Here is a 57,671-nt window from a genome sequence, read left to right as displayed (position 1 = left end):
TAACTCATAATGCGTCAATTAGATTAGATCCTGTCATATTTTCAATTGTATTAAAAAAATGATTGATACGGTAATTCTGCCGGCCGCACGCCTTCGCCGGAACGATGAAGTACTTTGCGGATTGACATAGAAATACTACCTTTTAATTACAAAATATTTTTTGTGATAATCAGAGAACCTTGTTGGCAATGAAAATACGATCTGAAATAATTCTGGGATCCTTGTTGATCATGATGCAGGCAGTAACCGCAAAGGGACAATCCTTTTCCCGCGACCTGCAGGTAAGCCTGCTCACAAATCAGGTAGGCTACACAACGGCTGCACCAAAAACCTGCGTTACAAAAGGAAATGTAAACCGCCCTTTCCGGGTCGTCGATGTCCTGACTCAAAAAGTTGTTTTCGAGGGTACTATGAAAACCCGGCCGGGTGACTTCGGCGATTATCTCGTTGGCGATTTCAGCAAACTCAATAAAGAAGGGCGCTTCTATCTGACGTCCGACACGCTCCGCTCTTATCCTTTTGAAATCCGGCGCGATCCCTACCACAATGCAATGGATCTGATCGTGCATTACTTCGCCCTGCAGAGATGCGGCGCGAGTACTACCGGCTATCTGTCTCCCTGCCATCTGGACGACGGGAAGCGCGTCGACACTGGCAAGCATCAGGACGTAACCGGGGGCTGGCACGATGCAAGCGATCTCAGAAAATGGGTGGGTGCGACGATATACGGGATGGTAGGCCTTGCAAAAGCTTATGAATTTGAAAAGGATGAAACGAAAAGAATGAAAATCCTGGATGAACTGATGTGGGGAAACGGATATTTCCTGAAAATGCAGGAACCAAAGGGATATCTCATGGACTTTATCGGCGGCGAGATCAAACAGGCCGGCGACAGCAACCGATGGACAGACAACCAGATAGGACAGGAAGAAGGCGAGCCACATCTGCAAAGCCCCGGATCCGGAAAATCCTCCCTGAAAGTGATGGTGATGGGCTCTGAGGATGATCGTGTGATTCAGACGCGGCCTTCCGACATGATCAGCCAGTACCATTTTATCGTAGCGGACGCATTCCTCTCGCGCGTAACGCGCCCCGGAAACAAGGAGTACGCACAAAAGTGTCTTGTGGCGGCTGAGCGTTGTTTTGACTGGTGTGTAAATGCGAAAACAAACCCCTCACCCACGGAACTCGGGGCATCGATTCTTGCCGCACTTGAACTTTACAAAACAACGAAATCTGAAAAGTATAAGCTGTATGCAGTCAATCAGGCCGGTTTACTTAAAAAATTGCAGGTGACTGCCGGCGGCGATACATTAAGTGGTTTTTTTCGTGTTTCGTCCAAAAAAGAGGAACCTTATAAAAACATCTGGAACGGTTGCCTGGAACTGATTTCAGTTTGTGACCTGATCACAGCTTTCCCGTCCCATCGCGATGTCCCGGCCTGGAAAGAAACCGTGGTAAGCTACTCCCGTCAATATCTCGCGGTCATGGCCGGGCGGAACAGTTTTTCTATTGTTCCGTTCGGCCTGTATGCTCCGGGTGAGCAGGATCCGGGAGGAAGCAGGAAAATCGGGAATTACTGGTACCGGTATTTTATGTTTCCCGAAAAGTGGTGGGTCGGCATCAACGCCAACATTGCGTCGTCGGGGATAGGTATGGCGAAAGCAGCGAAAATCCTCAAAGACCCGGAATTGCAATTGCTCGCCCAGCGGCAGCTTGACTGGATCGTTGGGGCCAACCCTTTCAACAGTTCAACCATCGTCGGGGTCGGATATAACCAGCCAAAACCATACATCAACAGCAATGAGTTCAAGCCGGCAACCCCTCTTCTGCCGGGCGCGGTCATGAACGGCCTGGGCGGAGACAAAGACGATCATCCGGTTCAGGGAAGCGGCAATTATAATATTTCGGAGTACTGGACGCCCATGGTAGCGTATACGCTTTGGCTGATGACGGAATTGTCAGGCGACAGACAATAGCGTTCACGCTTTTTAATATGACGCTTATAGAGTAATTTTGACATCTATGTAAATTAGTTTTACAAATAGTTGCACTGAGAAAATGGTAAGAAAGGGTTTGGTGATCATTTGGTTGGTGTCGCTTTTGTCCGTCACCGGCGCTTTATTCTGGTACAACGATTTGATTTATCAACTGCCTACTCCTGTTCCCGATCATTATCGCCCGGTGTCGAAAGGCACTAAGATTGATCTGGAAAACAAACTTCAATTCTCTCCTGATAAGCCTGTTTTTCTTCATTTTTATAATCCTGAATGTCCGTGTTCCAGGTTTAACAAGAATCATTTCAGGTCACTTGTCAGGCAGTACAGGCATGTAGTTGATTTTGCGGTGGTGGTTATGAGCGATCAATCTTATACGCCTGAAACGATCCGGGACAAAATAGGTGTGAACATTCCGGTGCTGTTCGATAGCTCTATTGCGGACAAATGTGGTGTATACTCCACTCCCCAGGCGGCAATCCTCGACACCCGGCAAAGACTTTACTACCGGGGCAACTACAACTCCAGCCGCTACTGCACAGATGAAAAAACCAGCTATGCAAAAATTGCTCTGGCAGGTTTGCTCAACGGCCGGTCAACGGCTGCGTATGATGATCTGGCTTTGAAATCCTACGGCTGCACCCTGCCTGTTTGCAAAAATTAAAATCTGTTAAAATAGTATGTATCGCCATTTGGACTTGTCAAGCTCTCCCACGGGTAGTTTTCTATTGGGGATTAAGGAAAGATCGGACTATATCATGAATTACTTTCTGGCAGGTTATTTCCTGCTGGGCCTGGTATTCGCTGGTTTTTACGACACCTGGTTCATTGCCATTGGTGTGGGCGGGATCTCTTTGCTGGCGTATTATTCTGTGAGGCTGATGCTGCCTGAATCTGACTTGTACCAGTATGTCCTGAGCACGGTACTCGGGATTTTTATGGCCCAGTATATTTACCAGATGCATGGGCTTTTTGAAATGCATTTTTTTGCCTTCATAGGCAGTGCCGTTTTGATCAGTTACCAGAAATGGACACTGCAGATTCCGATGATGATGGTGGTACTGGCGCACCATGCAATATTCGGTTATCTGCATAACCGGGGTTTCACAGAAGTTTATTTTACAAGGCTTGATTATTTTGACCTGCTGACGTTCACAATTCATATGCTACTGGCCGCAGCGATATTTTTTATCTGTGGGTTGTGGTCATATCTCCTGAGCAAGTACTACCAGTTGCAGCTGGTCCAGATGGTGGACATGGCCGAGTTGCAGAAGGAGGCGCAGCTTTCGCTGGTACGCAAACAAAATGAGGAAATTCAGATCGCCGCAAACGAACAACTCCGGGAGACGAACCTGGCGCTGGATAAAGCCCGCCGCGAAGCGGAACGGGCCAATCAGGCAAAAAGTATTTTCCTGGCTACCATGAGCCATGAAATACGCACGCCTATGAATGGGGTGATAGGTATGGCGGCCCTGCTTCAGGAAACGCAGTTGTCGGAGGAGCAACGTATGTTTACGGAGACCATTTCAACCTGCGGAGATACCCTGATCAATGTGATCAACGATATCCTGGATTTCTCCAAAATAGAGTCCGGTAACATTGAGCTTGAAAGCGAGGATTTTGACCTCCGCCAGAGCATTGAGGACGTTCTTGATATTTTTGGCAGCAAGGCCGCAAAACTTGGGCTGGACCTTGTCTATCAAATTGATGACAATGTACCTCAGCAGATCGTCGGCGACCAGCTGAGGTTACGGCAGGTGCTGATCAACCTGGTGGGCAATGCCATGAAATTCACGGAGCAAGGGGAGGTCTGCGTGTTCGTCACCAAGGACGAACTGGAAAACCGGGAGGGTAGGATAAGACTGAAATTTGATGTGCGGGACACGGGGATCGGTATCTCAACAGACAAACTCAACCGGCTTTTTAAGGCGTTCTCCCAGGTCGATTCTTCCACGACCCGGAAGTACGGTGGTACCGGATTGGGTCTGGCAATATCAGAAAAGCTGGTTGGCCTGATGGGCGGCGAGATCAGCGTCGTGAGCGAACCCGAACATGGGTCTACCTTTTCTTTTACGGTAAAAACGCGCAAAGGGGATAAAGTGCTGCCTGTTTATCAGGACAATATGGAAGAATATGAGGGCAGGAAAATCCTTGTGATCGATGACAACGCGACCAACCTGACAATCCTGAAACACCAGCTCGACACCTGGAAATTGCGGCCGGTACTGGCATCTTCAGGAAAGGAAGCATTGGAAATATTATCTGTTGAGAAGGATATTGATCTCATCATCACAGATATGCAGATGCCCGGCATGGACGGTCTGATGCTTGCTGCTGAAATTCATCTGCTCCGAACAAGACAACCTGTTATTTTACTTAGCTCGATAGGTGAAGAACTTAAGGAGCAGCAGCGCGAGCTTTTTGTTTCGGTTCTGACCAAACCTATCAAGCGGAATGTTCTGAGCCATCACATCCTGAACGCGTTGCGCGGCCAGGTGCGAACCGCATCTGAACCTGCTGCGCGCAATAAACTTTCAACAGATTTCGCTGCCATGTACCCGCTGCATCTGCTCGTCGCCGAGGATAACCGGATAAACCTGCATGTGATCATGGGTATCCTTCAAAGGCTCGGCTACAAGCCGGATGTCGTATCGAACGGACTGGAAGCTGTTGAGGCGGCGAACCAGGTCAATTACGGCATGATACTGATGGACATGCAGATGCCGGAAATGGATGGGCTTGAGGCAACGGGAATCATCAGAAAAACGGTTGTGGAACAGCCGGTTATCATTGCCCTGACAGCCAACGCAATGGAAGGTACCGAGCAGGAATGCCTGGACGCCGGGATGAATGATTACATCAGTAAACCGATCAAGCTGGATGACCTCATGAGTAAGATCAAAAAATGGCATCCTAAAACGACATCGTGATTTAATGCTCGGGAGGTGGCACAGGCTGCCAGTGAAACCCGGGAAACGTATTTAATTCATCATTTCAAGCATACCGGTAATCGCGTTCGCCGAGTGGAGCATCGCCGTTGAATGCAAAGTGATCTGCCCGATTTCTGCAAATCTGCGCAACATCTGCTTTTCATAACCTGATATTGCGCTTTGTATATCAGAAAATTGTCCGCTGGTGAGACAAATGCTCAATTCAAGAGCGTCCAGCATCGCCATGTTTACGCCTTCTCCGGCATAGGGCGGCATCAGGTGTGCGGCGTCGCCGAGCATAGTCAGGTCTGGTTGCGTCTCCCAGGCTTGGTCCAGCGGCATACAGTACTGGGGACGGACGGTTAGGGGAAACGTGGCTTTCCCGATTAATCCCAGCCAGATGTTGTCCCAGCCTGCGAACTCTTTTTGGAACCACGATTGCGCCTGTGCCTGGTCTGTGAAGTCGATTCCGCAGCTGGTCACCCAGTGCTCATCAGTTTTGGATCCGGTATAAAACACCAGACTACCGTCGCCTTTTGAGCTTACAATGATCGTTTTCTCATCGCCCATCACGAATAGTTTTCCGCCATTCAAGAGCTTGTGGATTTCCGGCAATGCGGTTTCGGAGTTGTAAACGGATCCTTCCACCATCGTAATACCAGCGTAAAATGGCTTTATCGGAGTGATAAGCTGCCGGACTTTGGAATTTGCACCATCGGCTGCTATAACAATATCAGCAAGGAATGACGTGCCGTTGCGGAAATCCAGCTGCCAGGAACCATTGATTTTGGACATAGATACAAAATGGCTGTCCCATATCACCGTATCAGGCAGTAAGGAATCCAGCAGGATGTTTCTCAGCGGACCCCGGTCAATTTCGGGTCGTGCTGATGCTTCATCTTGCCCGGCAAGACTATCGTCGAGAATGATATTTACATTTTTATCAATAATGCGCAGCCTGTCAGCGCCGGGGCGGAAGTTTGCCCTAAATTCATCCATCAATCCCGCTTCTTCAAGTGCACGTAACCCCGAATCCTCGTGGAGATCCAGTGTAGCGCCCTGCACTCTCGTATCCCTGTTGAAGTCTCTTTCGTACACTGTTACATGTCCGCCTTTCTCCTGCAAAAGTCTGGCTAATGTGAGCCCGCCCGGGCCGCCGCCTATGATGGCTATTTTTTTACCTGCTATTAATTTCGTATTCATGGTTGTGATTTTTTGATATACAAAATTATCTGGTCGGAATAATACATAATAGCTATATTGGGCAAATAATTAGTCCTTTCCGGTCAATGTATGGTTTTTGAATTCGTATCATCTGGCGGGCCCGGCTTTATGACCGCCTTTGCAGAATCCATCGGCAGTAAGATTGAGAATGGTATCCTCCGGCTCCCGGAAAAATTGGGAAGAGGGCATATCAAAGCGATGGACCTGGACCCGATGATAAGAATGATCGTCGTTAATTTTGTTCTTAAAGAAGATCTGACTTTAAAAAGAATTTCTGCCGGTCATAGTTCAGGCGGCATATCCATGACTTTTCACAATATATTTCATGGAAACAGGCAGAGGGGAGGCACTTCCATCCAAGATTCGGGCCTGCTGCCTTCCGTGCAGGTGACGTCCGCTGATATCGCTTTTGAAACTTTTTTTCCGGCCCATACAGAGATCAACACCATTATCATCGCGGTTGATATTGATTTTTTGAGAAGCCTTTTGAAACTAAAAAATGAAAATTCGCTTATTGAGAATATACTGAGCGGTAATCATTCTTATCTGTACGAGGAGATCATATCGCTTCAAATGCAGGAAGTTGCAGCTAAAATTGTGGACGCCGATGTACCCGCAGACCTCAATAATTTTTATTTCAAGCTGAGGGCTCAGGAGCTTATTTATTTTTTGTTTGCGGAGCTATTGAAACGTGAGCATGTTGCAAGCCAGCCGCTCAACACCGCTGATGTAAATGTAATGTTTGCGATTAAAAACAAGATACTGGCTGACCTCAGCCAGCCTCCCAATCTGCCGGAACTGGCAAAAAGTTCGGGCATGAGTGAGAGTAAAATGAAACGATTGTTCAAACACATTTTTGGAAACAGTATCTACAATTACTACCAGACGTTCAGAATGAATGAAGCGGCTTATCTGATCAGTGAGCGAAACCTTTCGATTTCGGAAGTGGGTTATCGTCTGGGCTTTTCCAATCTGAGCCATTTTACCCGTCTTTTCGAAAAACACATTGGAATGAAGCCGAAGAAGTATGCCGGACGTAATCTGAAGAGGTAGTGAGGCAGGGAAGCCGTGATTGGCTTTGAGCATACAACCATTTTTAACTTGCTGATCGGCTCAACAGCACTTGCCTACCCACTCACGCTTGTTGCACGGAATGTTCGTGATTCTGATAATCTGGATCAGATTGAGTCGGGAAATTGGACAGACCAGACAAGTGAACGATAAGAGTACCTATTTTCTCTCGATCACAGCTTTCCTTAACCTTCCCCAAACGACAAATACTGCCAGCACAGCTACAAATATATTAATGCCAATTTGCGATGCCTCGCCTCTGTTTACATGGAAAATAATAGCGGCTGCCATTAATGCAAGGATTCCAATGCATGCGTATATGGTAAGTTGTGGCAACATTCGAAACATTCCGGGCAGGATCAGGCCGATGGCGGCCAGCAGATCCGCTATTCCGGATAAGGTTACCAGCATTTCATTATTTTTTGTCCAGGGCCACATAGTGGCCAGTTGCTCTGCCGGTTGGGCGAGCTTCATGTAAGCTGCCCAGAAAAAGGTAGCCGCCAGAATTACCTGCGCCGTCCAGAGGGTAATATTCATTGCTTTCGATGGTTTTTGTTCGCTTTTCATATCGGGTCGTTTTGTGAATTCGTCCGTCAAAAGTATATACCTTTACTTTCCGGTTGATAGCGCTTCCGCTTTGGATAGCGCTATCTGAATGGATAGTATCGGTATTTTAGAACTGAACAACAATAATCGGTATGTTAACTGCTGGTGGCTGCCCCAAAACTGCACTGTCGATCAAAGACGCTCTGGAGGCCCTTGAAGGGCGCTGGAAACTGCTTATTTTATTTTCGTTATCCGGAGGAACCAAAAGGTTTAAACAAATATCCAAGGAAGTGCCCGGCATTACCGACAAAACGCTGTCAAAAGAGTTGAAGAATCTGGAAGCCAATAAGCTGGTTACCAGGACTGTCTATGACACTTTCCCGCCAACCGTGGAATATGCGATCACACCTCACGGTAAATCATTGGAAAATGTGCTGGAAGCATTGCATTATTGGGGCCTTGCACATCGGCAAGAGGTGATTGGCAAATAACTAAGATTTAATCTTGAAATGGATGAGAGTCATTCCGATACTGATATGCCTGCAAGTAACCATGGCGGCGGTTGCGCAGGAAAAACTGGTTTCTGTGAACGGCCAGCAGTTCCATATTCTAACCAAGGGACTGGAAAACCGGAAGGCGCATGCACCCGTTCTTGTTTTTGAAAACGGGCTGGGAATGGGGCTTGGGAATTGGGACACAGTCCTGGACGAATTGTCACAAACTGCCCCGGTTTTTGCGTACGACCGGGCCGGGGTGGAAGGGTCCGAGCGCGTGTTTAAAATGCCGACGGTCGAAGTAGTCGCCCGGAATTTAAAAGCAATTCTGTCCAGCCAGAATATAGCACCTCCGTATATTTTGGTGGGGCATTCGATGGGCGGTCTTTATATCCGGGGCTTTGCCGGGTATTATCCTGATGAAGTTGCGGGGCTGGTGTTTCTGGACCCGGCCGATTTTACGGAAACCAAAAAAAACTGGAACGACATTTTCCGGAAGCTTGGCGTCCCTGAAAAGCGGATTGACGAGATGTTATATGACCGTCTTTACAAACCATCAGTTATAGATTCCGTCCGTTTCGGGCCGTCGAGTGAGGTGCAGGTTCTGACGGATTTAAGGAAGACCGATTTTGCGGAAATAGCCAGTTTACCGATACCGGACGTGCCTCTTTTTTTTCTGATAGGCGGTAAGTTCGAGGTGCCGCCTGAGCGACGGAGCAAAGATTTCGATCAGGCTAAATTCTTTGAAATACGTGCGGACGTGAACATCGAAAGGTGGAAAAAATTTATCTACTCGTCTTCACGGGGCGGATCGCTGGTCTATCTTTCAGGCAGCGGTCACTATTTGCACAGGGATAATCCCAAAGCGGTTATCGGGGTGATTAAGATGTTGATGGAGAGTCTGGGGGAATGACTTTACGATCTTTTTTTGCCAGTCTTCTCAAACCCGCCCTTAAAATCTACTGCCTACGCCCTCATTTCAATTCCAATGGGATGTAATTCCATAACAGGTTATTTTTTTACGAATTCCAGGACCAGGTTACACTCTACCAATGCGTCCCGCATGTCGGCGGCATCAACGTTAAAAACCGATGAAAATCCTTCCGTCTCTTTCAGTGATCGCTGCGCGCGTGCCAGGTCCATTTGCCACTTCATCGTCTTTGAATCTGAAGTAAGTGCAAAATAGCCTATATCGTCGGGTTCGCCGATGGCCAGTTCAGTTCCTTTCACCGTGTATTTCCATGTGTATGTACTTGTACCAAAAATATCTGACGGGTCCGCAATGGTACCGTCGCTTTTGAATTCGATGATCTGATCCGCTGTTCCTTCGGCAGAATCGCTCACTGGCTGTACCTGGCCGTTAACCTTGACTTTTGCATCCAGTTTAACTGTTTTCAGCCGCCATTGGCCGAGGATATCTTCTGTGTCAGCAGGCGTTACGTCGGACTTGGGGCCGCAAGCACACAGCAACATTGTTATTGCCAGATATACCGGGATGCTTTTTAAACTGAGGTAAGTTTTCATAGCTTGTGAGAAGAAGCGTACTTGGTATGATTGACGATGACACGACTGAATTATTTTTTTGCTTCCAGCGAGATCACGCCGTCCCCGAGCTCTTTCAGATCGTACATATTCCGAATTGTCTCTGGCAATGCATCCCATAGCTCATCTGCTTGCCCTGTATACTCGACACTGATCGTGGAACTTGCGGAGGAGAATTTTTTCGACGTATTTTTAACCTTTGACACTGACTTAACATGCTCTTCTACTTCTTTTAATTTCGAATAATCCACATTTACAATAGTTACCAATATGTTTGAAGTTGTCGCAGTTACAGCTTCTGTCATTTCTTTTTCTTTATTTTTTTTATCAGGAATAAGACCCTTAATTGTCCTGAAACTATTTCCTACGGCATTTGCAGTATTATTTGCAGCGGCAGAGGTATTGTTTAAAGTATTTGCTCCCTGATTTAACGTAGCAGCTCCCTGATTGACCTTATTTAAAGTTTCAATAGCTTGTGATCTGGCATGTAATGTAACAAGACAAATAATCAGTGAAAGAATAGAGGTTTTCATAGATTTACTATTTAAGTTTAGGTAAGTTGAGATATATAAATTTTAGCTTTCGATGGACACTTTTATTTTTTAATCAATCAATAATTTTAGCCAATAAAATAACTATGTATTTCCAAAATGAATTTTGAAAATACGATTGACAAAAATCACATTTATCGATATTGGTATCAAATATTCAGCGCCAATAGGGGATAATGTTGAATGAAACAGGGTATTTGCAGCGCGAAGACTTTTTGGTTTAGTTCTTGATAAAAATCGGAGGAAAAAACAAACCGGTATCTGCTCCCGATAATTGGGAGACTTTTTTTGATCAGTATGTAAAACAGGGATTCTCAGCTTTTGAAATAAACTTTGTCAAAAGAACATATTAATTGACACAGATTATTTTCTGGGGTTCCGGATAACGGTCAGACGTCTCATGAGTTCCGGTCGGCCGGCTTCTGGTATGGTAAGTAGATTTTTTTCATCCTGTATTTTTATTTGCCCGCCTTCAATCCGTTCAATGTAGTTAAGATTCACCAAAAGCGATCGCGATAACCTGTAAAAATTGGGCAGGGAAAAATATTGTTCAAGGTGGCCCATTGACAACTGTATCAAACGGGGTTCTTTTTTGTAAATCTCAAAAATATTTACGCAATGTGTCCCTTTTTGAGTGGCGATATATTTGACGTCAGATTTTATGATCTTTTCAAAACCTTTTTCAACAGGCAGGAAAACGCTGTCCTGCAGTGTTGAAGCAGCACCTGACAATATTTCCAGTCGGAAATTCTGCCATGCAAGGTCGACTGAGCGTTTCAAATCGAGCGGGTTAAACGGTTTGGTGATATATCCTGCCGGAGTAAAAGTGTCTTTTACGCGCTGATAAGTTTTCTCCTCTGTGCTCGCTGTCAATACCACGATGGGTAGTTGTTTATAAAGCAATATTTCCCTCGCGACCGCAATGCCATCCTGTGAACCCAAAAGCATGATGTCCAGCAGAACAACATCCGGTATTTGCCGCTTTACAGCCAACACGGCTTCATTGAAAGATCTTGCAACCGCAGTCACCTGGTGGCCGGCTTTTTCAAGCGTTCTTTGTATGTCGTTAGCAGTGAGGACGTCGTCTTCAACGATCAGGATGTTTAATCTGTCCATGATAGTCAGGGTGAATATGTTGTTATTTTTCGATTGCAAGTGCAGTTTCGTCCTTATATTGAGGGAAATCCAGCCGGAAAACCGTGCCATTTTCATAACTGAATTTGTACGATCCATAGAGTTGTTCGGACTCCATTTTTATCAATCTCAGCCCAAATCCCAGTTGACTGTTGTGTGGATTACTGGCGTCGGTCTCCGTTGCAGCAAGGGGCGCGAGATCCATACCCGGCCCATTGTCAGCCACCAGCAAGCGCACCCAAGGCTGTTTCCCGTCGTTAAAATCGCCGCATTCCACACGAAGTGCCGGCTTGTTATTTTTCGGAAAAGCGTATTTGCATGCATTGGTAACAATCTCGTTGACAATCAGCCCAAGATGAACGGCCTTGTCTGCGGAAAGGTACACTGGACTGATTTTCAGATCCGTACGAACATTTTCATATCCATAAGCCGACAGTATATTCTCGGCAAGATCTTTCAGGAAATCGGGAAGAAAGACCCTGGCCAGTTCTTTATTATCGTATAATTTGCGATGTAGAATAGCAATACTTTGAACCCGTAACCGGGTCTCCTCAATCGCCATGATCGCGCCGGGATCCCGGAGTACGTCCGACTGCAGGCTCAACAAACTGGATATCGCCTGAAGATTGTTTTTGACGCGATGGTTTTGTTCCCGGACCAATAGCTCGTTTTGCTCACTTATTTTTTTATTCTTTTTGGATAGCCGGTAGAACACAAAGCTGAGCCCAGCGGTCACCCAGAACAAAACAATCAATACAAAAGTAAGCCGTTGCTGCGCCTTAAATGCCTTTGATCTCAGTATCAGCTCCTTATCTTTTGCTTTGAGCAGCACATCTTTCTTATCCGCTTCAAATTCTTTCCCGAGCCTCGAAATTGTCAGATCGCGATCGGCCCGATAATTGGAAACCTGCAGATTTCTAAGCTTCTCAGAATGCTGAAAAGCCAGCCGCCAGTTGCCTGTCTGACTATAATATTTCGAATACAACTCTTCAAATATCTGTTTAATACCAAATACATTGTACTGTCGCTCGATGCATATTTTTTGGGCACTTTCAAGCATTTTCCATGCAGCTTTATATTCGTGCATGTCCATATAGTAATCGGCCAGGCGAAGCTGTAAATCCATGGTTTCCCGATCCTTTTTTTTAGCTCGGTATAGTGTTAGCGCCTTGTCGTAATAGCTCAATAATTTCGCCCTGTCGCCATGGTATGTCCAGAAAAAATCCCCTATTTCCTTCTGAATGTATGCTAATCTTACAGAATCGCGATCTTGTTCTGCCATTTGTTTGATCTTTTGATAATAATAAAAGACGCTGTCGGGTTTTGGTTTCGGAAGCCCGGGTCTTTTACCACCCTCAGACCAGTCTTTTCCGTGCAGATTGGCCAGGTTTCCGTAGCTTCGGTCCATATTTAACCTGGAACCGGTCTGTTCCGCAATACTGACCGATCTTGTGATATATTTGAGCGCTTCTTCATATTTATTGCGGACAATCGCATTAACGCCGAGCCGGTTATATAAACGGCTCAGTTCCGGCGAATTTCCTCTCGGCTCCAATAGCCGCAATGATTTCAGCAACCACCTTTCAGAAGTAATTAAGTCACCGGTAGATTCGTAGGTTTTTCCGTACAGGTAAAATGCCTCGGCAAGCAAATTTGTGTCTTTTCTGGCAATAGCCTCGCGATACACCGTATCTGCATAAAGAAGTTTATGAGGCTGCGGCGGGAGGAACTTTGGTTCCTGCGCAAATGCAAAACCGATCATTCCTTGAAACAGAGTTAAAATAGTAAGCAGCCGTTGAGTTTTCAAGCAAGAAGAAGGGATATTTTTTAATTTAAAAATATGGAAAACATTTTTATTGATAAAATCGATTGATGAGATATTATCCGGCTTTCGTGCAACAAAATTGGCATTTCATGACTGTTAATTTTTAGAGAATAGTCTTGTTATGATATTTATGAAAATCGAGTTGCTGATACAGGTTAATTTCTATAATTCAAATAATGAAATACCGCTTTATAAAGATGTTTTTTATTGAGTAATACTATGAGAACTACATTTAAATTATTCTATGTTATTTGTGCTGTCACAATGCTCGTGATCTCTTGTAAACAACAATCAGAGCCAGCTCCACCGGCCGGTGATACCAAAATAATCACTGGAAATATATCGGTTTTTGGAGTTTCCGGAGTTCAGGTAACTTACGACACGCTGAAGTCTACATACAATATAACGGTTCCGAAGGGGACGGATATTAAGAATTTGAGGTTGTTGATCCCGGTCATTAAGGGGACAACAATAACACCCGATCATACCAAAGGGAATGACTTCACCAATCCCGTGAATTTTACTTTAGTAGCTCCATCGGGGGACAAAAAGACAATCACAGTTAAACTGACTATAAAGCAGGGTGCCCTTTCAAAGGACAAAAGGATTACCGGATTTTACTTCACGGCTTTCAGTCCAAAAATAGAAGCCACGATTAATCCTGATACGTACAAAATCACAGCTGTTTTACCGCATGATGCCGACCTAACCTCGCTTGTGCCTACCATTGTGCTGGGGGAGAATGCTACCGTGTCCCCGGCTTCGGGAGTTGCCCAAAATTTCACAAAAGCGGTAACCTATACGGTTACGGCAGAGGATGGAGGGTCACAGCTTTACGAAGTGAAGATCGACCGGGGAATTATGCCTGGAAAAACGGACATCGTATTTATCGATGATATGGCGCTGGACGGCGCTACGGGCAAACCGATATGGAAATTTAAAGAAGAACTCGGGCGGGAGACCACATCGAACACCGTTGCGGTTTTTGACAATACTATTTATCTGACCGCCGGGGGATGGGTATACGCCATGGATCTGTTCACCGGAAAGGAAATCTGGAAAATCAACCCTAGTTTTTCACATTCAGGAAGTCCAGTTGTTTCGGAGGGGATTCTTTATTGCACAGGGTATACCGGTGCCTATGACCAAAAAATCAGTAAAGTTTTTGCGGTAGACATAAAAACCGGCGGAATTAAATGGGAGACACAGGTGGGGAAGAGTGCACAGGAAGGCTCTGTAGTTCATAATGGCATAGTATACTGTCCTATCGACAAAAAAATCGTTGCCCTGGATGCCAAATCGGGCACCAAGAAATGGGAAAAAACGATACCTCTGAAATCGCAGTATCTGGAAACAATCAGTCCGGATATCATGTCGAATCCGTGTATTGCAGATAATAAGCTATTTTTTACGGACCTGGGATTTTTATATACCATTGATCTAACTACCAACAATTTGACATTCAGAGAACTGCATAGCCCCATCGGGTATATTTCGGCGAGAGGGCCAACGATGAGCAATGGTGTCATTTATCTCAAAAGCGGCAGCGGGATCACAGGCATCGAACCTAGGGATTCTTATCCTTCAAAGAACGAAACACTGGAATTCACACCCACGGCAATAGGCTTCGATCCGCCCAGCCCGATAATTTCGGATAATGTCGTATACGTCGGCTCCGGTAAAAGATTTTATGCCCTGGAAGCGGGGTCGTTACAGCAAAAGTGGAAAATCTCCGTTGAAGATTTCGTGATCAGCAGCGCAGTGGTGGCAAACGGAGTTGCCTATTTCGGGAGCAGAGATGGAATGTTTTATGCTGTCGACGCTTCGACTGGTGTGAAAAAATGGAGTTATTCGGTAGATAACGAAATGTACAGCAGCCCTGTTGTGGTGACGGCGGCCGGAGCCGTGCATCATCCGAGCATCAGCGGCATGCAGCAATAATACCATATCTGCCGTTTCGGTCATTCAAAATTTTAAACCCTTCTTAATCATTGTATCCCACGACGGTTTTTTTTAAGTTTATAGCTATAACCGGATCCGGATGATGTAGCGTAATCAATAAACTGTCGGACGTAATGATACTTCTTGAACTTATACTTTTTATTGTCGTCGGAACGATCTGTTTTATTATCAGCAAGGTGGTTGAATGGTTTGAATCTAAATTTCCCCCCAAAAAACAGCCTGTCCGTACCAAGGTCCGGCACCGCGGCCAGATCAAGGCAGACCTGGACGTCCTCTATCACTCTTACCAGCAAGGCTTGCTGGACGAAACGCAATATCTTGACCAGACTGACGAACTGATCGATCAACTAGCCGATCTGGTCCACAAGAAATCTTATTCAAATGCGTAGGATCAGGCTTGCCTCCGGGGCGGGGCTCTTTTTCAGTTAATGGAGTGTCTGAACTCCGGAGGGTCAGCGCATCGCTCCCATTTTAAATCGGGCTTGCCGACCGCCTCGCCCAAAATCGGCAGGTCCTTTGTATGAAAGTTCCATCGTCTATTGTCGGGCACGAATTCAACTACCTGAGAAAGCCGGAGCATGTGTTGGCATCTCAGACGACACCAGATCAGGTCGTATCATTTGATTACGGTTCGAGAACCTACATCTCGAAGATGTACTCAATGTTGCGAAAAATTAGCAATCTATAACCTGAACCAGTTTCAGTCCGGTTAGAAAGCTGTGGTCAACCACGGCAATAAAATTTTCTGCCAAACCTGTTGCACAATAAAAATAATATTTAACTTTGAATTACAAAGTACTTTGATTTATCTAAAAATCGAAATTTTTATGCGCGAAGAAATCCTGTTGAACATTGAGAATCCCCGGCAGCTGGAAAAGTTGTACCGGGACAACAAGCCGACTTTCAAGACGGCCTTTAATTCCCTTTATCCGCAATTGGGGGAGAACCTGCTGGCTGAGGGCTGGTACCAGCGGCTGAATTACAGCCATGAAGACCTGTTTTGGGGCACACCCGGCGAGCGTATATTCGTGGTCGGTGCTTCTATTCTGGCGGGACTTCTGGCCCAGCTGCCCAAAATGCTATCCATTGATCAGGAGTTTTTTTACACCCGGAATATCGGTTTTATCGTCTTTCCAATATTGATCGCTTTCTTCGCGTGGAAAAACAGGATTTCAGGGAAAACCGGCGCGATTCTGGCCGGACTGGCCCTGATATCCATCTGCTTCATCAACTATCTTCCACAGGATCCCAAAAGCGATACGCTGAATTTGTCTTGTATTCATTTGCCATTGTTGCTTTGGTCTATCCTGGGATTCGCTTTTGGAGGCGGAAAGCTGAAAAGCGGTGGAAACTGGCTTGGGTTTCTGAGATACAATGGGGAGCTGGCGGTGATGATGGCTCTTCTTCTGATAGCCGGCGGGCTGACGACCGCTATCACCGTCGGGCTGTTCAACATGATCGGCTGGGACATCCAAAAGTTTTATTTTGATTATGTGGTGGTTTGCGGATTAGCCGCCGTACCTATTATTGGCACGTTTCTTACCCAGACACAACCGACGCTGGTCAATAAAGTATCTCCGGTAATTGCGAATCTATTCAGCCCGGTGGCACTTGTGATGCTGATAATTTATCTGTCGGCAACTCTTTTCTCAGGTAAGGATCCCTATCATGACCGCGAATTTCTTGTGCTTTTCAATGTACTCCTAGTTGCTGTCATGGCCCTGATCTTTTTTTCGGTGGCAGAATCAAATCCGGCGGGTAAGAATCGGGTGCAGATACTTGTTCTTTTTCTGCTTGCGGCGGTCACATTGCTGGTCAATGGAATTGCCTTATCGGCCGTTGTGTTCCGGATTTCGGAGTGGGGGATTACGCCCAACAGGGCAGCGGTGCTGGGAGCGAATGTGTTAATGCTTATCCATTTGTTATATGTGGGTACAAAGCTTTGGAGCACACTCACCCGAAAAACGGACCTTTCCCTGGTAGGTAAATCACTAGCTCTTTTTCTGCCTGTTTATGCCCTGTGGAGCGCAATAGTCGCGTTTTTGTTCCCGTTGTTTTTTGGGTTTAAGTAAAATGCGGGAGGAAGGAGGAAAGGAAGAACTTGGGAGGCAACTGGCGTTGAGGCTGGTTGCCTCTTCTTTAATTTATGCTTTCGTAACAAAAAATGGCTTTCTGCCCCACATATTTTCTAAGTTCTGACACAGCGGTTAACATTGCAGAAAAAAACAAAGCAATGGAATTTCGCAAAGTTGAACTCTGGATATCAAGCAGCATTTATGTTTTTGTCGTTTACATGAATTTGCTGAGCACTTATGAACCCACAGCAAGTTATATTAACCATCACCTGTTGCCGGGGCTGTCTTCTATTACAATTGTTTATTTGTCCTTTCTCGGCATCAACAACATCATTCTTCCTAAATACCTGCCCGGTCAGAAATGGGGAAATATTTGTTTGGCTGGCCTGGCAGCTGTTTTTATGATGACCGTGGTTTTTACCGTCTCCCACCATTATTTTCATTTTGATCAGCAGCCTTCCGTTCAGGATAGTTTCCTGCATATCCTGCCTTCTGTCTTGCTGATCGTGGTTTTGTTTTTTGTTTACAATATTTTGAAACGGCTCGTGATTAACCTGCGGGCGGGCAGCACCAAGACCATAATACAGAGATCTTTCCCGACCTTTTTGGTTACTTTTCTGGTATGGTTCACAGTCCTTTTGCTGTTTATGGTCACGAACAACCGTCACTTCGGGCCTTTGTGGGTTTCGGTCGTGCCGTTTGCTTATTTTATCTATCTCATCAACCTTTACTGGCTGCTTCCCGAATATGAACGCACGCACAAAAACGGTCTGATTTACGGAGTGAAAGCCTGCATAGCGGTGGTCATGGTATGGATGTTCTTTTTCCTGATCTGGAGCGAAATGCTGCCGGCTATTACCCTGGAAAGTTACATGGCGGCGAGTTTTCTCCTGCTGATGATTTCGGGCCTGCTGTCCTGGTTTTCGCACAAGCAAAATCTCGATCAGTGGCAACTGTCCGTACTTCAGCAAGAACTCGGAAAGTCGTCGGCCGACCTGTCTTTCCTTCGGTCACAGATCAATCCGCATTTTTTATTTAATATTCTCAATACCCTTTACGGCACCGCAATGCAGGAAAAAGCGGCACGTACAAGCCAGGGCATCCAGAAACTCGGAGATATGATGCGGTTCATGCTTTATCAGAATACGCTGGACTTTATTCCGCTGGAAAGGGAAGTTACCTACCTTCGCGACTATATTCATTTGCAGCAATTACGCATAGCCGGACTGGATCAGATAAATGTTCAGGTAAGTTTGCCGCAAAATACTGGTGATGATGTAATTGCGCCGATGTTGCTGATCCCTTTTGTCGAAAATGCTTTCAAACATGGGATAAGTCTGAAGCACCGCTCCTGGATTCACATTTCGCTTAGCTGCGAAAACGGGGAACTGGATTTCGATGTTTACAATAGCTTTAACGCAAAGCAGGGCAACGACCCCGAAGCAGACGCCGGCGGAATCGGCCTCGAAAACGTCCGGCAAAGAATGGACCTGCTTTATCCTGGAAAATACCAGCTCAATATACGCGAGTCGAAGACTGAGTATTTCGTACATATGACCATTAATCTTCGGCCGGAGTAGCATTTAAAAGTATGATTAAAGCCATAGCCATTGACGATGAGCCGGTTGCGTTGAGTATTATCGAATCCCTGGCGGAAAATATTCCTTTTATTTCCCTGGAAAAAAGCTTTTCAGATGCTTTTGAAGCGGCAACGTTTATTCACAATAACGACATCGATCTGTTATTCCTTGATGTGAAAATGCCGGATGTTTCGGGTATCGATTTTTATCAGTCGCTTCCCAAAAAGCCCGCTGTCATTTTCACAACTGCCTATATGCAGCATGCAGTAAAAAGCTATGAACTCGATGCCATTGATTACCTGCTCAAACCATTTTCTGCCGAACGTTTTTTAAAGGCCTGCCGGAAAGCCGGGGATTTTCTGGAAATGCAACATCTGGCCCTGAAAGAACAGCCACGCGTCCTGTTTTTGAAATCAGGATATGAGCAGATCAAGGTGGGGTTGAATGATATTTTTTACATCGAGAGCGCAGGAAACTACATGACCTTTGTTTTAGCCGACAAAAAAATTGTGTGCCGACTTACCATGCAAGATACTCTCAATATGCTGCCCGGCCATTTATTTGTCCGGGTGCACCGCTCCTATCTGGTTTCAAAGCAAAAAATAACCAAAGTCGATAGAAATCAGGTGTATATCGGCAGGCATGCTGTGCCCATCGGCAGTATTTATGCGGAAAATGCAATCAAACAGATCCAGAGCCCGGATTAAGCTTTTTTAAAAATAGGGGGCAGTCTCTTAAAATTCCTGCCCATGTATTCTTTTCAATCGTGTAAAACGTATCGGATTTAGCATTAAGTTTACAAAAGCTTAATTATACTAATTACAAATAAATGTAATGCGTTTGCTGCAATCCTATGTTTAGCACTATTTGTTTACTCTTCTTTTTAGGGTTTATCTTTTGGATGAACACTTCAAAACGCATCGTTTGGCCATCCAGGAGCCGTGTACTGAATTATTTAACGGATTATCCCCGGCAGAGCAAGTGGTTTGCGGCTGCACTTTTTTTGATCGCTACCTGGCTGTGTGCGGGCTTGATGGGCTTTGGTAGCGGGTTATTTGCTGCCGTGGTTATTCTGATGACTGCTGGCTCGGTCGCAGTCCTTTTTTTCCCTTTTCGCTATTTCGGTGCCAGGGCTGTTGCGATACTGTATCTGTGCGGGGTACTGCTCGAAACGCTTTTTTAACAACGATATGCCTGCCAATAAAAAATATCTGACCCAATCCCCATGGTTGCGGCTGAGCAAAATCCTGGCGGGAACTGCCGGTGGCTACGCCGTGATGATGAGCTTTCATATCTTTTTTACGTCGTTTTTGCCCAAAGAACATGTCATCGCCACTTCCTTTTTTACAGGATATATATTGTGGGCTTTCCTGCTGCTGTATGCTTTTATAGCTCCGAATGTGTGGCGCGTCTGGATACTGTATATCGTTCTGACACTCGTTTTTGCCCTGCCGTATTTATTGAAATTTAACTTCAGCAATGGATCATAGGAAGTACAATATCTATTTTCATACGCATACGATCAGCGGGATTTTCATTGCCGCCCTTTTATATGTTATATTTTTCGCCGGGTCTTTTTCTTTTTTCAAAGACGATATCAGCGCCTGGCAAAAAGGTAAATCGGCAGTTGCCCGGAAAGTGAAGCCGGAGTATAATTACCTGCTGGACTCTCTGTCGGAACACTATAACCTGCGGGGCCGAAATTTTGATTTTTATATTAAGCGACAAGGAAACGGTACTTACGTAAACCTGAGCACGTCCCAGGATACGACCATCAGTACACCAAAACCTAAACCGGAAGGGAAACGCCGGGGAAGAGGCCGGGGCGATGACGGCGATTCGGCCTACTTCCTTTACAACTTCACCGATAAAAAACCGGCGTCCTATGCAGAAGGTTATGATATGGGCGAGTTTCTGTACAGGCTCCATTTTCTGGCCCAGTTGAACCAGATACCCATCCATATCGGCACGCCTTTCGGTTATCTGCTGGCCGGTATCGTTGCATTTCTTTTTCTGTTTGCACTCATTACAGGCTTGTTACTGCATTGGGACAAAATCAAATCCAACTTCTTCGTTTTCCGGCCATGGAGCAAATGGAAAACTGTCTGGACTGATATGCATACTGCTCTGGGCGTGATCGGGTTTCCTTTTCAGTTACTTTTTGCGGTCACAGGGGTTATTCTGATCGTCAATTTTGTGCTGCTGGCCCCTTTCAGCGATTTGGTTTATAAAGGTGATATAGACAAATTATATGAAGATCTGCAGTACAACAGGACTACCAAAGTTGACTACACTTACAAGCCCATGCAGGCTTCGTTTGATATGGATGCCCTGGTCGGAAAATGGCAGAATGAATGGAAAAACAGCAAGCTTTCCGGAATCTACATTCGCAATTACGGGGATGAAAGCATGCAGGTAATGATGGAGGCCAAACCGGATCCCAGGGAAAATTTTGCCGGGTCGGGATATGTAAAAATTGATGTGGGTAATGGTAAAACGCTGGAGTTGAAATCACCTGACAAAGACGTCAGTTACATAGATAAGGTCAAGAGTCTGGTATATCACCTGCATTTCGGCGATTTTGGAGGCAGGCCGCTTCGTATCATTTTCTTTGTTTTGGGCCTGATGGGTTGCGTGGTGATCATATCGGGGATCATGATCTGGCTGGTAGCGCGGGATAAGGTCAGTACCCCGGGCTACAAACGCAAATTTAACTTTTGGGCCAGTAACGTATTCCTGGCCGCCTGTTTGAGTATGCTCCCTGTTACAGCATTTACTTTTATCATGGTGAAAGCCCTGAGCCGCGTCGACCAGTCGGTTATCTACAACGTGTATTTTTACAGCTGGCTGGCGCTGGGTATCTATTTTATCATCAGAAAAGATTTGCCGCTGATGAACAGGCAGACGCTTTTGTTATCAGCTGTTTTATGTTTGGGCGTACCCATTGCCAACGGTGTTTCAACCGGTTTATGGATGTGGAAAACCGTTCAGGAAGGGGCACTCGATATCTTTTTTATCGATGTGCTGTTTTTATTGTTATCCGCAGCATGTGCATTTGCTTACCTGAAAATCAGTGTTCAGGCCAAACCTTTTAAAGTCATGACCTTTTCCGCGCGTTAAAACTTGTTAATTTTTCCTTCGTTTTTGCAAAGTCAGCTATCTTTCCAAAAACGAAGGGAAATGCAACGATTTCGTGTCTTACTGATTTTCTACAGACAGTTCCGGCTACCAACAAACACAATATCGCTGCTGATGTGGGCAATGGCAGGAGCGCCGACCATTTCGTCTGAAAAATTTCTTTCTTTCCTCATCTATTTTTTCTGGCTCCGCAGCGCATGCCAGTTGCTGGTGTGGTACCTTTTCCGGCTCACCAATCAAAAAGGGCTCGTCTTTTACCATCACTTCGGACTTTCTAAAATTCAGCTCGCAGCCGGCGTTTATGTATTGGATCTTCTTATTTTCAGCCTATGCATTGGTTTGGTAAGCCTCAGTTTCGGGTAGGCAGGCTGGAAGCAGACAGTATCTGGCTGGAATATAACAACCGTAAGGTTTTGCAGAACGTTTATATCCGCATAGACAAAGGGCAGATCGTTGGTTTGTTGGGGAGGAACGGGTGTGGCAAATCATCCTTGTTGGAAATAATTTACGGCATCAGACGTGCCCGCAACAGCTCGGTCCGGATCGATGGCAACTATATCAGCAGCCCTTTCAAACATGAAAATTTACTTTCTTATCTGCCGCAACATCAATTTGTTCCGGGGTATCTCCGGGTAAAGGAAGCCCTGGTACTTTACCAGGCAAATTTTAAAGAAGCGGTCGGATATTTTCCGGAACTAAATGAACTGCTCCCTTACCGGTTCAATCAGCTTTCGGGAGGTCAGCAGCGCCTCATCGAAACCATCATGGTGATTTCCGGTCCTGCTTCGTTTGTTATTCTGGACGAACCCTTTTCCAACGTGACACCTTTGCATATCGAGACCCTGAAAACATGGCTTGCATCACTTAAAAATGATAAGGGAATTCTTATTACAGATCACTATTACCGGGATGTACTGGCCATCAGCGACAGTGTGTACCTGTTGAACATGGAAGGCCGGACCATTCAACTGCAGTACCCGGCAGAAGAGCTCAGGCAGCTGGGATATCTGTAATCCATTTATTCCTTGCTGTCTGAATTGGAACGTGACTTTTAGCTGCTGCTGCAAACTGGCGGTCCTGTCCGGACTTTTTGTTTGAACGCACGCCGGAGCTGTCGGGCGGGCGCCGGTACCGAAAAATAGTCATGATAGCAATGCTCAACGTGAGCAGCACAGCCGTACGGGAGACGCTGTCGTATTGGTATTGAAAGATTTAATAGAATTTATTTGATAGTATCCAAATAATCTGGCTACTCATTTTAGTACCGTTAGTTGTTTTAATGCTTTTTTAATATGCTTTTAACACATAATTAAGACTTTCCTGCGGTTTTTGCATTCATGATAAAGGCATTCATCAAATATTTCCTGCCCCTTTGCATTCTCCTGGTAGATGGGTATAGTCATATGTATGCCAATTCGTACCAGGACTGTATCAGCTATTCTTCTGTCAAGAATCATGAAAATAATGAATACACCAGGGCGAGGCCGGTAATAAAAGCCCGGATACTCGCTTTCAGGTATCATGTGCCCGGATCCGCATCACAAGACGACAAAATTTGCATTCAGAAGAATGAAGAGGAAACCCATGAACTGAGTTTTGTCAAAAAATCGGTTGAAAACAGCCATTATTTTACTTCGTTTCATACCCGCTCAATACGGTATTTTCGCTGCAATATCAATGTAAGCTCCTATTTCTTCGAGCTTTGTTCCTACTATTCTTCGATCAGGTATATCATTCTGAGAATGATCAGGATATGATCTGAATTCCCTTCTTTCAATACGGCGCCTGACAGCATTCCATTTATTGGAATACATGCAGGGCTTGTATCGAACAATTCCCCACAAACAAAAAGTCCTATCAATATTTTATCAAAGTAAAACTACCATGAAGAGAATTCTCATGTTCATGAGCTTGTGCGCATTGTTTTTGCAGACCAGCTGTGAATCAAAAAAAGAAGAAAAAGAAGAAGAGACCAAGTTTTTGGTTACAAGTCCCTTAGAGAAGGACACGTTGATCACCAAGGAGTACGTAAGCCAGATCCGCGCGATCAGCCATATTGAATTGAGGGCTTTGGAAAGAGGGTATCTCCAGAAGATTTATGTGGACGAGGGCCAGTTTATCAGAAAAGGGCAGCTGATGTTCCAGATCATGCCTATGCTGTACCAGGCTGAGCAGCAAAAAGCGCAGGCAGAGGCCAATTTTGCAGAAATCGAATTCAAGAATACCAAGTCGCTGGCCGACAGCAACGTTGTTTCAAAAAATGAACTGGCATTGGCCAAGGCCAAACTGGACAAAGCAAAAGCCGAGCTGGGACTAGCTACTACGCACCTGGGCTTCACCGAGATCAGGGCGCCGTTCGACGGTATCATGGATCATTTCCAGGTAAGGCTGGGAAGTCTGGTGGACGAGGGGGATTTACTCACTACGCTCTCGGACAACAGCGAGATGTGGGTTTATTTCAATGTTCCCGAAGCGGAATACCTGGATTACAAAGCCGACGAAGCAAAGGGCAGCATGCTCAATGTAAATCTGCGAATGGCCAACCAAAAGATGTTTGATTATCCTGGTGTAGTGAAAACGATTGAGGCGGATTTCAACAATGAAACCGGTAACATCGCTTTCAGGGCTACATTCCCCAATCCGAAAAAGCTTTTGAGACATGGCGAAACCGGCAACATCCTCGTAACCGTGCCACTTAAAAACGCACTGCTCATTCCGCAAAAGGCCACTTTCGAGGTGTTGGAAAAGAAATATGTATATGTGGTGGATAAGGACAATGTGATCCGGTCAAGAGAAATCAAACTGGCAGCGGAACTGCCGCACATTTTTGTTGTGGAAAGTGGCTTGAAAAAGGATGATAAAATTCTTCTGGAAGGCTTGCGGCAGGTACACGAAAACGAAAAAATCCACTCCACATTCGTCAAACCTGATTCCGTTATCTCTCATTTAAGTCTGTATGCCGAATAGTCAGGTATCTTAAAAAGCAAAAAAAGACATGTTCAATCAATTCATAAGAAGACCTGTATTTGCTATCGTGATATCGGTCATGATAGTGTTTATAGGCATCCTGGCGATTGAGAAATTACCTATTTCCCAATTCCCGGACATTGCTCCGACGACTGTAAATATTTTTATCGCATACCCCGGCGCCAGCGCGGATGTATTGGTCAAGTCCACGCTGATCACGCTGGAGCAGGCTATCAACGGTGTTCAGGATATGCGGTACATCGCTACCGATGCAACCAGTGCGGGGGAGGCGACTCTGAGGATTATCTTCGAGCCCGGGACAGACCCCAACGTGGCCGTAATCAGGGTCAAGACGAGGGTGGATCAGGTTATGCCACTTCTGCCTGAACTGGTCCAGCGGGAAGGGGTTATTATTTCGCCGGTTCAGCCAAGTATGTTGATGTACGTTAACCTCTATTCGAAGGAAAAGAGTATTGATGAAAAATTCCTTTTCAACTACGCTACCGTTAAAATGATCCCTGAAATTCAGCGGACTAAAGGGATAGCGAGAGCACAGATATTGGGTAGCCGGAGGTATGCGATGCGTCTTTGGCTAAACCCTGAGCGCATGCGTGCCTATAATATCTCCACCGAAGAAGTGATGAAGGCGGTAGGGGAGCAAAGTATAGTAGGGCGGCCGGGCCGGATTGGTCAGAGCTCCGGTATTGCGGCCCAGTCGCTGGAATATGTACTTACTTACAAAGGGCGGTACGACAAGCCTGAAGAATATGAAAATATCATTGTCCGTGCCAATCCGCAAGGTGAGAGTGTTCACCTGAGGGATATAGCCAAAGTGGAGCTGGGAAGTGAATTCTTTGATATTTATTCCAACCTGGACGGGCACCCTTCGGCCGCGATCGTGCTGCGGCAGAACTATGGAAGTAATGCGAGTGATGTGATCGAGGAGGTAAAAAAGAAGCTTGATGTAATGAAAGAATCCTTTCCTCCGGGTGTGGATTACAAGATCAGCTATGATGTGTCTCAATTCCTAGATGCGTCAATAGAACAGGTGATTGATACCCTGCGGGATGCATTTATACTGGTTGCCCTGGTTGTTTTCGTCTTTCTCGGCGACTGGCGTTCTACCCTGATCCCGATCCTAGCGGTGCCGGTATCCTTAATCGGGGCGTTTTTTGTAATCCAGGGTTTTGGGCTTTCGATCAACCTGATCACGCTTTTTGCCCTTGTACTTGCGATCGGTATTGTGGTCGATGATGCAATTGTCGTCGTCGAGGCCGTCCATGCCAAGTTTGAGGAAGAGCCGGGTATATCACCCTATAATGCGGTGAAAAAAGTGCTTTCCGAGATCAGCGGAGCGATCATCGCGATCACAGCGGTAATGGTGTCGGTATTTCTTCCGATTTCTTTCATGTCTGGTCCGGTCGGTACCTTTTACCGGCAATTCTCGATCACCATGGCCAGCTCTATTGTGATCTCGGCCCTGATCGCCTTAACGCTTACTCCTGTGTTATGTGCCATGTTGCTGCAAAATCATCATGGACATGAAAAAAAGAAAAATATCCTTACCAAGGCACTTGACAGTTTTAACCGCGTATTTGATAAACTCACCGGAAGATATGTGAGCTTGCTGAAACGGATCGTGAGCCGGAGAGTGGTTACCTGGGCGATATTGCTGGCTTTTTGTGCCGGTATTGTTTATGTGAACAAAGTTCTCCCCGCAGGATTTATTCCAAATGAGGATCAGAGTACGATTTACGCGATTATCCAGACACCTCCCGGTTCTACGCTCGAAAAAACCAACGAGGTATCCCGGCGCCTTCAGAAAATCTGCGAAGAGGTTGGCGGGATTGAATCGGTGTCGTCTTTGGCCGGTTATGAGATTATGACGGAAGGTCGCGGTTCTAAGGCAGGTACCTGTCTTATCAACTTGAAACCTTGGCACGACCGTGATAAAAACGTGAAAGAAATCATGGAAGAACTGGAGACCAAAACGAGAGGTCTCGGCGCGGTGGTTGAATTCTTCGAACCGCCTGCAATTCCTGGTTTTGGTACCTCCGGCGGGTTCTCTATGCGTCTGCTGGATAAAACGTCCGATACAGATTACAGTGAGTTTGATAAAATCAACAAGAAATTCATGGAAGATCTGGGTAAACGTCCGGAGCTTACAGGGTTGTTTACCTTCTTTGCCGCGAATTATCCTCAGTATGAACTGCAGATAGACAACCAGCTGGCCATGCAAAAAGGCGTGTCTATCGGAAAAGCGATGGACAACCTGAATATCATGATCGGTAGTACCTACGAACAAGGGTTTACAAGATTTAACCAGTTCTTCAAAGTGTACGTACAGTCGGATCCGAGTTTCAGAAGGCTTCCGTCAGATCTTTTAAAGCTTTTTGTGAAAAATGATACAGGGGAAATGGTTCCTTATTCGTCATTCATGACCCTTAAAAAAGGCCAGGGGCCTAACGAGATCACCCGTTTCAACTTGTACAATTCAGCGGCTATTCAGGGGCTTCCGGCCAAGGGATATACCACTGCCGATGCAATCCAGGCGATAAGGGAAGTAGCTGCCAAAACATTGCCGCAGGGCTACGATATCGCTTTTGAAGGTCTTTCCTATGACGAATCGATCCGCGGAAATGAATCACTTGTCGTGTTCATGATCGTACTGGCCTTTGTATATTTTGTGCTGGCAGCTCAGTATGAAAGTTTCATCATACCATTGGCGGTGGTATTCTCACTGCCGGTTGGGGTATTCGGTTCGTTTTTGCTGCTGAAACTGATGGGGTTGGAAAACAACATCTATGCACAGATCGGGTTGATCATGCTGGTTGGTTTGCTGGGTAAAAATGCCGTACTGATCGTGGAATTTGCCGTTCAGAAGCGACAGCAGGGGGAATCCATCCTCAACGCTGCCATCGAAGGTGCCAAAGTGCGTTTCCGTCCGATCCTGATGACCTCATTTGCCTTCGTCGCAGGGTTGATACCGCTGATTATTGCAACCGGCGCAGGAGCGATCGGTAACCGTACCATTGGTGCTTCTGCCATGGGTGGTATGTTGTTCGGGACCATTTTCGGGGTCATCATCATCCCGGGATTGTATTACATATTCGGCAGTCTTGCGGATGGCAGAAAAATGATCAGGGATGAAGACGACAGCTCTCTGACCGAACAGTTTGTTCATGCAATCGATGCTTTTCCCCAAAATCAAGAAAACGAAAACAATGCACATTAAGAAAATATCGAATTGGTTTGGGATAGCATTTGTTGCCCTTGCCTATACCGGCTGTAACGCACCGTCGCTTGTTCAGAGAAATCCGAACAAGGCCATCTCTGCAACGTATAACAATACGCAGAACCCGGCGGATTCGACCAATACCGGAAAATTGAAGTGGAGGGATTATTTCACTGATCCGCACCTGATCGCCCTGATTGACACTGCTTTTAAAAACAATCAGGAGCTTAACATTACCTTGCAGGAAATCGAGATTTCACGAAACGAAATCCGGGCCCGAAAAGGAGAATATCTGCCATTTGTAGGATTGCGGGGCGGGGCGGGTGTTGAAAAAGCCGGCAGGTATACGCAGGTCGGTTCCAGCGAGGCTACTACTGAAATCAAACCTGGGAGAGAAACCCCCGAGCCCCTTCCTGATTTTATGTTGGGTGCTTATGCGAGGTGGGAAGTGGATATCTGGCATAAACTGCGCAACGCAAAAAAAGCCGCAGTTTCCCGATACCTGTCGTCCGTGGAAGGCAAGAATTTCATGATGACCAACATCATCTCCGAAATCGCCAATTCTTATTACGAATTGCTCGCGCTTGATACCCAGCTGAATATTGTAAAACAGAACATCGGGATTCAGACCAATGCGCTGAGGATAGTAAAAATGGAAAAAGAAGCGACGCGTGTGACCGAGCTGGCAGTGCGTAGATTTGAGGCGCAGGTTTTGAATACCCAGAACCGCCAGTATACTATTCAGCAGCGGATTGTGGAAACGGAGAACAGGATCAACTTCCTGCTCGGAAGGTACCCGCAGCCTGTTCTGAGAAACAACGAAAATTTCGAGGGTCTTATGCCGAACATCATTCAGACTGGTATTCCATCCCAATTGATGGCGAACCGTCCGGACGTGAGGCAGGCTGAACAGGATCTGGAAGCAGCGAAACTGGATGTGCAGGTAGCAAGGGCAAACTTTTATCCTTCCCTGGGGCTTTCCGCCGCGGTAGGTCTGCAGGCTTTTAATCCGATTTACCTGCCGAATATCCCCAAATCCATCATGGCCAATCTGATAGGCGACCTGGCGGGGCCATTGATCAACAAAAACGCTATCCATGCAACCTACAATACCGCCAACGCAAAACAGATCCAGGCTATTTACAATTACGAAAGGACTGTTTTGAATGCTTACATTGAGGTAGTCAATCAGCTTTCCAATATCAGCAACCTGGAACAAAGTTACGCGACCAAGTTCAAGGAAGTGCAGGCGCTGAACGAGTCGACCGCGATCTCCAACCGTCTTTTCGCATCCGCCCGTGCCGATTACATGGAAGTACTGCTTACCCAGCGCGATGCACTCGAGTCACGATTTGATCTGATTGAAACGAAAATGCAGCAAATGAACGCCACGGTCAATATTTACCGGGCTTTGGGCGGAGGCTGGAATTGATTTATAATTGAATTCTTAAGTTGAAAGGCCGTCTCAAATCACTGAGGCGGCCTTTTTGTTTGCTTAACGGTTTGCGCGAACGTCCCGTTCGAGCGGCTATTCCAAGGTCGTTAGCGCGAACGTCCCGTTCGTGCTATGTATTCCAAGGCCTCCGGCCGGACATAGAAGAACTTCAGATCATCCGGGCTTGATAAGTACGAGCCATATAAGGCTGGTTTTTTATCAATTTCAATCCATTCAGCTCTGGGATTATAATAATACTTTCATCAGGAATAACTCCCCGTTCAATCCAGTTCGAAAGTCTCGATGGCCTAATGTTGTATTTTTTACAATAGTCAGACAGCGTCATCCATTCCTTTAGTTTATATTCCTTATCCATGATGACAAGCTTGCTATTTGTGAAGTTTATCAGCTTCGCTTCCACATCGTCCAACTTCTTATTCACTTCCGCGAAAACGGTATTTTTCTCTTTTATAGTTTCCATTTGTCTAATTGTTAGTAGCGTTGACCCACTCTCTACATTTTTAAAACTTTTTTCAAGGTATCTTTCAGGTATTTAATCCTTTCGATCGCCTGCTGATATTCCCAAGCCGAAATATCTTCGGGAGTGTCTATAAGCAGATGCTCAGCTTCTTCAATCATTTGTTGCAGCTCTTCTATTAATTTTTTCTTCCTGGTTTTACTCATTCTGATAGTGTATGTTCAATTCCTGTATAAAAATAGCATTTGTGAATATATTTCACAAATGTGATACCAACGCGAACGGAACGTCAGTGCGAGCCACATTAATGTGATGATGTTATAACATTTATTGCTATTTTTGATAGTGTGTTTTAATTCAGTTATAACATTATGAAGGCAAATATCATCAATATCGGAAATAGTCAGGGTGTAATTCTTCCAGCGAGTTTGTTAAGGCAATTAAATTTGTCCTTCAAATCCAGCGTGGAATTAGAGGTGTATGACGGCGCTATTGTGATTAAGCCTGAACCCAGGCCTGGATGGGCAGAGGCAGCGCAACGCATGCATGCAGAAGAAGATGATGAACCTCTTTTGGACGATGGGTCAACCGAATTTGAAAAAGACGAATGGACATGGTAAAAGAAGTCCGACAATATGAAGTGTATTGGATTTCACTCGATCCCACACAAGGTAGCGAAATTGCAAAAACTCGCCCATGTGTTGTCGTAAGTCCTGACGAGCTGAATCAGTTTTTACGTACAGTAATTGTTATACCGGTTACTTCAACCATTAAAAATTATCCTTGGCGTGTGCATTGCGTTGTAGCAGGGCGCGATGGATCAATTGCGGTCGACCAGATCGAAGTAATTGACAGGATTCGGATCGGTTCTAAAATTGCTGTATTATCAAAAAGAGAAATTATACAACTGAAAGAGGTTATGAAAAAAATGCTGATCGATTAAGCACCTGCCAGCGCGAACGTCCCGTCCAGCCGTTAGCGCGAACTCCCGTTCGTGCTACCTATTCCAAGGCCTCCGGCCGCACACAGAAACACAAAAATTATCTTGAAAGACCGGCCGGAGGCCTTAGAATATCGGCACTGACGCAGACGTCAGCGCCAGTACTAAACCGGCATTTTATAACCGTTTTGATAGGCTATGTCAATGAGCTTATTCGCACCAGCATCATCGAATTTTCCTTTTTTTTCATTCCAGTCAAGTTTCTTTCCGGTGCGGTAGGCGATATTTCCCATCTGTGATACTATGGCGACGTCAGAGCCGGCCCTGATCGGCGCACGCAGGTCTTCCAGCTTTCGCGACCGGATCACCTCAATAAAGTTTTGCGCATGCAGGTCCAGTCCGTTATCCGAGGATTTCTGAAAAGCCACAGCCTCCATTTTCTGACCTTGCGGAACCACCTCCCAGCCTTTTCTGTCCAGGATAAGCGTACCGTTGCCGCCCATAAATGCAATACCGTGTTCCCGGTTGTAAATTCCAGCCCCGAAGCCGATAGCATGTTCCCACTGGATATTAAAATCGTTGAACTCGAAAATAGTGCTCATTGTATCCGGCGCATCAACGCCGGCATTTAGCACCATACCACCTGCAGCCATCACGCTTTTAGGGGCACCGGCCTTCATGCCGAGCAATGCGTAGTCCAGCAAATGCACTCCCCAGTCGGTCATAATACCGCCCGCGTAATCCCAGTACCAACGGAACTTCCCATGAAACCTGTTGGCATTAAAAGCTCTTTTCGGGGCAGGCCCCAGCCACATATTGTAGTCAACACCGGCGGGCGCCGCGCTGTCTGGGAGGTTTACCAGTGGTGTACCGTAATTGAAATAGCCCCATACTTTCACCAGCCCGATCTTTCCCAACTTGCCCGAGTGAACAAATTCGATCGCATCCCGAAAGTGTTTCTGGCTCCTTTGCCATTGCCCAACCTGCACCACACGGTTATAGCGTTCCTGGGCTGCCACCATGCTCCGGCATTCAGCAATCGAATTTCCGATGGGCTTCTCCACATATACATCTTTCCCGGCCTGACATGCTTCCACCATCATCAGGCAGTGCCAATGGTCGGGCGTGCCAATGACTACGGCATCAATGCTTTTGTCTTCCAGAAGCTTACGGTAATCAGCATAAGTTTTCACTTTAATGCCTTTGGCCGCAAGTTCAGCCGCGCGTTTGTCAAGCACATTCTTATCCACATCGCAGAGTGCGACACATTCCACTCCCGGATTTTTAAGAACAGCTTTTAGGTCTGACCAGCCCATTCCGTTGATACCGATGGCGCCAATCCGGATCGTATCTGCCGGGGAAGGCAGCTTCGGAAAAGCGGATAGGGAAGAAGGAATGATCGGGGAAAGGCCAGCACCTGCGGTGATCGCCGAAACGGAACGGATAAAATTTCGCCGGGAAGTAGTCATGATTAATTTGGGAAAATGAGCGGATCGGATAGTAGAATATTCTAAACAGAAAGAGATATAATACTATCATGCTACTTATTCCCCGGCATTTGTTTTATACGGCGATGCTATTGTCCGGGATTTTGGCAGGACAGGTCATTCCAACTTCCCAAAATGCTCCTGATAATTTCCCTTTGACAGCTCTTCGTTAAAATCCCTTCCAAAAGGCTCCAATAGACCATCGTTATCTCCACTGAGCGAGACAGTTTGCTCTTTTCCCTGATAATAAAGCATCAGTTTTATCCCGTTTATTTTCAAATCGATGCTCTCGGTATCAAAGTCTGTATTTTTCCGGCGGTTGAGATCTGTCACTTCGTATTGTTTGGTCAAAAAATCCAGATATGCGTCGAGCATGGATTTTTTCGCTGGTTTCAGGATATATTGGGAAACTTTTCCCGTAATCTGATGATTATCAAACCGCCCGAGCCAGTATGGTAATTGCTTCAGAGTTCTTTTTACAAGCTGGTCACGGTCAGCCTCATCTTTTTTCCATTCGAAATACTTTTGGACCCATTCCTGATCGGCATCCCATATCGACAGAAACCGGGTTTCCGTCCGGTTAAACGGAACTGCGTAGGCCTTATTTGTCAAGAAATCGATGGCGACCAGCGCATATTCAAACTGCATGATATTGTCCTGTTTTTTCCGGTCCGCCATCATGAGCAATTGGGTACCGCCAGGTGATAGGCCGATCACGGGGGAGTTATAAGCACTGTAACCGTCAAGTTCCGTCACGCGTTTGTGGTTACTTGCCTCAAAAGGATAAATTTTCAGCGTTTTCAGGTCGAGTACCACTTCTTTGTTGACCATCAAATACCTTCCTCCTGACAAAAACCTGTCGTGCTTTGAATCGTCGCCCAGATAAACCCTTTGTGAAGCACCGGGCTGACCTTTTTCGCTATCCAGCCACTGGTAAGTGGCAAAGTCGCCTTTTTGCTCGTGAAGAGGAACGACTCTTGGTAGCCCGTTTTCTTCTGTGATCAGGTACATGCTGTGGATACCAGCCATCACTGCCGGACGTCCCGCGTCTTTCAGGAACAATGCCTGCCAGAAACGCTTAACATTCCCGTTTTCGGTCGAAACTTCGACAAGCTTTCCGTTGTGATAAACGCTGAAATAGGATGTATACTGGCGTGCATTAAAATCGCCGCCGTTGTTGAACCAGGCTCCCGACCGGCTGCTTTCAACTTCCCACCGGATTTCGAAGGGACCGTATGCTGCCTGGCCGGTAGCGATTTTTTTGCTTCCTGACCCACAGCCAAGTAAAGCCATAACTGCGCTTAACAAGTTCATAAAATAGAAGATTAGTGTGATGTTTTTGTTGCTCATTGTTCAAATTGGTTATCAGTGCGGGAAGGCGCGATCGGATGGAGATTGCATAGCACAAAGGTAGCGGGCATCCTACGGATGCGGCTCACCGCAGAATAGCTGGAATGGGCTGCTGGATAAATATTCAAACCATTCGCTTTGACTTTTAGAATAGTATTTAGATATTTGTCTAAATATCTAAATGATGAATGAGCTTTTTAAAGCGCTGAATGATGAAACCCGAAGGGAAATCCTCAATAACCTGAAAGAACGTGATATGTCTGCCGGGGATATCGCCGACCTTTTTAATATATCAAAACCCAGCATTTCCCACCATCTGGAAATTTTAAGAAAGGCCGATCTGGTGAGGAGCGAAAAGAGAGGTCAGTTTGTGTTCTATTCGCTGAACACAACCATTATGGATGAGCTGTTACAATGGATTCTAACGTTAAAAAAAACCTGATATGAAAACTACCCTTCGAAATGAGCTATGGCTCGTAGCTATTGTTGCAATCCCGTTTATTTATCTGATTGTGATCTGGAACGCTCTTCCTGAAAACGTGCCTGTGCACTGGAATCTGGAAGGCGAGATTGACAGGTACGGAAGCAGGGCAACTTTATGGATGATCCCCATACTTCTGCCGCTGCTGACATACCTTACATTTCTTTTTGCTCCTCTGATGGATAAAAAAGGGCATCTTGGTAAAATGGGGGCCAATTATAACCGGCTGAAATTTTCGGTAGTATTGTTTACAGCTGTGCTGGCAAGCTACATTTTGTTTGCTGCCAGGGAGCAAACCATGTCATTGCCCTCAATGATTCCGGGACTTATCGGTCTTTTGTTTGCTGTCTTGGGTAATTATTTCCCTGTGTTGAAACAGAACATCTATATCGGGATCAAAACGCCCTGGACACTGAAGAGTGAAATGGTTTGGGACAAAACGCACCGTCTGGCAGGGCGGTACTGGTTTTTTGGAGGGCTGATTATCGTCGTCAGCAGCCTGTTCCTGGATCATTCAATGACAGTTACCGTATTGCTGGTCGTCACAACGGTGATCGCAATTGTGCCGATCGTATATTCCTATATAAGTTACAAAAAGACTGTTGACAAGATCGAATAGTGAGTTTTTGGAAAGTCTGACATACTCATCTTTCAAATGTCTGAATGATGTGCGCTGATCAGCTCAGATTTCCTCCATATTGAATTTCTTTCCCATTTTCCGGACGTATTCTTTAGGTGAATCGCCGAACTCGTCACGGAAGCATTTGGAAAAATAGGAGAGGTTGGAAAAACCGACATCGTACATCACTTCCGAAATATTGCCTTCCCTGTTCCGAAGTAACAGGGAAGCTTTTTTGATGCGGTATTTTTTAATGATCTCATTGGCAGAAAAATGGGTCAGGGACTTTAGTTTTCTGGACAAATGTGCCGAGCTCATGCCGATTTCCGAGCTCAAAGCCTCCACACTGAAATCCGGGTCCGAAATGTTGGCCTCTATGATGTTCATGACCTTATTCACAAACTTGTCGTCCATATTTTCGCCGCTGCTTTCTTTTGAAGGCGTAATGATCAGCTCATGTCTGAAATACTCGGAAAGCTCCGTTTTCCTGAGCAGCAGGTTTGCGATCTGCGCGTCGAGCAGTTCAATGTCAAACGGCTTCGTAATGTAGGCGTCTGCACCGGTGCGGATCCCTTCTATTTTCTGGGAAGTAAGGCTGCGGGCGGTGAGCAGGATAATGGAAAGCTGGCTTGTTTTAGGGTCGCTTTTAATTTTTTTACAAAATGTAAGTCCGTCCATGACCGGCATCATAATGTCTGAAATAATCACATCCGGGAGAGATTCCTGCGCTTTTTGCAATCCGTCCGCCCCATCGCCCGCCACGATGAACCGGTACCTGTCTTTGAGACTGATCCTGATAAAATCGATCATATCCGGGTTGTCTTCCACGATCAGCAGTAGTGGTTTCGCGGAATCGGGAATGTCGTTTGTTTCCGAATAAGCCGCGGGTTCAGGCCTGTAAAGGTAGTTTGCGGGTTTGAGATCCTGCTGCGGTACGGGGCTGTCGTCACCTGCGGGAAGGCCTACGGTGAAGCAACTGCCCTCGCCGGGCGCGCTTTGCAGTCTGATCTCGCCTTTGTGCATTTTTACATATTCAAGCGAGAGCGCAAGGCCGATACCCGAGCCCATTTCCAGCTTTTTTGAATCAGGCGTCTGGTAAAACCGCTCGAAAATGCGGGCCTGATCTTCTGCCGAAATGCCCGTGCCTGTATCGGACACCTCAATTTCCAGGGCACCTTCGGGGAACTGCCCGTTGTGTATCAAACATGCGCTCAGTGAAATTTTTCCGCCTTTCGGTGTAAACTTAAACGCGTTGGAAAGCAGATTCAGAACAATGGTTTCCGTTTTTTCAGGATCAATGTACATTTCGTAACGGGGAATACTGCTATGAAAATGATACGTAATGTCATGCCTTACCGCCTTATCTTCAAAATGCGAATAGAGCTCATGCAGTAACCCGATTATTTCTACCCTGGTGCTATTGAGGTAAAGGGTGTCGCTCTGCATTTTTTTGAAATCCAGGATCTGGTTCACCACCCGGAGCAGGCGGTTCGAGTTTTTTTCTGCAAGCGAGATCAGCCGCTGATTTTCCTCGGTCAGCTGGCCACCTTTCATCACCTGGTGGATCGGCGGCAGGATCAGGCTGATAGGCGTGCGGAGTTCATGTGATATATTGGTAAAAAACTGTTCTTTCGTCTGCTCAATTTCTTCGGCATGGGCAATTTCCAGTTTACTGATTTTAAGTTCGTTTTCCAGCTTTATCCTTGCCGAATAAGCACGCAGCGCAAAATAGATCCCGGCGCCGATCAGCAGCAGATACAAAACGATAAAACCTCTTCCCAGAAAAAAAGGCGGATTGACTGTGATTTCGGTCGTGCTGATTTCACTGCTCCATATCCCGTTGTTGTTGGTCCCTTTCACCTTGAAAACATACGTGCCGGGAGATAGATTAGAGTACACCGCAAAATTTTTCTGGCCCGAAGTGGTATGCCAATTTTCATCCGCTCCTTCCAGTTTGTAAGAATACATATTGATCTCCGGCTGCCAGAAATGCAGGGCCGCGAACTGCAGTTCCAGCGACCGCTGCCCGTAGTCGAGCTCTATGGCTGGCGTAAATGAAATATCACGGCTCAGAATGACCCGGTCATTGATCTTTTCGCCAATGTTGACAGGTTCGTTGTTCAGCAGCAGGTTGGTCAGAAATACCTTGGGCTGGTAGCGGTTCGCGACGGCCTTTTCCGGCGAAAACGAAACATATCCGTTGTCCCCCCCGAAGAAAAGCATTCCCGAAACAGACCTGGCCACACATCCGGAATAGAAGCTTTTGAGCGGGAGGTTTTTGTTCAGCGGATAAAATTCGACCCGGTTGCCGCTGGGAATAAATTTCTCCAGGGCAGTATTGGTGGCAGTCCAGACATGTCCGTTTTGATCTTCGGTGATAGACGTCCGGGTGATATTGTTATGCGGAATGGCGTGGAAAACGGCTTTGTCGTTTTGCGGATTGTATTCGATCAGGCCTTGCTGGGTCGCTGCCCAGAGTATTCCGGTTTTTGATAAAAAGAAACTGCTAACTGTTTTTCGCTTGGCAACCTTACCGAAAGAAGTGATTTTCTTCTTTTCAAGCGTTTTCAGGTCCAGCCGGAAAAGTTCATCAAATTCTACCAGCCAGACAGCCCCGGCTGCATAGATGAATTTCTCGGTTTCAGCCTTGGAGATACGTTCAAAATGCAGGGTTTCCGGCTGATGCAGGTCGCCTTTTGCCCTGAAAATACCGCCCTCCCAGGTGCCTACCAGCAGCGAGCCGTCAGGTGTTTCAATGAAATTGTTGATATAATTGGAAACAAGGCCGTTGGTGCCGCTGGCCGTAACCGTGTGCATAAGCTGTCTGGGTTCGTCCCATATGTTGATTCCCGCAACCGTTCCGATCCAGATCCGCCCCTCGCGGTCTTCACGCAAATTAGCCACATTATTGCTCAGCAGACTGCTCTTGCGATCTGATTCGGTGTCAAACTTTTTGCTCGTCCCGGTAGCAGGATCGTACCTGATCACGCCGTGCAAAGTGCCTATCCAGTAAGTACCGGATTTGCTGATCATAAAGGATTTGACCTGATTCCCGACCGTCTGCCCGCCGAGCTGGTGTGTCACATGGTGGTACTGATACAGGTTATCCAGCTGGTTGATGCGACTGATACCGTTGGATGTCACAAACCAGAGCACACCTGCATTGTCTTCAAAAATCTGCCAGATCACATTGTTGGCGACAGAATATGGCACCTGTGGATTGTGAAAATACGTCTGGTTTTTTCCGGTGCCGGGCTGGTATATATTCAGCCCGAAGTCGGTTCCCAGCCACAGGCTCCCGTCGCGGTCGGTGTAAATGGCTTTTACCACTTCATTGCTGAATGTGCCTTTGCCATTGGGAAAATTTTCATTCCTGCCTGTGACCGTATTGAACCTGCAGAGTCCCGTATCGGTGCCGACCCATAGCAGTGAATCATTCTGGGCTACCGGCCTGATGTCACAGATCAGATTGTTTTTGACGGGCGGAATTCCTTTTCTTTTTAAGTCGAAAGCGGTAAACCTGAAAGTTTTGGTATCGAGCTTGTTAAGGCCATTGTAGGTTCCGGCCCACAGGTAACCCCGTTGGTCCTGGTAAATAGTGCGAACCGTATTGTGGCTGAGCCGGCTGTTTTCTGAATTGAAAAGCCGGTAAGAGCCTTTTTGCCTGTCATAACGGATCAGTCCGGTGGTGGTGCCTACCCAAATGATATTGTCCCGGTCTTTCAATATGCAACGTATGGCGTCGTGCGTTCCGAATTCGATCCTTTTGATGCTGAATGTAATGGTATTTACCACACAAAGCCCGTTGCGCGTTCCCACCCACAAATTATCCCCGTCCTGAAAAAGCGTCTGCACCTCATTGCCGGGAAGCGAAGCCGTGTTTTCTTCTTTTTTAAAAACCCTGAAACGATAACCGTCAAAGCGGGCAAGCCCGTCGCCGGTGGCCACCCAGATGAAGTTGTTCTTATCCTGAGCAATCGCATTGACCAGATTGGTGGGAAGGCCGTCCCGGATGGAAAGTGTGCTGAAGAATTTCTCCTGTCCATAGCCGGACAGACTGCAAAGTATTAAAAAGGAAATGAACATCAACAAACGTCTGATCCTATCGGCACATCTCATCCTTTTCGAGGGTAAAAACTCATTTTTCAAACAAAAAATATAACATATACTATACAAATATCAGAAAATTATCGCTTTGCGTCAGATTATTTCTCATCGAATTTGGGTGCCCGGTCTACCTTGCATCGCTGTTCATATAGTGTTACCTCTAAAATTTAAACCGTTATCCAATGAAGAAAAAATTACTGCTTTTGCATATTTTTCTTATGACGACCTGCTCGCTTCTGTTTGCCCAGCAGGTGGTTATCAAGGGAAAAGTGACTGACAATTCCGGGGGCGAGCTGCCCGGGGTGAACGTGGTTTTGAAAGGCAATACAAGCGGTACCTCAACAGATCAGAATGGGGACTATTCACTGACGTTGCCGGGTGGCCCGGGTGAAAACCGTGTATTGGTTTTTTCCTTTATAGGATATATCAAACAGGAAATTGCCGTCGCCAATCAGACTGTGATTGATGTGAAGCTGGCAACGGATACCCAAAATCTGGACGAGGTGGTTGTGGTCGGGTATGGTACCACTGCCAAGAAAAACCTCACGACAGCCATCTCCAAGGTAGACCCGGCCAAAATACCGACATCTGCCAATAACAACGTTTCCGAGCTGCTTTTCGGCAGGGCTGCCGGCTTGCAGGTAACCCAGCAAAGTTCGCAGCCGGGAGGGAATATCTCTGTTTCGATCCGCGGTAAAGGAGATCCTTTGCTGGTTATCGACGGTGTGGTATTCCCCGGCAGCAGCATGGAACCAGGAAACGGTTCTGTAGAAATCCAGGGCGTGAACAGGGGCGGCCTTGCGGGGCTGAACCCGAATGATATCGAATCCATTGAATTTCTGAAAGATGCCAGTGCCGCGATATATGGTGTATCCGCAGCCAACGGGGTAATGATCATCACAACCAAAAAAGGGAAAGCTGGCCGGATGAGCGTGAGCTACGACGGCAGCCATTCTTTTTCAAGAAACATGCCCTACCTGAAACCGCTGAATGCGCAGGATTACATGCTTTATTTTAATCAGCTGAGCAAGGATAAGTATCAGTCGGACAGGAATATGGCACCATTTGGAACGGTACCATCCGATCTCAGCGGTTACACGCAGAAATATACCGAGCAGGAAATCCAGAGTGCCGGGCAGGGAACCGATTGGCTGGGTGAAGTTTTGCGGCCGGGAAGCGTCGATAATCACAATATCAGTGTAAATGGCGGTAGCGAAAAAGCGACCTATTTCTTTTCCGGAAATTATTTCAATCAGGTAGGGTCGCTCAAAAAATCGGATCTGACCAGATTTTCCGGGCGGTTGAATGTCTCCTTTGTACTGAGTAAAATATTCCGGCTGAATGTAAATGTGAATGCAAACCGGAATAACTACACCAATCCGCAGGCAGGCTGGCAAACGGGCGGGTCCGGTACGCAGGGCTTCAATGCATTGCAGGCTGCACTTGCTTATCCGTCGTCGGTGCCGGTGTACAATGCCGATGGCGGCTACAGCCAGTTCGCGATCACAGGAAACCCGGTTTCACTGCTGGACATCAAAGATAAAACCAAGGCGCAGGGTTTGCTTGCCAATACTTCGCTGGACATTGATATCATACCCAATACGCTCACTGCGAAGTTGCTTTACGGAAACAACAGCGAGTATTCTGTCCGGGATTTCTATATTCCTGTGAGCGTTTTCTGGGGACAGCTTTACAAAGCGAGGGCATCGCTGGCCGAAACCCGCAGACAAAACCAGACCATGGAAGGTACCGTTTCATACAAAAAGTCCTTTGGCGACTGGCTGAACCTGGATGTAGTGAGCGGGGTAGGGCAGTACCTGGAAGATTATTCAGGTTTTAGTGTCGAAACTTCCAACATGCAGGACGCTATCAATACCGATAACCTGGGTTCCGCCACCGGCCCGAAAGTGATCGGTTCATACCGTGGCGTGAACAAGCTCCGCTCGTTTTTTGTCCGGAGCAACTTCGACTTTTTCGACCGCTACCTGCTTTCGCTGACCGTTCGACGCGACGGGGCTGACAAGTTTTTTCCCGATAACAAATACCAGAATTTCCCTTCAGTATCTGCAGGCTGGAAAATCAATAATGAAAACTTTATGCAGGGTATCAAGACCATCAGCACGCTGAAACTCCGCGCCAGCTATGGTACCACGGGCGAGCGTCCGGGCAGTGTGGCTTACGGTGCTTATGGCGCTGATCCTAATGCAGTTACATTCAGCAACGGATCGGTGGTCTACTTCCCATACCGCCTTACGGCCTTTGATAACCCGAACCTTCGCTGGCCGATCACCAAAACCTTCAATGCGGGTCTGGATTTCGGGTTGTTCAAAGAAAGGATCACAGGTTCCGTGGATGTTTTTACCGAAAACCGTACCCGATTGCTGAGCAGCGCCACGACCCAGCAGCTATCGATCATTTCGACGTCGCCCATTAACGGCGGGCACCAGCGCAGAAAGGGGATCGAAGTAAGTTTGAACACGGAGAACATCAAAACCAAAGATTTCAGCTGGAATACGATGCTGAATGTGACGCATTTCAAAAATCGCTGGGTAGAGCGTTTCCCCAATGATCCTCCGGCCCAGTATGGCCATGTAAACGATCCTGTGGGCGGTGATATCATTTATGTGTATAAAACCAATGGTATTCTTCAGGCAGGACAGGAAGTGCCTGCATGGCAGCCCGCAGCCGCCCGCAAGCCGGGTAACCCTCTTTTTGTAGACCAAAACGGAGATGCCAAACTGGACTACAATGACGTGGTAAGCTATTCCGGAATCCCTAAGGTGATTGTGGGTATGGGTAACAATTTTACCTATAAAAAATTCGATCTGAGCGTGTTCTTCTACGGACAGCAAGGAGCCTGGGGCAATGATTATACCACGCTATGGGGCGATCCGGTCGGACTGCTTTCTGGTAACCAGAGCGGCACCGAGCGTATCAAAGATGCATGGAGCACTTCCAATCCGGGCGGTACTCTGCCGGGGGCAGCCTACAATGAAGGTGCGATAGCACTGGATGCAGGGCTCGATACACGTCTGGTAAAAAGGGACTTTCTGCGCTGCAGGAACATTACGCTGGGTTACACATTCAGCTCGGGCGCACTGAGCAATTATATCAAGAGCCTGCGGGTTTTCGCGGATGTTCAGAATGCATTTATCCTCACAGGTTTCAAAGGTGTGGACCCGGAAATCCAGGCAAGCTCGATCAAAGGCGGGCCGGCACCTTATCCGATGGTAAGAACGGTTTCTTTGGGTCTGAAGGCTAATTTTTAATACTAAGAATCTGACATTATGAAAAAGATATTCATTGCCGGTTTAATTGCCACGGGTCTTTTTGCCACTGGCTGCAACAACAATTTCGATCCTGTGATCACAGGCGTGCTTTCCCCAGCCAACTTTCCCAAAACAGAAGCTGATTTTGAGCTGTATACTTTGCAGGCTTACAAGCCATTCGGTTCGAAATGGGGATACAGTGATGTGGAATACCAGAACATGTTTTTCAGTCCGGAATACGGCCACCTTGCCATGTTCGACCTGCCTTCCGACCAGATGAGCATTTTCACGGAGTGGGGCGGACTTTGGGAATTTTTCAGTAAGGGCGATTTTACATTCCTAAAAACCCAGGGTAAACAAAGCCATTTCGAGAAAGTACGCTACGTGACGCGCATGACGCAGGTAATTGCAGACATCGAGAAATCGGCGATCAGCGACGGGGCAAAAAGTAAGTTTATCGCCGAGGCGAGAATGGGCCGTGCCTGGACGATGTACTACCTGCTGCACATGTATGGCCCGGTGCCTGTTATACTCGATGCATCGAAGATCAATACCGAGGCGGAAAGCGATCTGACCCGTCCCGCCAGGGAATCTTATGTTTCCACGATTGCGGCTGACCTCCGTTTTGCAGCGGACAATCTGGAACTGAGCCCTTCGGAATACGGACGTTTTAATAAAGGACTGGCGCTGGGAATGCTCACCCGTCTGTATCTCAATGAGAAAAATTGGTCGGAGGCTGAAAAAGCGGCCCGGGAAACAGTGGCTTTGGGAAAATACAGTCTGGTATCTGACTATGCGGGCCTTTTCAGGGAAGCGACGGAAGTGAATACGGAAACGATCTGGGCAGTGAACTGTGATCCCGTGGCGCCGACGAACGGAGAAGGTGGCGGAAATTTCAATGCCATGGCGCTTTATTGTCTTCCCGGCGATTTCAAAAGTATTAAACTTGGCGGCGGCTGGGCAAGCCCGAGCGGTGTTTTTTGTCCTACGTGGCAATTTTATGATTCTTTTGATCCTGCGGACAAAAGAAGGGCACTGCTGATCCCGGCGTATACCGACAATTCCGGCAAAGCGAGGAGCCGTGCCAATATGCGCGGGCCGGTTTTGAGAAAATATCCTGACGAATCCTCTCCCGGCGCAGATATTCAGGGAAATGATATGCCGGTATTGCGTTATGCGGACATTGTGCTGATGCTTGCCGAGGCGATCAACCAGCAGGCAGGGCCCACAGCCGAAGCTATCGCGCTGGTGAACGAGGTCCGGGCCAAGCATGGTGGCCTGGCGGCATTGCCCGCAGCTGCTACGGCTTCCAAAGTGTCATTGAACGACGCGATTCTACAGGAAAGAGGCTGGGAGTTCTATTTTGAAGGGATCAGGAAAATTGATCTGGTACGTCATGGAAAATGGGCATCCGCACTGGAAGCAGCAGGAAAAGTGACGCACGGGCCTTCTGAACTTTTCCCGGTACCGCAATATGTGATCAATGTAGGCGCAGGGAAAATCACCCAGACAACAGGTTACTGAAAACCGCCACGGTCTTTCTTTTTTTGATATAAAAACATTTAAAAATTGCTGAAATGAAGCTTAAAGCGCTCTTTTGCTGTCTTTTTCTGCTGGCTCATACGGTAGTATTTTCACAAAAAACAAATGACGTATATGTGGATAAGGACGGGATCATGCGGTGGGGGATGACGAAGGAAGAAGTGCACGGGTTCGGGGTAAATTACACGGTTCCGTTTGCCTATGCATACCGCGTTGCTAAGGAACTGGGCGTTGCCCCCGAAAAAGCGATCGATGACGATGTCTATCACTTTGCCAGGCTCGGTTTCGATGTGTACCGGGTGCATGTCTGGGACACGGAGATCAGCGATACGCTTGGGAACCTGCTGGACAACGAGCATCTGCGGCTGCTGGATTATACGATCAAAAAAATGAAAGACCGCGGCATGAAGGTCATTCTGACACCCATTGCCTATTGGGGTAACGGTTGGCCGCAGCCGGATGAAAAGACACCCGGATTTTCAGCAAAATATGGAAAAGCGGCCTGCCTGACCAATCCGGACGCGATTAAGGCGCAGCAAAATTACCTGTACCAGTTTGTGAACCATGTAAACCGGTACACGGGCGTGGCCTATAAAAGTGAACCCGATCTGATTGCTTTCGAAATCAGCAATGAACCGCAGCATGGCGGGAAACCGGCGGAAGTGACAGCACTTATCAATGGAATGGCTGGTTCTATCAGGAAAGCCGGATGCAAAAAGCCGGTTTTCTATAACATCAGCCACAGCATCCATCTGGCGGACGCTTATTTCAATGCAAACATCGACGGCGGAACATTTCAGTGGTATCCCACAGGTCTTCAATCAAAGCACGAAATACAAGGTAACTTGCTGCCGAATGTGGACGACTACAAAATCCCGTTTGCGGCCAATCCGAAATTCAGAAAAATGGCCAAAATCGTTTATGAATTCGACGCTGCCGACGTGGGCCGATCCTACATTTATCCTGCGATGGCACGGAGTTTCCGGAGCGCGGGAATGCAGGTTGCCACGCATTTTGCGTACGATCCGACTTTTTTCGCCTATGCCAATACAGAGTACGATACCCACTATATGAACCTGGTTTACACGCCTCAGAAAGCATTGAGCTTGAAAATCGCGTCGGAGGTTTTTCATAAAATTCCGTTGTACAAGGATTTCGGTAAATTCCCCGCTGACACTGCCTTCGGGGACTTCCGGGTGAGTTATGGTCAGGATCTGGCGGAGATGGTCACAAAGGAGAAGTTTATTTACACCAATCATACCAACACAGTTCCGCCTGCGAAGGAGTTACTGACGCATGTAAGTGGCTATGGGAATTCTGTTTTGGTAAAATATCAGGGAACCGGCGCCTATTTTCTGGACAAGCTCGAAAACGGTGTATGGAGGCTGGAAGTTTTGCCGGATGCAATTTGGGTCAAAGATCCTTTTGGCCTGAATAGCCTGAAAAAGGAGCTGGCGGTAGTCAATTGGCGCAGCTGGCCGATGTCGGTGGAATTACCGGATCTCGGAAAAGATTTTGATATACAACCCCTGAATGCAGAAAATACCGCTTCATTGACCGCGAACGAAAATGGCTTTAAAATTTCGCCAGGAACTTACTTGCTCAAAAAGAAGGGAGTTCCGACAAAATTTACTGCGGATCAAAAATGGGAAAATATCACCCTGAAAGAATTTGTTGCCCCGGCGACAACATTGAAAATTACCGAGGTACTGCACGAACCGCTGGCGGAAGCCACATCCTTACGGGAAATCAAAATTGCAGCCGGCATTGTTTCGGCTAAGGAGCCTGAGGAGGTGAAACTCTGGATTTTGCCCCGTAACGGCAAGCCCTATGCACTGGCGATGACGCAGGAAAGCGGCTATCAATACGCTGCCAAAATCCCTGCTGAAATGGTGAAGGAAGGCTTTTTGAAATATTTTATCACGGTCAAGGACGACAATGCTATCCGGACTTTTCCATCAGGCCTGGAAACTTCACCGGGAGACTGGGACTTTTTTGATAACAAACCTTATGAGGTACGCATCGTTACCGGGCAATCTCCGGTTATCCTTTTCAATGCCGCCACGGACGCAGGCCAATTGCTCCGGCCTTACCTCAAAAATTCACAACTGGTACCGGTAGGGAAGGCCGGGGAAGCCGAACTCCTGATCAACCCGGAAAAAACGGATGATTATTCCATGCGCTACAACTTCCGCCAAAAAACGGCCGGACGAAATACAGATCTGGCGGCTGCGAAGAAAATTGTTTTTCACGGTCGTTCGCTCAACAGCAGGCCATGTTCGGTACAGGTTGCACTCATCGGCAAGGACGGCTCTGTTTTTGGCGGTCTGATCCAGGTAGAGCCTGTAAACGGTGCTTATGCCTTACCAGTTGATGAGCTGAAAAAGGTCAGTTTTGTAAGCTTGCCGCGCCCATATCCTGGTTTTTTACCTTATTATGCCGATACCAATCCAGTCGGTTCAAAGCCGGATCTGGGCCAAGTTGAAACACTGCAGATATCCATCGGACCGGGGATGACAACGGATGAATTGAAAATACCTCATGGAATTGCCGTGGAGCGGGTTGAGGTGGTTTCCGGAGAGATAGAATAAATATAATACTGAAGTTTACCGGATAATAAGCGTAACTTACAGAATGGAAAATATATATATGGAGGGTACGATCATTACCGCCAAGGTTGCCCCCATGGATGAGCTTGTCATCGTACGTTACTACAAACGCATTTATTATTGTAAACTAGTAAGTGACCCGGGGCAGAAGCTCCTGGCCTATTTTGAAAGAGAATTGATTAATCCGTTGAAACAAATTTTGTCATGAAACCCACTTCCGAACAATTAAGGGACTTTTTCAGATCGGACGTCTTCCGGGAAGATCATCTTCTTGATGATCATTACGATCTGGCGATAGCCGAATTTTACAGTAGATTTTACAGCGCGCCCGTGATCACAGAGCCAACGCCTGACCCACGCAAGTGGCAAACTACACACGTCAGAAAATACCAGGTGAAAGCGTTTTTGCGCACGAGGGACGGGCACATCCATAAAGTTATTTTCAAGCAGGGTTCTGATTCGAACCTGATCACTGATTTTGACGGCGCTCCCTGGGACGGGGACCATAATCTGCTGGATGTTTGGCAGGAATATTACCAAACCGACCATAGTTCAGACAAAGTCAGGCCTATGGCTGAAAGCTGGAGGTAAAAGTCGTATATGCTAAAACGTTAATGTGCCGGTACGTTTAGTGCTGGCTCACTCCTTTCGGGAATTTATCAGCGATAAGGTTCAGGTTGATATTGTGTTCAAGGTAAGCTTTCGCGCCGTCCAGTACCGTAGTGAACCCGCCGGTATTATCGTTAATGGCTTCCAGAAGTTCTTCGCCCTGCTGGGTAAATCCTGTGTTTGTGATCCCGATGTACGTTGTGCCGTCGGGCAATTCCTGAAAATCAAACAGCACGGTCGTGGCAGGTTCGCCCCATTCGATCAAAATCTGCTTGTCGGGCGTAATTTTCCGGACTTTTACCTGGGTTGATACGTCATACATCTCCCATTCCCAGGTTACAGTTATGCCGGCTTCCAGTTTGCCGCTTCCTTTTGTAAACCAAAAATTACGTGTGATTTCGGGATCAATAAAGGCATTGAAAACTATGCTGGCAGGTTTTCTGATCAGCATCTGGGCTGTTACGGTCGCACTGTTTTTTTGCTTTGCCATAGTTTTGCAATGAATGATACTGTTTGTTTTGAAACTTACTGGCTGTGAAGCCATTTTTTCAGGATCCGGGTAATCTGAGGCATTACCACCCACGTGAGCAGGCCAACCATAGAGGCGGCGGTGATAAATATACGGATTACTTGCGGCAGGGGCTGGATCAACGGGCCAATAGTGAAAGACAAAAATAAACTGGTGGGGTAAACTCCGCATAAAGTTGCAATAGCCATTTTCCAGCGCGGAGGCGAACCGGACGCGCGGAACCAGGCTTCAAGGCCGGTCAGCTGACGATAAACCGGCTCTTCGGTCAGCGTGGCGGCATAGTCTTCCCAATCTTTAAAAAACTTGGAATCATAAAAAGCATCCCGCTCTGCTTCGTCTGCGAAAGTCCTCAGAATGCCGATTTCCCGACTGTCGTCGCCAGGCAGTGGCGTGATCATCCCTGCGCCGTGCACACCGCCATGTAAAAAGGATTCGCCGAGAAACCGCCTCAGTGCTTCCTTAAATTCATTTTCTTTACCCGGAAGAACTTTGCGGGTGATGGCTACATGTATCGGCATCTATGTCAACTTTCTTTGCTTGAAAATGCTTATCTCACCAAATTATAAAAAAGCGGGGGATTCCTAAGCAAAGAACTTCAGAAGAGAGGTTATTTTTCGGTAGAGGCTACCTTGTCAATGCTTTCTCGCCAAACAATAAGCGTTTCAGGATCGCTTTGAAATCGTTGTCGTCAAAGGGTTTGGGCAAAACGTCGTTCATGCCAGCCAGGATGTAGCTGGCATTGTTTTCTGTGCTGGCGCCGCCTGTAAAACCCAATATCGGCGTACCGGCCTTCTTTTTGTCTGCATGTCCGCGGATCTGTTTTGTAAGTTCCAGACCATTCAGTACCGGCATGTAAATGTCCGTGATGACCAGGTCATAAGCTTGCTCGTTGAACATTTCAAATGCTTTTTTTCCGTCTGCTACCATGTCGTAATCTGCGCCCAGCTTGTCCATGAACCGGCTGATCAGCAGCAGGTTCATTTTGGTATCATCCGCGATCAGGATTTTTTTACCAGCAAGGAATTTCTCGACCGGGGCCGTTTCGCTAACTGGGGCAGCAGTTGGCCTTAGTTCACTTGCGGCGATTTTCAGAGGAATACGAACTATGAACTCCGATCCCTGGCCGGGTGTGCTCTCTGCCCTGATCTGTCCGCCGTACAGATCGACGATGCGTTTGCAGATGGCGAGACCGAGGCCTGTACCCACCTGTCTGGACTGGCTATCGTTATTTTCAACTTGAATAAAATCTTCAAAAATGGCCGTGAGGTTTTCTTTGGCAATTCCCACGCCTGAATCTTTGACGTTGATTTTCAGCAGCCCCTTGCCCGGAGCAACTTTTTCAATGCCGGAGCTAACCCATATGCGCCCGTTTTCCGGGGTGAATTTGATGGCATTCGTCAGCAAATTGATAATTACTTGCTTGATGCGAAAATCGTCGCCGCACAGCGTGGTACCGGGATCCAGATCCAACTCAGAGGTGATGACGATCTTTTTTTCATCCGAAAGTACCGACAGCATCTCGACGGCCTCATTCAAAATAACGGCAGGCTGAAAAGGCTTATCATGCAGGGTGATTTTACCGCTTTCAAATTTTGAAAAATCGAGGATCTCGTTTACCAGCGTAAGTAGGATTTTCGATGCATTCTTGATGGAATTCACATTCACGCGCTGATTTTCGTCCAGTTTTTCGATCTCTATCAACTGCGAAAAACCAATAATTGAATTGAGCGGTGTTCTGATTTCGTGGGTCATCTGCGCCATGAAATCACCTTTTCTTTTGGTAGTATCTGCTGTAAGATTGGCGTACCGGATGATCGTTACGTCCTTTTTATACAACTTCACCAGGTTCCAGATGATCATAATGGCCAGTAAAAGCATCAGGCCGACGCACATCCAGATCAGCAGGCCCATTTCTTCGAATTTGATGTTGGTAGCTTCCAGCAGAGAATCCCGCAGCACCTTCATATCCTGCTCTTCGCTATTTTTCAACTCCCTCAGTGAATTCTGCAGGTAGGTGAATATCCGTCCGTTGATCGCCAGAAGCTGTTGTTCCGTTTCGCTGAGTTCCTTTCTGGCCTTTTCCAGCAACGGCTTGTTTTTCAGCAATGCGGTCGGTAACGGCAGGTTTACCGAATCGTGGCTGACCGTAGCAGTACTCTTTGTTCTTGCAACGGCATTGGAAAGGGTGTCTTTATCCCTGATCGCGTCAATGATGCGTTTCATCAGACCTCTCTTTCTTTTCTGGACAGTTACCTCAATAGTATCGGTATTATGTGCCTCCCGGGTTACTGTGAGTTTCCGCACCGGTTCTGCCATAATGGGGGACGCTGTCGCCTGGCTTTCCCATGAAAAAGACAACAGGCTGTCAACCATTGTTTTAAGTCTGATGAACTCTTCATTTTTCAGCTGTTTTCTCGACATCAGGTTTGTCAGCGACTTATGGGCCCTTTCGGTTTCATATTCATGCAGGATCCGGTTGACTGCCATTAGTTGATCTGAGTAGGATCTGAGGTAGGCCGAATCGAGTGTTACGACGAAAAGCCGGCTGTTGTTTTCAGCTGAATAAAGAATGGAAATACATGTATCAATCTTCCGGTAGGCGGCATTTTCTTGCTGGAGCGTGTGTATGTTGCTTTTGATAGTCTGGGATTTCGAATTGGTGAGCAATATCACAAAAGCAAAAGATGCCAATAATACTGTTAAAACTGCGGTCCAGGCAAAAGCCGCCCGCGGTGCCACTGGTGAAGAGCTCTTCATAAAAGGGGTTTTACAGATCCATTCGTTTGCATTTTCATGTTAACAAAGCTTTGAAGCTATGCTATTGCAGGAAGGCTGAGTGCGACAAATGTAACCGTTTTGCACACACGGAATACGACGATACAATTAATTTTACTTGTTACATAAAAATAGTTATATTGTATTGAAGCGATATGATCAGGGGTTTATCGTTCGTATGACAGCATGATATCCGCCGAAACATCCAAGGCCGCCTTCAATATTGGTGTAAATGATGGAAGGCTCCACAAAAGGATTGTCCTGATTGCCGGAGACATCCATAGAGCGGTAAAATTTATAATAGTTTTCATCAATGTTCAGTACCTCGACCCTCACCTGGCTCATTTGCGCGTCGTTGTATACCGTTTTCTCTACCCCATTCTTGTCCAGGTAACTGATTATCCTTTTCGGACTAAGGTAGATGCTGGTTTTGGGTGCGTTAAACATGATACCATCCAGGTGTATATCGTTGAAAATCAGTGACGAAAAGGAAGATTGGTACATTCCGAATTTGTTAACGTGTCGAAATGGCTCCACATCTCCGGTTTGCTCGTTGTATGTCGGGGTAGTTTCTTCCAAAACAACGTATCCACGCACGGCGTAGTAATTATTTTCACCCGGTATATCCTGCCACGACATGTTTATCCAGGCGGTTGAGTCATTTGAAAAAGGCCCCGTAACATATTCAACGGCAACGGTTTTGATCTCCGGTACTTTTGCCGGAATGGTACAATGTGCTTTCACAGTACGTTTGCCGTCGCTCACGAGAAGGTTATAGGTTGCGCCGGGCAGGATCTTGAATGCACTGCTGTCCACATGGTACCTCAGCGTAGAATCATTGAAGGGCAGTCTGATCTGACGTCCGTTGCCGGACAAAATCACTTCGGCATTTTTGATAAATGACGGATTGTATGTTGCGGGGCCGTACAGCGGCTGGGATTCTGTCACAATCACTTCGATACTCGGAGACTGCGGCGAAATGTAGGATTCCACTGCGAGCTTGGATCCCATGTTGGGCAGCTTGCCCGGATCCAGATCTTCAACCAGGCTTTCGCACCCGCCTAAAAAGGCCGTAACTGTAATGAAAATCAATGCGTTTAAAAGTCTCATGGATTGTCAGAATTTGAAATTGTAGCTGAAAGAGGGCATTACCGGGAACAGTGAATAGCGCGTGAGAACATTGATACTTTGCCCGGGATTGTTTTTGTCCTCTTTGCGGTCAATGTTATAGAAAAAAGGATTTCTGCGGTTGTAGGCATTGTACAGACCAAATTCCCAAGTCCTTTCATGCCTTTTTTTCTTCTTATGAAACTGAATCGCAACGTCCATCCTGTGGTAGGGTTCTGCCCGGAATGAATTCTTTTTATCATATTCCGTAATCACATTTCCTGAACCCGAAGGGTAGCCCCAAAAACCAACCCGATACTCATTGGAGAAAGTAGAGAACTTTGATACGGGGAGTGTCAGGGCATTTCCCGTGCCGTAAACCCACGTTGCCGAAAGGGTAATGCGTTTGCTGAGTTCGTAAATCCCAACTACGGAAAGGTCATTGCGGCGGTCGTATCTGGGATAAAATGTTTCTCCGAAGTTCAGCTCGGGGAATTTCCATTTCGTCCACGAAAGCGTGTAACCTACCCAGCCTGATAGTTTTCCGGTTTTTTTCTGCAACATAAACTCTGCGCCGTATGACCAGCCCATGCCCGCCGTTACATTATCCTCCCAGTTGAGCTCGTTGGCGTTTTTTCCGTCCAGGCTGATAAAAGAAGAGCCTTCCTTGTAACTGATGATGTTGTTCATGGTCTTATAATAACCTTCGAGTGTTAGTGCGAGGCCCGGTTTTTCAAGATCTTTTGCTAACCCCAAAGCAACCTGGCTCGACTGCTGGGGTGCAACCCGGTCGGTGGTAGGTACCCAAAGATCTGTAGGTAGGCCGAAGCCCGTATTGCTCAAAAGATGTACATACTGGTTCATTTTCGCATAAGAAGCCTTTACGGAAAAGTCAGTAGCGAGTTTCAGCGCAACCGAAAGCCTTGGTTCAGGCCGGATATAGGTTTTTGTCTGCGTTTCAAACATGCTAAGCCGGAAACCTGCATTTACTTTCAGTGCGGTAAAGGGCTGCCAGGTGTCTTCCATGTAGGCGCCGGCCTCGATGGTCTGAATAGGGCGCGCTTGTACAGCAAGTTCATCTTCAAAAAAATCACCCTCAAGTCCCAGGGCAGAAGGAACAAAACGGTGAGAGGTGGCCTGCAATCCGAATTTGATGGTGTGCCTGGTGTTGGGATAAAAGTCGAAATCTGTTTTGAGACTGTAATCCCGGATCAGACTATTATATTTCAGACTGAACTGATCCACGGCTTTCCCATTGTCAAAATTTTGATCATTGGAAAAGATATTGAAATTAAAATGGCTGTAAATCAGTGAAGTATTGACAAACAGTTTTTTGTTGATCAAATGGTTCCAGCGTAAGGTAGCCGTAGCGTTTCCCCAGTTCAGGCCTGACCTGTTCTGGCTACTCATACTTTTTTCTCTGATACTGAATTTATCCTGACCAAAATATCCGCTGACATACAGCTTGTTTTTGGCGCCGAAATCATAGTTTACTTTTGCATTCAGATCGTAAAAAAAGTAGCCCAGCTTTACTTTGCTGCCAAATCCTGACTGCTGCTGGGCAATCAGCGGCGCCGCCAGGAAGTCTATGTAGGTACGGCGGGCTGATATCAGGAATGAAGCTTTTTTCTTGGCCAGCGGGCCTTCCAGCGTAAGTCGTGACGAAATAAGGCCGATCCCGCCTTCTCCATGCAGTTTTTCCTTACTGCCTTCTTTCATGTTCATTTCCACGACCGAAGAAAGCCGGCCACCATACCTGGCCGGAAAACCGCCCTTGGTTAGCTCCACGCTTTTGAGTGCATCGCTGTTAAAAACCGAGAAAAAGCCGAAAAGGTGGCTGGCATTGTACACGACCGCATCGTCGAGGATGATCAGGTTCTGGTCGGGACCGCCACCGCGGACATACAGGCCTGTCTGTCCTTCGGTACCCTTTTGTACCCCGGGCATCAGCTGCAAAACCCGGATCACATCTTTTTCCCCGAAGAAAGCCGGGATTTTCTTGATCTGGGCGATCGGTACTTCAATTTGGCTCATTTGCACCGATTCGCTGATTTTTTCGCTTTGCCTTTTACCGGAAATCACCACTTCGTCGAGCTGATTCGCTGATGAAAGTATGATATCAACCTGCCGGTCCGCCGCAGCCGCGATACTCAAAATCTTGGTTTCATATCCCACAAATGAATAAGAGATGTGAACAGAATCGGATTTCGGCAGGGTAAGAGAGTAAAAACCATACGTATTTGTAACCGTTCCGATCGTGGAATTCTGATGATAAACATTGACCCCGGGAAGCAACTCCATACTGCCTTGTTCCCTCACAAATCCACTAATGGTGATGGGCTGGGCAAAAGCCTGACATGAAAGACAAAGAAAAAACAGCAACGTGTAGAACGTTTTCAGCATACGCGAAGGATCGTGACGGTCAAGTTAAAAATTGTTAACGTATGGTTACAAAACAATGGTATGCTGCTCAGGAGAATTTATATAATTCATTGAAAATTAATAAATTACATGATCTCGCTGTTTGGGTTCTGAAACAATTCGATATGTAAAAGCCGCATCCTTATCCAGGAAACGGCTTTTACTGATATTGAACATGTGTTCGCTATTTTAATTTTTCACTGAAAAAATCAATTGTCCGTTTCCAGGCCAGTTCGGCCGCAGCTTTATCGTATCTTGGCGTGGTATCATTGTGGAAGCCGTGGTTTACATCCGGATACATGTAGGCTGTGAATTCTTTTTTGTTTGCCTTTAACGCCGCTTCGTACGCAGGCCAGCCCTCGTTTACACGTGTATCCAGTGCCGCATAATGTAAGAGCAAGGGGGCTTTTATTTTGGGAACGTCCTCAGTCACTGGCTGGCCGCCATAAAACGGAACTGCCGCAGCAAGATCAGGGATGCGGGTGGCCATCATGTTGGCGATCCCTCCGCCAAAGCAAAACCCGACCACACCTATTTTCCCATTGCAATCCTTGTGGTTTTTCAGATAATCGTAAGCTGCAATAAAGTCTTCCTGCATTTCATTTCTGTCCCGCTTGCTTTGTAATGTGCGTCCATCGTCGTCGTTGCCGGGATAGCCGCCCAGCGGAGTCAGAGCATCAGGAGCCAGCGAAATAAAACCTGCCAGAGCGGCTCTTCTTGCCACATCTTCAATGTGTGGGTTTAAGCCCCGGTTTTCATGGACAACTATGATCCCGCCCAGTTTGTTTTTGGAATTCGCCGGTTCGGAAAGCAGGGCTTTGATTGTTCCACCGCCCTTGAGGGAAGAATAACTGATATAATCAGATTTTAACCTCGGATCATTGGCCTGAATCTGGATCGCACCGTGATAGTCGGGCATCAGAAAGCTCATCAATGATGCAACGGTAATTCCTCCAACCGCATAGCCAGAGAGTTTTTGCATAAAATCCCGCCTTTCGAGCCGGTTATGGGCATAGTCGTCATAAAGGTCAAAAACCTCCTGACTGATATCTTCTTTTTTGATTTCGTTCATGTTGAGCTGGTTTGGAAACATTGGTAAATATGAAGAATTTATTGCTGAGTTGGTTTCTGATCGTCCGTTTTTCCGGAGGGGCCCAACTTGCTTTTTGGCAAAGTCTTGCTATCTAATTTTACGCGGCGTTCCAGTTTTTTGATATCCTCTTCGGCAGGAAGTTCTTCGGGTTTTATGCCGCTTTTCCCAAGCAGCTCACGGATATCACTGTTATTTTTTTCATGCTCGGACGAAATGTGCGTCTCTCCGCGGAGGTCGTTTTTATTGACGTTGAAATTGGTGATTTCTGTTGCCAGCTGCTTTGCTGATATTGTAATGGTCGGAAGGAAATCCGCCAGCGGGCGGTTTTCGGTAATACCGAGTTTCCGTTTCATAGCGCCTGTGTTGTTTCCGCCAAACAAAGCACTATCGCCTTTGCTTCTGATATTGGCGAAACCTTTGCTGTCAACCCCTCTTTCAAAAATGGTTTTGGACAGGATCGTTTCCGTAGCTGCCAGCTTTTCCCGCGCCTGAAGCCGCTCCATCATTTTGATCCGTTCTTCTAATAACTCCTGCTTCCGGGTCTGGATCGCGAAGTAGCTTTGGGCAAAAGCGATGGGCTCTTTTTTCGGGTCGCCATTCTGCGCAATCAGGTAGCAGGCGTATCTTGTGAGCATGATATCCTCTTGTTTTCGCTCTGCCCCAGAACCAATAGAGACCATTTTGTTGACGTCAACAAAATGGTCTGAGATGCTCTCAGACGTGTTTTTGCAACTTTCCTTGGCTTTTTCGATCGTTTTTAAAAAATTCCGCCATTCGGAATAACCGAGCAAATTCTGTAACTCACGGGCGAGCCAATACTCAACGCCATCCTGCTCATAGGCTGCTTCTTCGAAGGTTTTGCTTAGCTGGGTGATGAGGGCAGTTTCCATAGTAGTGTGCTTTGTTTTGAAGTTTGAAGGTGATTTTTTTCAAAGATAGGAGGCCAGACCTAATGAATAAAACCGCAGGAAAATTACTACCTGCCGATTAAAATTTCCCTGAACTAAAACATCAAACCAGAAGGCCGCAAAACAGCCTCTCTTATAGGCTGTCTGCGGCTTTTAGAATAGTCTTTTTTCTTAATGGGTCGATGAAAGTTTCATGAGTATCAGCCCCGCGACGATTAACACGCCGGCAAAGACCCTGGTGAAGGTCAGCTGCTCACCCAGAAATGCGATGCCCAGTACAAAAGCACCAACTGCCCCGATCCCCGTCCAGATGGTATAGGCGGTGCCCAGCGGCAGCGTGCGCATGGAGAATGCCAGGAGGCCAAAACTGAGGACCATCGCGACGAAAGTAATAATGGAAGGGTAGAGGCGGGTAAATCCCTCTGATTGTTTCATGGAGTAAGCCCAAACAACCTCCAGAAGACCGGCAATAACCAAATAGATCCAGGCCATAACTAATTAACTTAGATAATATAGCAGGCCGTCCCGATCGATTTCTCACCATGAGGGAGGTCGTCCTCCTGAATTGCCGCCGGATTGACGAAGCAATTTCCGGCAAAGTTAACCGATTTTCATTATTGAATAAAATCAAAAATATTTCTACGAAATTCATGAAGCCTTGGCAGACCGTCCGGGGAATTGATCGGTGAATTGAATTATCCTTTTTAAATTAAGCGGATAATCGTTCGTTGGATTTGTCCTCTGTATTGTATGATATTTTTGAAGTCGGTTTTCCTGAGATCAAAACATGCTGTTTTATACGGTCTGCTCATGGCCGTGCTGATTTTTGTTTTAAAATTTCTGCAATGGAAGTTCCTGATCGTGGATTATTTCCTCGATATCTATGTAGGCTTGATTGCGATTTTTTTCACAGTGCTGGGTATCTGGCTCGCTTTGCAACTCGCCAAACCGAGGATAGAAACTGTGGTGATAAAACGGGAGGCCGCTACACTTTTGCCGGATCATTTCTCGATCAACGAAGCCGAACTGAAAAAGCTCAACCTGACAGCCCGGGAACATGCGGTGCTGGAATTGCTGGCCAAAGGATATAGTAATACAGAGATTGCTTCTCACTTGTTTCTTTCACTCAGTACTGTTAAAACGCATGTTTCCAATGTATTTATGAAAATGGATGTGAAGAGTAGGGCACAGGCCATAGAGAAATCCAAAAGACTGAAAATTACACCCTGACCGAACCGGTACTTTGGTATGAAAACCGGCCCTGAAACTATTTTTGGTACTTTAGTATGAGTCCGGGAATATCCCGCCGGGTTACATTTGAGCCATCACTTTAACATTCAAAATATGAAACGTGTTGTCACCATTTTTGGATTGATCCTCGGAACGCTCCTTGGCGGTAATGGAATTTACATGGCCCGTCTCTGCTATACCAATCCCGACTTCCAGGGCAATGATGTGCTCGGTTATGCGGTGATGGTGGTGGTTTTTTCTTTCACATTTTTTGGTATTAAAAACTACCGTGACAAGGATCTGGGCGGCAATATCACCTTTGGGCAAGCATTTAAAACCGGAGCTTTGATCGCACTCGTAGGCTCAACGATATATGTTGTCGTGTGGTTGTTTTGCTACTATCTTTTCCTG

General features: G+C 46.6%; 50 protein-coding genes (1 of these 50 cut by a window edge). 31 read left to right on the top strand and 19 right to left on the bottom strand.

The window, feature by feature from the left end; genetic code table 11:
• Positions 1–188: 188 nt before the first annotated feature.
• From FBF61_RS09195 to FBF61_RS09185, 3 genes are all read left to right on the top strand, one after another.
• The gene (locus FBF61_RS09195; protein ID WP_138476898.1) at positions 189–1,979 is read left to right on the top strand and encodes a glycoside hydrolase family 9 protein; all 1,791 of its coding nucleotides are present in this window, start codon (positions 189–191) and stop codon (positions 1,977–1,979) included.
• 82 nt (positions 1,980–2,061) lie between these two features.
• Positions 2,062–2,661 carry a DUF6436 domain-containing protein gene (locus tag FBF61_RS09190; RefSeq protein ID WP_138476897.1) on the top strand — a complete coding sequence of 200 codons (600 nt, stop codon included), beginning with the start codon at positions 2,062–2,064 and terminating at the stop codon, positions 2,659–2,661.
• 16 nt (positions 2,662–2,677) lie between these two features.
• Complete coding sequence (locus FBF61_RS09185) at positions 2,678–4,927, top strand: response regulator (RefSeq protein WP_138476896.1); 2,250 nt, start codon at positions 2,678–2,680, stop codon at positions 4,925–4,927.
• Between the two features lie 51 nt (positions 4,928–4,978).
• Here the strand turns inward: FBF61_RS09185 and FBF61_RS09180 are convergent, their stop codons facing one another.
• Positions 4,979–6,130 (bottom strand): FAD-dependent oxidoreductase, encoded by a 1,152-nt coding sequence (locus tag FBF61_RS09180; protein WP_138476895.1) that lies wholly within the window; start codon positions 6,128–6,130, stop codon positions 4,979–4,981.
• Between the two features lie 90 nt (positions 6,131–6,220).
• On the opposite strand from FBF61_RS09180, the gene FBF61_RS09175 reads away from it, so the two are divergent.
• On the top strand, positions 6,221–7,204 hold the full coding sequence (locus tag FBF61_RS09175; RefSeq protein ID WP_138476894.1) for a helix-turn-helix transcriptional regulator: 984 nt from the start codon (positions 6,221–6,223) through the stop codon (positions 7,202–7,204).
• A 177-nt stretch (positions 7,205–7,381) separates the two neighbouring features.
• On the opposite strand, the gene FBF61_RS09170 is transcribed toward FBF61_RS09175, so the two are convergent.
• Positions 7,382–7,789, bottom strand: a complete 408-nt coding sequence (locus tag FBF61_RS09170; protein WP_138476893.1) for a DoxX family protein — start codon at positions 7,787–7,789, stop codon at positions 7,382–7,384.
• A 131-nt stretch (positions 7,790–7,920) separates the two neighbouring features.
• Here FBF61_RS09170 and FBF61_RS09165 point away from each other — a divergent pair, with 131 nt between their 5' ends.
• Both FBF61_RS09165 and FBF61_RS09160 read left to right on the top strand, forming a co-directional pair.
• Positions 7,921–8,259 carry a winged helix-turn-helix transcriptional regulator gene (locus tag FBF61_RS09165; RefSeq protein WP_138476892.1) on the top strand — a complete coding sequence of 113 codons (339 nt, stop codon included), beginning with the start codon at positions 7,921–7,923 and terminating at the stop codon, positions 8,257–8,259.
• Between the two features lie 22 nt (positions 8,260–8,281).
• Positions 8,282–9,175 (top strand): alpha/beta fold hydrolase, encoded by an 894-nt coding sequence (locus FBF61_RS09160; protein ID WP_138476891.1) that lies wholly within the window; start codon positions 8,282–8,284, stop codon positions 9,173–9,175.
• Positions 9,176–9,273: 98 nt separating this feature from the next.
• Here FBF61_RS09160 and FBF61_RS09155 read toward each other — a convergent pair whose 3' ends face one another.
• From FBF61_RS09155 to FBF61_RS09140, 4 genes are all read right to left on the bottom strand, one after another.
• The gene (locus FBF61_RS09155) at positions 9,274–9,786 is read right to left on the bottom strand and encodes a hypothetical protein (protein WP_138476890.1); all 513 of its coding nucleotides are present in this window, start codon (positions 9,784–9,786) and stop codon (positions 9,274–9,276) included.
• 50 nt (positions 9,787–9,836) lie between these two features.
• Complete coding sequence (locus tag FBF61_RS09150) at positions 9,837–10,337, bottom strand: hypothetical protein (RefSeq protein ID WP_138476889.1); 501 nt, start codon at positions 10,335–10,337, stop codon at positions 9,837–9,839.
• Positions 10,338–10,718: 381 nt separating this feature from the next.
• Positions 10,719–11,471, bottom strand: coding sequence for a response regulator (locus FBF61_RS09145; RefSeq protein WP_138476888.1), 753 nt, complete (start codon positions 11,469–11,471; stop codon positions 10,719–10,721).
• 22 nt (positions 11,472–11,493) lie between these two features.
• Positions 11,494–13,251, bottom strand: coding sequence for a tetratricopeptide repeat-containing sensor histidine kinase (locus tag FBF61_RS09140; RefSeq protein WP_138476887.1), 1,758 nt, complete (start codon positions 13,249–13,251; stop codon positions 11,494–11,496).
• 282 nt (positions 13,252–13,533) lie between these two features.
• On the opposite strand from FBF61_RS09140, the gene FBF61_RS09135 reads away from it, so the two are divergent.
• From FBF61_RS09135 to FBF61_RS09070, 14 genes are all read left to right on the top strand, one after another.
• On the top strand, positions 13,534–15,255 hold the full coding sequence (locus FBF61_RS09135) for an SGBP N-terminal domain-containing protein (RefSeq protein WP_138476886.1): 1,722 nt from the start codon (positions 13,534–13,536) through the stop codon (positions 15,253–15,255).
• Between the two features lie 134 nt (positions 15,256–15,389).
• Positions 15,390–15,665 carry a hypothetical protein gene (locus FBF61_RS09130; protein ID WP_138476885.1) on the top strand — a complete coding sequence of 92 codons (276 nt, stop codon included), beginning with the start codon at positions 15,390–15,392 and terminating at the stop codon, positions 15,663–15,665.
• 438 nt (positions 15,666–16,103) lie between these two features.
• Positions 16,104–17,348 carry a DUF4153 domain-containing protein gene (locus FBF61_RS09125; RefSeq protein WP_138476884.1) on the top strand — a complete coding sequence of 415 codons (1,245 nt, stop codon included), beginning with the start codon at positions 16,104–16,106 and terminating at the stop codon, positions 17,346–17,348.
• A 161-nt stretch (positions 17,349–17,509) separates the two neighbouring features.
• Complete coding sequence (locus FBF61_RS09120; protein WP_166444475.1) at positions 17,510–18,931, top strand: sensor histidine kinase; 1,422 nt, start codon at positions 17,510–17,512, stop codon at positions 18,929–18,931.
• Positions 18,932–18,942: 11 nt separating this feature from the next.
• Complete coding sequence (locus FBF61_RS09115; protein ID WP_205748248.1) at positions 18,943–19,638, top strand: LytR/AlgR family response regulator transcription factor; 696 nt, start codon at positions 18,943–18,945, stop codon at positions 19,636–19,638.
• 194 nt (positions 19,639–19,832) lie between these two features.
• On the top strand, positions 19,833–20,114 hold the full coding sequence (locus tag FBF61_RS09110) for a hypothetical protein (RefSeq protein WP_229214975.1): 282 nt from the start codon (positions 19,833–19,835) through the stop codon (positions 20,112–20,114).
• 7 nt (positions 20,115–20,121) lie between these two features.
• Complete coding sequence (locus FBF61_RS09105; protein ID WP_138476881.1) at positions 20,122–20,421, top strand: hypothetical protein; 300 nt, start codon at positions 20,122–20,124, stop codon at positions 20,419–20,421.
• The gene (locus FBF61_RS09100; protein WP_138476880.1) at positions 20,411–22,051 is read left to right on the top strand and encodes a PepSY-associated TM helix domain-containing protein; all 1,641 of its coding nucleotides are present in this window, start codon (positions 20,411–20,413) and stop codon (positions 22,049–22,051) included. Before FBF61_RS09105 ends, FBF61_RS09100 begins: the two co-directional genes overlap by 11 nt.
• Before the next feature lie 60 nt (positions 22,052–22,111).
• Entirely contained in the window at positions 22,112–22,432 is a 321-nt protein-coding gene (locus FBF61_RS09095) for a hypothetical protein (RefSeq protein ID WP_138476879.1), read from the top strand.
• A complete protein-coding gene (locus FBF61_RS09090; protein WP_138476878.1) occupies positions 22,399–23,082 on the top strand; it encodes an ATP-binding cassette domain-containing protein in 684 nt (227 codons plus the stop codon). The genes FBF61_RS09095 and FBF61_RS09090 overlap by 34 nt, the downstream gene beginning before the upstream one ends.
• Positions 23,083–23,406: 324 nt before the next feature.
• A complete protein-coding gene (locus tag FBF61_RS09085; RefSeq protein WP_138476877.1) occupies positions 23,407–23,826 on the top strand; it encodes a hypothetical protein in 420 nt (139 codons plus the stop codon).
• Positions 23,827–23,953: 127 nt separating this feature from the next.
• Positions 23,954–25,036, top strand: coding sequence for an efflux RND transporter periplasmic adaptor subunit (locus FBF61_RS09080; RefSeq protein ID WP_138476876.1), 1,083 nt, complete (start codon positions 23,954–23,956; stop codon positions 25,034–25,036).
• Positions 25,037–25,064: 28 nt separating this feature from the next.
• The gene (locus tag FBF61_RS09075) at positions 25,065–28,271 is read left to right on the top strand and encodes an efflux RND transporter permease subunit (protein ID WP_138476875.1); all 3,207 of its coding nucleotides are present in this window, start codon (positions 25,065–25,067) and stop codon (positions 28,269–28,271) included.
• Positions 28,261–29,703, top strand: coding sequence for a TolC family protein (locus tag FBF61_RS09070; RefSeq protein WP_138476874.1), 1,443 nt, complete (start codon positions 28,261–28,263; stop codon positions 29,701–29,703). Before FBF61_RS09075 ends, FBF61_RS09070 begins: the two co-directional genes overlap by 11 nt.
• 172 nt (positions 29,704–29,875) lie before the next feature.
• On the opposite strand, the gene FBF61_RS09065 is transcribed toward FBF61_RS09070, so the two are convergent.
• Together FBF61_RS09065 and FBF61_RS34555 are read right to left on the bottom strand one after the other, a co-directional pair.
• A complete protein-coding gene (locus FBF61_RS09065; RefSeq protein WP_138476873.1) occupies positions 29,876–30,187 on the bottom strand; it encodes a hypothetical protein in 312 nt (103 codons plus the stop codon).
• 32 nt (positions 30,188–30,219) lie between these two features.
• On the bottom strand, positions 30,220–30,390 hold the full coding sequence (locus tag FBF61_RS34555; protein WP_166444474.1) for a hypothetical protein: 171 nt from the start codon (positions 30,388–30,390) through the stop codon (positions 30,220–30,222).
• A 165-nt stretch (positions 30,391–30,555) separates the two neighbouring features.
• Here FBF61_RS34555 and FBF61_RS09060 point away from each other — a divergent pair, with 165 nt between their 5' ends.
• A complete protein-coding gene (locus FBF61_RS09060) occupies positions 30,556–30,804 on the top strand; it encodes an AbrB/MazE/SpoVT family DNA-binding domain-containing protein (protein WP_138476872.1) in 249 nt (82 codons plus the stop codon).
• Positions 30,798–31,127: a type II toxin-antitoxin system PemK/MazF family toxin gene (locus FBF61_RS09055; protein WP_138476871.1), complete on the top strand. Its 330-nt coding sequence runs from the start codon at positions 30,798–30,800 to the stop codon at positions 31,125–31,127. Before FBF61_RS09060 ends, FBF61_RS09055 begins: the two co-directional genes overlap by 7 nt.
• Positions 31,128–31,288: 161 nt before the next feature.
• Here FBF61_RS09055 and FBF61_RS09050 read toward each other — a convergent pair whose 3' ends face one another.
• On the bottom strand, positions 31,289–32,593 hold the full coding sequence (locus FBF61_RS09050; protein ID WP_138476870.1) for a Gfo/Idh/MocA family protein: 1,305 nt from the start codon (positions 32,591–32,593) through the stop codon (positions 31,289–31,291).
• Positions 32,594–32,728: 135 nt separating this feature from the next.
• Positions 32,729–33,925 (bottom strand): hypothetical protein, encoded by a 1,197-nt coding sequence (locus tag FBF61_RS09045; protein WP_138476869.1) that lies wholly within the window; start codon positions 33,923–33,925, stop codon positions 32,729–32,731.
• Between the two features lie 217 nt (positions 33,926–34,142).
• On the opposite strand from FBF61_RS09045, the gene FBF61_RS09040 reads away from it, so the two are divergent.
• The gene (locus FBF61_RS09040; protein WP_310590265.1) at positions 34,143–34,403 is read left to right on the top strand and encodes an autorepressor SdpR family transcription factor; all 261 of its coding nucleotides are present in this window, start codon (positions 34,143–34,145) and stop codon (positions 34,401–34,403) included.
• 1 nt (position 34,404) lies between these two features.
• Positions 34,405–35,061, top strand: coding sequence for an SdpI family protein (locus tag FBF61_RS09035; protein WP_138476868.1), 657 nt, complete (start codon positions 34,405–34,407; stop codon positions 35,059–35,061).
• Positions 35,062–35,124: 63 nt separating this feature from the next.
• Here FBF61_RS09035 and FBF61_RS09030 read toward each other — a convergent pair whose 3' ends face one another.
• Positions 35,125–39,180, bottom strand: a complete 4,056-nt coding sequence (locus FBF61_RS09030) for a hybrid sensor histidine kinase/response regulator transcription factor (RefSeq protein ID WP_138476867.1) — start codon at positions 39,178–39,180, stop codon at positions 35,125–35,127.
• A gap of 170 nt (positions 39,181–39,350) precedes the next feature.
• Between FBF61_RS09030 and FBF61_RS09025 the strand changes: the two genes are divergently transcribed.
• Genes FBF61_RS09025 through FBF61_RS09005 form a run of 5 tightly spaced genes read left to right on the top strand, consistent with a single transcriptional unit; the run spans position 39,351 to position 47,179 of the window.
• Positions 39,351–42,437 carry a SusC/RagA family TonB-linked outer membrane protein gene (locus tag FBF61_RS09025; RefSeq protein WP_229214974.1) on the top strand — a complete coding sequence of 1,029 codons (3,087 nt, stop codon included), beginning with the start codon at positions 39,351–39,353 and terminating at the stop codon, positions 42,435–42,437.
• Between the two features lie 18 nt (positions 42,438–42,455).
• Positions 42,456–43,961 (top strand): RagB/SusD family nutrient uptake outer membrane protein, encoded by a 1,506-nt coding sequence (locus tag FBF61_RS09020; RefSeq protein WP_138476866.1) that lies wholly within the window; start codon positions 42,456–42,458, stop codon positions 43,959–43,961.
• Positions 43,962–44,014: 53 nt separating this feature from the next.
• The gene (locus FBF61_RS09015; RefSeq protein WP_138476865.1) at positions 44,015–46,570 is read left to right on the top strand and encodes a cellulase family glycosylhydrolase; all 2,556 of its coding nucleotides are present in this window, start codon (positions 44,015–44,017) and stop codon (positions 46,568–46,570) included.
• A 43-nt stretch (positions 46,571–46,613) separates the two neighbouring features.
• Positions 46,614–46,796 carry a hypothetical protein gene (locus FBF61_RS09010; protein WP_138476864.1) on the top strand — a complete coding sequence of 61 codons (183 nt, stop codon included), beginning with the start codon at positions 46,614–46,616 and terminating at the stop codon, positions 46,794–46,796.
• Positions 46,793–47,179, top strand: coding sequence for a hypothetical protein (locus FBF61_RS09005; RefSeq protein WP_138476863.1), 387 nt, complete (start codon positions 46,793–46,795; stop codon positions 47,177–47,179). Before FBF61_RS09010 ends, FBF61_RS09005 begins: the two co-directional genes overlap by 4 nt.
• A gap of 37 nt (positions 47,180–47,216) precedes the next feature.
• Here FBF61_RS09005 and FBF61_RS09000 read toward each other — a convergent pair whose 3' ends face one another.
• The 8 genes from FBF61_RS09000 to sugE form a co-directional block, all read right to left on the bottom strand.
• Positions 47,217–47,687, bottom strand: coding sequence for an SRPBCC family protein (locus FBF61_RS09000; RefSeq protein ID WP_229214973.1), 471 nt, complete (start codon positions 47,685–47,687; stop codon positions 47,217–47,219).
• Between the two features lie 35 nt (positions 47,688–47,722).
• Positions 47,723–48,244: a putative antibiotic biosynthesis monooxygenase gene (locus FBF61_RS08995; protein WP_138476862.1), complete on the bottom strand. Its 522-nt coding sequence runs from the start codon at positions 48,242–48,244 to the stop codon at positions 47,723–47,725.
• A gap of 106 nt (positions 48,245–48,350) precedes the next feature.
• Positions 48,351–50,483, bottom strand: coding sequence for a hybrid sensor histidine kinase/response regulator (locus tag FBF61_RS08990; RefSeq protein WP_138476861.1), 2,133 nt, complete (start codon positions 50,481–50,483; stop codon positions 48,351–48,353).
• Positions 50,484–50,660: 177 nt separating this feature from the next.
• Entirely contained in the window at positions 50,661–51,611 is a 951-nt protein-coding gene (locus FBF61_RS08985; protein ID WP_138476860.1) for a DUF4249 domain-containing protein, read from the bottom strand.
• 6 nt (positions 51,612–51,617) lie between these two features.
• Positions 51,618–54,011, bottom strand: a complete 2,394-nt coding sequence (locus tag FBF61_RS08980) for a TonB-dependent receptor (RefSeq protein WP_138476859.1) — start codon at positions 54,009–54,011, stop codon at positions 51,618–51,620.
• A 202-nt stretch (positions 54,012–54,213) separates the two neighbouring features.
• Entirely contained in the window at positions 54,214–55,101 is an 888-nt protein-coding gene (locus FBF61_RS08975; protein WP_138476858.1) for a dienelactone hydrolase family protein, read from the bottom strand.
• 38 nt (positions 55,102–55,139) lie between these two features.
• A complete protein-coding gene (gene dinD, locus FBF61_RS08970) occupies positions 55,140–56,012 on the bottom strand; it encodes a DNA damage-inducible protein D (protein ID WP_138476857.1) in 873 nt (290 codons plus the stop codon).
• A 189-nt stretch (positions 56,013–56,201) separates the two neighbouring features.
• Positions 56,202–56,522 (bottom strand): quaternary ammonium compound efflux SMR transporter SugE, encoded by a 321-nt coding sequence (sugE, locus tag FBF61_RS08965; RefSeq protein WP_138476856.1) that lies wholly within the window; start codon positions 56,520–56,522, stop codon positions 56,202–56,204.
• A 258-nt stretch (positions 56,523–56,780) separates the two neighbouring features.
• Here sugE and FBF61_RS08960 point away from each other — a divergent pair, with 258 nt between their 5' ends.
• Both FBF61_RS08960 and FBF61_RS08955 read left to right on the top strand, forming a co-directional pair.
• Positions 56,781–57,260 (top strand): helix-turn-helix transcriptional regulator, encoded by a 480-nt coding sequence (locus FBF61_RS08960; protein ID WP_229214972.1) that lies wholly within the window; start codon positions 56,781–56,783, stop codon positions 57,258–57,260.
• 114 nt (positions 57,261–57,374) lie between these two features.
• On the top strand, positions 57,375–57,671 hold the 5' portion of the coding sequence (locus FBF61_RS08955) for a DUF4199 domain-containing protein (protein WP_138476855.1). 237 nt of this gene lie beyond the right edge of the window; only the first 297 of its 534 coding nucleotides appear in the window; the start codon lies at positions 57,375–57,377; its stop codon lies off the right edge, out of view.

Origin of the sequence: Dyadobacter bucti, assembly GCF_005869225.1 — a bacterium.
Taxonomy (GTDB): Bacteria; Bacteroidota; Bacteroidia; order Cytophagales; family Spirosomataceae; genus Dyadobacter; species Dyadobacter bucti.
Note: the sequence above shows the minus strand (reverse complement) of the source record. Positions and strands in the feature narration are given on the sequence as shown.

What these genes read in the sequence shown, in the direction of transcription:
- FBF61_RS09195 (WP_138476898.1), top strand. Translation starts at nt 189, where the DNA reads ATGAAAATACGATCTGAAATAATTCTGGGATCCTTGTTGATCATGATG.
- FBF61_RS09190 (WP_138476897.1), top strand. Translation starts at nt 2,062, where the DNA reads ATGGTAAGAAAGGGTTTGGTGATCATTTGGTTGGTGTCGCTTTTGTCC.
- FBF61_RS09185 (WP_138476896.1), top strand. Translation starts at nt 2,678, where the DNA reads ATGTATCGCCATTTGGACTTGTCAAGCTCTCCCACGGGTAGTTTTCTA.
- FBF61_RS09180 (WP_138476895.1), bottom strand. Translation starts at nt 6,130, where the DNA reads ATGAATACGAAATTAATAGCAGGTAAAAAAATAGCCATCATAGGCGGC.
- FBF61_RS09175 (WP_138476894.1), top strand. Translation starts at nt 6,221, where the DNA reads ATGGTTTTTGAATTCGTATCATCTGGCGGGCCCGGCTTTATGACCGCC.
- FBF61_RS09170 (WP_138476893.1), bottom strand. Translation starts at nt 7,789, where the DNA reads ATGAAAAGCGAACAAAAACCATCGAAAGCAATGAATATTACCCTCTGG.
- FBF61_RS09165 (WP_138476892.1), top strand. Translation starts at nt 7,921, where the DNA reads ATGTTAACTGCTGGTGGCTGCCCCAAAACTGCACTGTCGATCAAAGAC.
- FBF61_RS09160 (WP_138476891.1), top strand. Translation starts at nt 8,282, where the DNA reads ATGAGAGTCATTCCGATACTGATATGCCTGCAAGTAACCATGGCGGCG.
- FBF61_RS09155 (WP_138476890.1), bottom strand. Translation starts at nt 9,786, where the DNA reads ATGAAAACTTACCTCAGTTTAAAAAGCATCCCGGTATATCTGGCAATA.
- FBF61_RS09150 (WP_138476889.1), bottom strand. Translation starts at nt 10,337, where the DNA reads ATGAAAACCTCTATTCTTTCACTGATTATTTGTCTTGTTACATTACAT.
- FBF61_RS09145 (WP_138476888.1), bottom strand. Translation starts at nt 11,471, where the DNA reads ATGGACAGATTAAACATCCTGATCGTTGAAGACGACGTCCTCACTGCT.
- FBF61_RS09140 (WP_138476887.1), bottom strand. Translation starts at nt 13,251, where the DNA reads ATGATCGGTTTTGCATTTGCGCAGGAACCAAAGTTCCTCCCGCCGCAG.
- FBF61_RS09135 (WP_138476886.1), top strand. Translation starts at nt 13,534, where the DNA reads ATGAGAACTACATTTAAATTATTCTATGTTATTTGTGCTGTCACAATG.
- FBF61_RS09130 (WP_138476885.1), top strand. Translation starts at nt 15,390, where the DNA reads ATGATACTTCTTGAACTTATACTTTTTATTGTCGTCGGAACGATCTGT.
- FBF61_RS09125 (WP_138476884.1), top strand. Translation starts at nt 16,104, where the DNA reads ATGCGCGAAGAAATCCTGTTGAACATTGAGAATCCCCGGCAGCTGGAA.
- FBF61_RS09120 (WP_166444475.1), top strand. Translation starts at nt 17,510, where the DNA reads ATGGAATTTCGCAAAGTTGAACTCTGGATATCAAGCAGCATTTATGTT.
- FBF61_RS09115 (WP_205748248.1), top strand. Translation starts at nt 18,943, where the DNA reads ATGATTAAAGCCATAGCCATTGACGATGAGCCGGTTGCGTTGAGTATT.
- FBF61_RS09110 (WP_229214975.1), top strand. Translation starts at nt 19,833, where the DNA reads ATGAACACTTCAAAACGCATCGTTTGGCCATCCAGGAGCCGTGTACTG.
- FBF61_RS09105 (WP_138476881.1), top strand. Translation starts at nt 20,122, where the DNA reads ATGCCTGCCAATAAAAAATATCTGACCCAATCCCCATGGTTGCGGCTG.
- FBF61_RS09100 (WP_138476880.1), top strand. Translation starts at nt 20,411, where the DNA reads ATGGATCATAGGAAGTACAATATCTATTTTCATACGCATACGATCAGC.
- FBF61_RS09095 (WP_138476879.1), top strand. Translation starts at nt 22,112, where the DNA reads ATGCAACGATTTCGTGTCTTACTGATTTTCTACAGACAGTTCCGGCTA.
- FBF61_RS09090 (WP_138476878.1), top strand. Translation starts at nt 22,399, where the DNA reads ATGCATTGGTTTGGTAAGCCTCAGTTTCGGGTAGGCAGGCTGGAAGCA.
- FBF61_RS09085 (WP_138476877.1), top strand. Translation starts at nt 23,407, where the DNA reads ATGATAAAGGCATTCATCAAATATTTCCTGCCCCTTTGCATTCTCCTG.
- FBF61_RS09080 (WP_138476876.1), top strand. Translation starts at nt 23,954, where the DNA reads ATGAAGAGAATTCTCATGTTCATGAGCTTGTGCGCATTGTTTTTGCAG.
- FBF61_RS09075 (WP_138476875.1), top strand. Translation starts at nt 25,065, where the DNA reads ATGTTCAATCAATTCATAAGAAGACCTGTATTTGCTATCGTGATATCG.
- FBF61_RS09070 (WP_138476874.1), top strand. Translation starts at nt 28,261, where the DNA reads ATGCACATTAAGAAAATATCGAATTGGTTTGGGATAGCATTTGTTGCC.
- FBF61_RS09065 (WP_138476873.1), bottom strand. Translation starts at nt 30,187, where the DNA reads ATGGAAACTATAAAAGAGAAAAATACCGTTTTCGCGGAAGTGAATAAG.
- FBF61_RS34555 (WP_166444474.1), bottom strand. Translation starts at nt 30,390, where the DNA reads ATGAGTAAAACCAGGAAGAAAAAATTAATAGAAGAGCTGCAACAAATG.
- FBF61_RS09060 (WP_138476872.1), top strand. Translation starts at nt 30,556, where the DNA reads ATGAAGGCAAATATCATCAATATCGGAAATAGTCAGGGTGTAATTCTT.
- FBF61_RS09055 (WP_138476871.1), top strand. Translation starts at nt 30,798, where the DNA reads ATGGTAAAAGAAGTCCGACAATATGAAGTGTATTGGATTTCACTCGAT.
- FBF61_RS09050 (WP_138476870.1), bottom strand. Translation starts at nt 32,593, where the DNA reads ATGACTACTTCCCGGCGAAATTTTATCCGTTCCGTTTCGGCGATCACC.
- FBF61_RS09045 (WP_138476869.1), bottom strand. Translation starts at nt 33,925, where the DNA reads ATGAACTTGTTAAGCGCAGTTATGGCTTTACTTGGCTGTGGGTCAGGA.
- FBF61_RS09040 (WP_310590265.1), top strand. Translation starts at nt 34,143, where the DNA reads ATGATGAATGAGCTTTTTAAAGCGCTGAATGATGAAACCCGAAGGGAA.
- FBF61_RS09035 (WP_138476868.1), top strand. Translation starts at nt 34,405, where the DNA reads ATGAAAACTACCCTTCGAAATGAGCTATGGCTCGTAGCTATTGTTGCA.
- FBF61_RS09030 (WP_138476867.1), bottom strand. Translation starts at nt 39,180, where the DNA reads ATGAGATGTGCCGATAGGATCAGACGTTTGTTGATGTTCATTTCCTTT.
- FBF61_RS09025 (WP_229214974.1), top strand. Translation starts at nt 39,351, where the DNA reads ATGAAGAAAAAATTACTGCTTTTGCATATTTTTCTTATGACGACCTGC.
- FBF61_RS09020 (WP_138476866.1), top strand. Translation starts at nt 42,456, where the DNA reads ATGAAAAAGATATTCATTGCCGGTTTAATTGCCACGGGTCTTTTTGCC.
- FBF61_RS09015 (WP_138476865.1), top strand. Translation starts at nt 44,015, where the DNA reads ATGAAGCTTAAAGCGCTCTTTTGCTGTCTTTTTCTGCTGGCTCATACG.
- FBF61_RS09010 (WP_138476864.1), top strand. Translation starts at nt 46,614, where the DNA reads ATGGAAAATATATATATGGAGGGTACGATCATTACCGCCAAGGTTGCC.
- FBF61_RS09005 (WP_138476863.1), top strand. Translation starts at nt 46,793, where the DNA reads ATGAAACCCACTTCCGAACAATTAAGGGACTTTTTCAGATCGGACGTC.
- FBF61_RS09000 (WP_229214973.1), bottom strand. Translation starts at nt 47,687, where the DNA reads ATGGCAAAGCAAAAAAACAGTGCGACCGTAACAGCCCAGATGCTGATC.
- FBF61_RS08995 (WP_138476862.1), bottom strand. Translation starts at nt 48,244, where the DNA reads ATGCCGATACATGTAGCCATCACCCGCAAAGTTCTTCCGGGTAAAGAA.
- FBF61_RS08990 (WP_138476861.1), bottom strand. Translation starts at nt 50,483, where the DNA reads ATGAAGAGCTCTTCACCAGTGGCACCGCGGGCGGCTTTTGCCTGGACC.
- FBF61_RS08985 (WP_138476860.1), bottom strand. Translation starts at nt 51,611, where the DNA reads ATGAGACTTTTAAACGCATTGATTTTCATTACAGTTACGGCCTTTTTA.
- FBF61_RS08980 (WP_138476859.1), bottom strand. Translation starts at nt 54,011, where the DNA reads ATGCTGAAAACGTTCTACACGTTGCTGTTTTTTCTTTGTCTTTCATGT.
- FBF61_RS08975 (WP_138476858.1), bottom strand. Translation starts at nt 55,101, where the DNA reads ATGAACGAAATCAAAAAAGAAGATATCAGTCAGGAGGTTTTTGACCTT.
- dinD (WP_138476857.1), bottom strand. Translation starts at nt 56,012, where the DNA reads ATGGAAACTGCCCTCATCACCCAGCTAAGCAAAACCTTCGAAGAAGCA.
- sugE (WP_138476856.1), bottom strand. Translation starts at nt 56,522, where the DNA reads ATGGCCTGGATCTATTTGGTTATTGCCGGTCTTCTGGAGGTTGTTTGG.
- FBF61_RS08960 (WP_229214972.1), top strand. Translation starts at nt 56,781, where the DNA reads ATGATATTTTTGAAGTCGGTTTTCCTGAGATCAAAACATGCTGTTTTA.